This is a genomic window from Mycolicibacterium komossense, assembly GCF_025822605.1.
In the GTDB taxonomy this organism is placed as follows: domain Bacteria; phylum Actinomycetota; class Actinomycetes; order Mycobacteriales; family Mycobacteriaceae; genus Mycobacterium; species Mycobacterium komossense.
In genome coordinates this window covers 1-56852 of sequence record NZ_JACKTY010000035.1, presented here as the reverse complement: position 1 = coordinate 56852, position 56852 = coordinate 1, and the positions used below count along the sequence as shown (strand labels likewise).

The 56852-nt window shown below is 65.9% G+C and carries 56 protein-coding genes and 1 pseudogene (1 of these 57 running past the window's edge); 36 read left to right on the top strand and 21 right to left on the bottom strand.

What is annotated here, in order from left to right:
- Positions 1-550: the 5' portion of a DJ-1/PfpI family protein gene (locus H7J73_RS22820; protein ID WP_264069990.1), read on the bottom strand. Its footprint begins 83 nt before the window's first position; only the first 550 of its 633 coding nucleotides appear in the window; it begins with the start codon at positions 548-550; its stop codon lies off the left edge, out of view.
- Positions 551-639: 89 nt separating this feature from the next.
- Between H7J73_RS22820 and H7J73_RS22815 the strand changes: the two genes are divergently transcribed.
- Positions 640-1977, top strand: a complete 1338-nt coding sequence (locus H7J73_RS22815) for an aminotransferase-like domain-containing protein (protein WP_264069989.1) — start codon at positions 640-642, stop codon at positions 1975-1977.
- Between the two features lie 49 nt (positions 1978-2026).
- On the opposite strand, the gene H7J73_RS22810 is transcribed toward H7J73_RS22815, so the two are convergent.
- A complete protein-coding gene (locus H7J73_RS22810) occupies positions 2027-3133 on the bottom strand; it encodes an FAD-dependent monooxygenase (protein WP_264069987.1) in 1107 nt (368 codons plus the stop codon).
- A 113-nt stretch (positions 3134-3246) separates the two neighbouring features.
- On the opposite strand from H7J73_RS22810, the gene H7J73_RS22805 reads away from it, so the two are divergent.
- Entirely contained in the window at positions 3247-3894 is a 648-nt protein-coding gene (locus tag H7J73_RS22805; RefSeq protein WP_264069986.1) for a TetR/AcrR family transcriptional regulator, read from the top strand.
- A gap of 107 nt (positions 3895-4001) precedes the next feature.
- Here the strand turns inward: H7J73_RS22805 and H7J73_RS22800 are convergent, their stop codons facing one another.
- Complete coding sequence (locus H7J73_RS22800; protein ID WP_264069985.1) at positions 4002-4388, bottom strand: DUF2237 family protein; 387 nt, start codon at positions 4386-4388, stop codon at positions 4002-4004.
- 92 nt (positions 4389-4480) lie between these two features.
- Here H7J73_RS22800 and H7J73_RS22795 point away from each other — a divergent pair, with 92 nt between their 5' ends.
- A complete protein-coding gene (locus H7J73_RS22795; RefSeq protein ID WP_264069984.1) occupies positions 4481-5416 on the top strand; it encodes an LLM class flavin-dependent oxidoreductase in 936 nt (311 codons plus the stop codon).
- Positions 5417-5420: 4 nt separating this feature from the next.
- Here the strand turns inward: H7J73_RS22795 and H7J73_RS22790 are convergent, their stop codons facing one another.
- The 10 genes from H7J73_RS22790 to H7J73_RS22745 form a co-directional block, all read right to left on the bottom strand.
- The gene (locus tag H7J73_RS22790; RefSeq protein WP_264069983.1) at positions 5421-6092 is read right to left on the bottom strand and encodes a TetR/AcrR family transcriptional regulator; all 672 of its coding nucleotides are present in this window, start codon (positions 6090-6092) and stop codon (positions 5421-5423) included.
- 66 nt (positions 6093-6158) lie between these two features.
- On the bottom strand, positions 6159-7232 hold the full coding sequence (locus H7J73_RS22785) for a phosphotransferase family protein (protein WP_264069982.1): 1074 nt from the start codon (positions 7230-7232) through the stop codon (positions 6159-6161).
- A 2-nt stretch (positions 7233-7234) separates the two neighbouring features.
- Positions 7235-8017 carry an SDR family oxidoreductase gene (locus H7J73_RS22780; protein WP_264069981.1) on the bottom strand — a complete coding sequence of 261 codons (783 nt, stop codon included), beginning with the start codon at positions 8015-8017 and terminating at the stop codon, positions 7235-7237.
- A 140-nt stretch (positions 8018-8157) separates the two neighbouring features.
- Complete coding sequence (locus H7J73_RS22775; protein ID WP_264069980.1) at positions 8158-9240, bottom strand: hypothetical protein; 1083 nt, start codon at positions 9238-9240, stop codon at positions 8158-8160.
- Positions 9241-9325: 85 nt separating this feature from the next.
- Positions 9326-10159: a mycofactocin-coupled SDR family oxidoreductase gene (locus tag H7J73_RS22770; protein ID WP_264069979.1), complete on the bottom strand. Its 834-nt coding sequence runs from the start codon at positions 10157-10159 to the stop codon at positions 9326-9328.
- On the bottom strand, positions 10159-10995 hold the full coding sequence (locus H7J73_RS22765) for an oxidoreductase (protein ID WP_264069978.1): 837 nt from the start codon (positions 10993-10995) through the stop codon (positions 10159-10161). Before H7J73_RS22765 ends, H7J73_RS22770 begins: the two co-directional genes overlap by 1 nt.
- A gap of 1 nt (position 10996) precedes the next feature.
- Entirely contained in the window at positions 10997-12253 is a 1257-nt protein-coding gene (locus tag H7J73_RS22760) for a hypothetical protein (protein ID WP_264069976.1), read from the bottom strand.
- Positions 12243-13388 carry a sulfotransferase family protein gene (locus H7J73_RS22755; RefSeq protein WP_276031670.1) on the bottom strand — a complete coding sequence of 382 codons (1146 nt, stop codon included), beginning with the start codon at positions 13386-13388 and terminating at the stop codon, positions 12243-12245. The genes H7J73_RS22760 and H7J73_RS22755 overlap by 11 nt, the downstream gene beginning before the upstream one ends.
- A 41-nt stretch (positions 13389-13429) precedes the next feature.
- The gene (locus H7J73_RS22750; protein WP_264069974.1) at positions 13430-13873 is read right to left on the bottom strand and encodes a nuclear transport factor 2 family protein; all 444 of its coding nucleotides are present in this window, start codon (positions 13871-13873) and stop codon (positions 13430-13432) included.
- A 96-nt stretch (positions 13874-13969) separates the two neighbouring features.
- Complete coding sequence (locus H7J73_RS22745) at positions 13970-14917, bottom strand: alpha/beta hydrolase (RefSeq protein WP_264069973.1); 948 nt, start codon at positions 14915-14917, stop codon at positions 13970-13972.
- 53 nt (positions 14918-14970) lie between these two features.
- Here H7J73_RS22745 and H7J73_RS22740 point away from each other — a divergent pair, with 53 nt between their 5' ends.
- On the top strand, positions 14971-15861 hold the full coding sequence (locus H7J73_RS22740) for an SDR family NAD(P)-dependent oxidoreductase (RefSeq protein ID WP_264069972.1): 891 nt from the start codon (positions 14971-14973) through the stop codon (positions 15859-15861).
- Positions 15862-15912: 51 nt separating this feature from the next.
- On the opposite strand, the gene H7J73_RS22735 is transcribed toward H7J73_RS22740, so the two are convergent.
- A complete protein-coding gene (locus H7J73_RS22735) occupies positions 15913-16833 on the bottom strand; it encodes a sugar-binding transcriptional regulator (RefSeq protein ID WP_264069971.1) in 921 nt (306 codons plus the stop codon).
- A 112-nt stretch (positions 16834-16945) separates the two neighbouring features.
- Between H7J73_RS22735 and H7J73_RS22730 the strand changes: the two genes are divergently transcribed.
- The 11 genes from H7J73_RS22730 (at position 16946) to H7J73_RS22680 (ending at position 29064) form a co-directional block, all read left to right on the top strand.
- A complete protein-coding gene (locus H7J73_RS22730; protein ID WP_264069970.1) occupies positions 16946-17596 on the top strand; it encodes an SIS domain-containing protein in 651 nt (216 codons plus the stop codon).
- Complete coding sequence (gene xylB, locus H7J73_RS22725) at positions 17593-19080, top strand: xylulokinase (RefSeq protein ID WP_264069969.1); 1488 nt, start codon at positions 17593-17595, stop codon at positions 19078-19080. The genes H7J73_RS22730 and xylB overlap by 4 nt, the downstream gene beginning before the upstream one ends.
- On the top strand, positions 19077-19742 hold the full coding sequence (locus H7J73_RS22720) for a beta/alpha barrel domain-containing protein (RefSeq protein ID WP_264069968.1): 666 nt from the start codon (positions 19077-19079) through the stop codon (positions 19740-19742). Before xylB ends, H7J73_RS22720 begins: the two co-directional genes overlap by 4 nt.
- A complete protein-coding gene (locus H7J73_RS22715) occupies positions 19739-20764 on the top strand; it encodes an NAD(P)-dependent alcohol dehydrogenase (protein WP_264069967.1) in 1026 nt (341 codons plus the stop codon). The genes H7J73_RS22720 and H7J73_RS22715 overlap by 4 nt, the downstream gene beginning before the upstream one ends.
- Positions 20764-21531: an SDR family NAD(P)-dependent oxidoreductase gene (locus tag H7J73_RS22710; RefSeq protein ID WP_264069966.1), complete on the top strand. Its 768-nt coding sequence runs from the start codon at positions 20764-20766 to the stop codon at positions 21529-21531. The genes H7J73_RS22715 and H7J73_RS22710 overlap by 1 nt, the downstream gene beginning before the upstream one ends.
- Complete coding sequence (locus H7J73_RS22705; RefSeq protein ID WP_264069965.1) at positions 21525-22589, top strand: zinc-dependent alcohol dehydrogenase; 1065 nt, start codon at positions 21525-21527, stop codon at positions 22587-22589. The genes H7J73_RS22710 and H7J73_RS22705 overlap by 7 nt, the downstream gene beginning before the upstream one ends.
- On the top strand, positions 22586-24139 hold the full coding sequence (locus tag H7J73_RS22700) for a sugar ABC transporter ATP-binding protein (protein WP_264069964.1): 1554 nt from the start codon (positions 22586-22588) through the stop codon (positions 24137-24139). Before H7J73_RS22705 ends, H7J73_RS22700 begins: the two co-directional genes overlap by 4 nt.
- Complete coding sequence (locus H7J73_RS22695; protein ID WP_264069963.1) at positions 24136-25173, top strand: ABC transporter permease; 1038 nt, start codon at positions 24136-24138, stop codon at positions 25171-25173. Before H7J73_RS22700 ends, H7J73_RS22695 begins: the two co-directional genes overlap by 4 nt.
- Positions 25174-25251: 78 nt before the next feature.
- On the top strand, positions 25252-26310 hold the full coding sequence (locus H7J73_RS22690) for a substrate-binding domain-containing protein (protein ID WP_264069962.1): 1059 nt from the start codon (positions 25252-25254) through the stop codon (positions 26308-26310).
- 73 nt (positions 26311-26383) lie between these two features.
- The gene (locus tag H7J73_RS22685; RefSeq protein WP_264069961.1) at positions 26384-28024 is read left to right on the top strand and encodes an acyl-CoA synthetase; all 1641 of its coding nucleotides are present in this window, start codon (positions 26384-26386) and stop codon (positions 28022-28024) included.
- 155 nt (positions 28025-28179) lie between these two features.
- Complete coding sequence (locus H7J73_RS22680; RefSeq protein WP_435405563.1) at positions 28180-29064, top strand: cyclopropane mycolic acid synthase family methyltransferase; 885 nt, start codon at positions 28180-28182, stop codon at positions 29062-29064.
- Between the two features lie 110 nt (positions 29065-29174).
- Here H7J73_RS22680 and H7J73_RS22675 read toward each other — a convergent pair whose 3' ends face one another.
- Positions 29175-29690 carry a DUF1990 domain-containing protein gene (locus tag H7J73_RS22675; protein ID WP_264069959.1) on the bottom strand — a complete coding sequence of 172 codons (516 nt, stop codon included), beginning with the start codon at positions 29688-29690 and terminating at the stop codon, positions 29175-29177.
- Between the two features lie 37 nt (positions 29691-29727).
- Between H7J73_RS22675 and H7J73_RS22670 the strand changes: the two genes are divergently transcribed.
- From H7J73_RS22670 to pdxT, 12 genes are all read left to right on the top strand, one after another.
- Positions 29728-30606: an aldo/keto reductase gene (locus tag H7J73_RS22670; RefSeq protein WP_264069958.1), complete on the top strand. Its 879-nt coding sequence runs from the start codon at positions 29728-29730 to the stop codon at positions 30604-30606.
- A 42-nt stretch (positions 30607-30648) separates the two neighbouring features.
- Complete coding sequence (locus H7J73_RS22665; protein WP_264069957.1) at positions 30649-31284, top strand: PaaI family thioesterase; 636 nt, start codon at positions 30649-30651, stop codon at positions 31282-31284.
- On the top strand, positions 31281-31709 hold the full coding sequence (locus H7J73_RS22660; protein ID WP_264069956.1) for a TIGR02611 family protein: 429 nt from the start codon (positions 31281-31283) through the stop codon (positions 31707-31709). Before H7J73_RS22665 ends, H7J73_RS22660 begins: the two co-directional genes overlap by 4 nt.
- A gap of 112 nt (positions 31710-31821) precedes the next feature.
- Positions 31822-33876 (top strand): threonine--tRNA ligase, encoded by a 2055-nt coding sequence (gene thrS / locus H7J73_RS22655; protein WP_264069955.1) that lies wholly within the window; start codon positions 31822-31824, stop codon positions 33874-33876.
- A gap of 53 nt (positions 33877-33929) precedes the next feature.
- Positions 33930-34463 carry an ATP adenylyltransferase gene (locus H7J73_RS22650; protein WP_276031664.1) on the top strand — a complete coding sequence of 178 codons (534 nt, stop codon included), beginning with the start codon at positions 33930-33932 and terminating at the stop codon, positions 34461-34463.
- Positions 34460-35134, top strand: coding sequence for a phosphatidylinositol phosphate synthase (gene pgsA, locus H7J73_RS22645; protein WP_308207442.1), 675 nt, complete (start codon positions 34460-34462; stop codon positions 35132-35134). The genes H7J73_RS22650 and pgsA overlap by 4 nt, the downstream gene beginning before the upstream one ends.
- A complete protein-coding gene (locus H7J73_RS22640) occupies positions 35134-36108 on the top strand; it encodes a phosphatidylinositol mannoside acyltransferase (protein ID WP_264069952.1) in 975 nt (324 codons plus the stop codon). Before pgsA ends, H7J73_RS22640 begins: the two co-directional genes overlap by 1 nt.
- Entirely contained in the window at positions 36108-37271 is a 1164-nt protein-coding gene (locus tag H7J73_RS22635; RefSeq protein ID WP_264069951.1) for a glycosyltransferase family 4 protein, read from the top strand. Before H7J73_RS22640 ends, H7J73_RS22635 begins: the two co-directional genes overlap by 1 nt.
- Positions 37271-38335 carry an NUDIX hydrolase gene (locus H7J73_RS22630; protein WP_264069950.1) on the top strand — a complete coding sequence of 355 codons (1065 nt, stop codon included), beginning with the start codon at positions 37271-37273 and terminating at the stop codon, positions 38333-38335. Before H7J73_RS22635 ends, H7J73_RS22630 begins: the two co-directional genes overlap by 1 nt.
- Before the next feature lie 79 nt (positions 38336-38414).
- Positions 38415-39335 (top strand): pyridoxal 5'-phosphate synthase lyase subunit PdxS, encoded by a 921-nt coding sequence (gene pdxS, locus H7J73_RS22625; protein ID WP_264069949.1) that lies wholly within the window; start codon positions 38415-38417, stop codon positions 39333-39335.
- Between the two features lie 9 nt (positions 39336-39344).
- Positions 39345-40190 (top strand): acyl-CoA thioesterase II, encoded by an 846-nt coding sequence (tesB, locus tag H7J73_RS22620; protein WP_264069948.1) that lies wholly within the window; start codon positions 39345-39347, stop codon positions 40188-40190.
- Positions 40187-40774 (top strand): pyridoxal 5'-phosphate synthase glutaminase subunit PdxT, encoded by a 588-nt coding sequence (pdxT, locus tag H7J73_RS22615; protein ID WP_264069947.1) that lies wholly within the window; start codon positions 40187-40189, stop codon positions 40772-40774. The genes tesB and pdxT overlap by 4 nt, the downstream gene beginning before the upstream one ends.
- A gap of 49 nt (positions 40775-40823) precedes the next feature.
- On the opposite strand, the gene H7J73_RS22610 is transcribed toward pdxT, so the two are convergent.
- Positions 40824-42539, bottom strand: a complete 1716-nt coding sequence (locus H7J73_RS22610) for a CocE/NonD family hydrolase (protein WP_264069946.1) — start codon at positions 42537-42539, stop codon at positions 40824-40826.
- Between the two features lie 163 nt (positions 42540-42702).
- Here H7J73_RS22610 and H7J73_RS22605 point away from each other — a divergent pair, with 163 nt between their 5' ends.
- Complete coding sequence (locus H7J73_RS22605; protein WP_264069945.1) at positions 42703-43458, top strand: YebC/PmpR family DNA-binding transcriptional regulator; 756 nt, start codon at positions 42703-42705, stop codon at positions 43456-43458.
- A 3-nt stretch (positions 43459-43461) separates the two neighbouring features.
- Here the strand turns inward: H7J73_RS22605 and H7J73_RS22600 are convergent, their stop codons facing one another.
- On the bottom strand, positions 43462-43782 hold the full coding sequence (locus H7J73_RS22600; protein ID WP_264069944.1) for a hypothetical protein: 321 nt from the start codon (positions 43780-43782) through the stop codon (positions 43462-43464).
- Between the two features lie 212 nt (positions 43783-43994).
- On the opposite strand from H7J73_RS22600, the gene H7J73_RS22595 reads away from it, so the two are divergent.
- The 5 genes from H7J73_RS22595 (at position 43995) to H7J73_RS22575 (ending at position 47095) form a co-directional block, all read left to right on the top strand.
- Positions 43995-44342, top strand: a complete 348-nt coding sequence (locus H7J73_RS22595) for a hypothetical protein (RefSeq protein ID WP_264069943.1) — start codon at positions 43995-43997, stop codon at positions 44340-44342.
- A gap of 82 nt (positions 44343-44424) precedes the next feature.
- On the top strand, positions 44425-44991 hold the full coding sequence (gene ruvC / locus H7J73_RS22590; RefSeq protein WP_264069942.1) for a crossover junction endodeoxyribonuclease RuvC: 567 nt from the start codon (positions 44425-44427) through the stop codon (positions 44989-44991).
- Positions 44988-45581 carry a Holliday junction branch migration protein RuvA gene (gene ruvA, locus H7J73_RS22585; protein WP_264069940.1) on the top strand — a complete coding sequence of 198 codons (594 nt, stop codon included), beginning with the start codon at positions 44988-44990 and terminating at the stop codon, positions 45579-45581. The genes ruvC and ruvA overlap by 4 nt, the downstream gene beginning before the upstream one ends.
- A complete protein-coding gene (gene ruvB, locus H7J73_RS22580; protein WP_264069939.1) occupies positions 45578-46654 on the top strand; it encodes a Holliday junction branch migration DNA helicase RuvB in 1077 nt (358 codons plus the stop codon). Before ruvA ends, ruvB begins: the two co-directional genes overlap by 4 nt.
- Positions 46655-46708: 54 nt before the next feature.
- Positions 46709-47095 (top strand): DUF1304 domain-containing protein, encoded by a 387-nt coding sequence (locus tag H7J73_RS22575; RefSeq protein WP_264069938.1) that lies wholly within the window; start codon positions 46709-46711, stop codon positions 47093-47095.
- On the opposite strand, the gene car is transcribed toward H7J73_RS22575, so the two are convergent.
- Entirely contained in the window at positions 47092-50607 is a 3516-nt protein-coding gene (gene car, locus H7J73_RS22570; RefSeq protein ID WP_264069937.1) for a carboxylic acid reductase, read from the bottom strand. The two genes, H7J73_RS22575 and car, sit on opposite strands and share 4 nt — an antisense overlap.
- 279 nt (positions 50608-50886) lie before the next feature.
- On the opposite strand from car, the gene H7J73_RS22565 reads away from it, so the two are divergent.
- The gene (locus H7J73_RS22565) at positions 50887-51534 is read left to right on the top strand and encodes a hypothetical protein (protein WP_264069936.1); all 648 of its coding nucleotides are present in this window, start codon (positions 50887-50889) and stop codon (positions 51532-51534) included.
- Between the two features lie 64 nt (positions 51535-51598).
- On the opposite strand, the gene H7J73_RS22560 is transcribed toward H7J73_RS22565, so the two are convergent.
- The 3 genes from H7J73_RS22560 to H7J73_RS22550 form a co-directional block, all read right to left on the bottom strand.
- A complete protein-coding gene (locus H7J73_RS22560; RefSeq protein ID WP_264069935.1) occupies positions 51599-53032 on the bottom strand; it encodes an aminobutyraldehyde dehydrogenase in 1434 nt (477 codons plus the stop codon).
- Positions 53033-53046: 14 nt separating this feature from the next.
- Positions 53047-54387, bottom strand: a complete 1341-nt coding sequence (gabT, locus tag H7J73_RS22555; RefSeq protein ID WP_264069934.1) for a 4-aminobutyrate--2-oxoglutarate transaminase — start codon at positions 54385-54387, stop codon at positions 53047-53049.
- A gap of 194 nt (positions 54388-54581) precedes the next feature.
- Positions 54582-55370, bottom strand: a complete 789-nt coding sequence (locus H7J73_RS22550; RefSeq protein ID WP_308207441.1) for a nitroreductase family protein — start codon at positions 55368-55370, stop codon at positions 54582-54584.
- Between the two features lie 107 nt (positions 55371-55477).
- On the opposite strand from H7J73_RS22550, the gene yajC reads away from it, so the two are divergent.
- Positions 55478-55852: a preprotein translocase subunit YajC gene (gene yajC, locus H7J73_RS22545; protein WP_264069933.1), complete on the top strand. Its 375-nt coding sequence runs from the start codon at positions 55478-55480 to the stop codon at positions 55850-55852.
- Positions 55853-55972: 120 nt separating this feature from the next.
- Positions 55973-56852: pseudogene (locus H7J73_RS22540) on the top strand (protein translocase subunit SecD); the annotation flags it as partial.

Sequence of the window (56852 nt, the reverse complement as noted above, 5' to 3'; positions counted from 1 at the left end):
CCTTCTCGCCGACCGGCGCGACGTAGTGCAACGCTTCTTCGGCGGCGTCGATGCCTACGAGGCGGGCGATGATCCACGCCGCCAGGTAGTGCGAGGCCAGACACCCGCCCGCTGTCGCGACGTTGCCTTTGGCGAACAGGGGCTGGTTGAGGACGTCGACGCCGGCTGCCTTCACCCACGGCTTGGTTGTCAAGTCAGTGCAGGCCGGCACACCGTCGAGGAGACCGAGCTTGGCCAACACCAACGTTCCGGAGCACTGTCCGGCCAGGAGTTGGCGTGACGGGTCGAATTGCATCTGTGCCATCAGTGCACCGTCGGCGACGACTTCGCGGGTCTGCATACCGCTGCCCACGATGACGGCCTCGGCCGCGCTTGCCTCGGCCAAGGTGGCCATGGACTCGATGACCACGCCGTTCATCGACCGCACCCGCGGAGCCGGGCAGGCGATCGACACCCGCCAATCCGACTTCTTCACGCGGTTGAGGACGCCGAGCGCGATGAGGGAGTCCAGTTCGTTGTAGCCCTCGAAGGTCAGGATGGCGATGTGCATGTCGTTGCGCCCTTTCACGGTTCGTCTGCAGCAACAGTAGAAGCGCACATCCAGAACGATCAAATAATTGTCATGCATACAATGCCGGTGTGCCCGCCCCCCGATACAAGCGCGTCGTGGACACCATGGCTGCCGACATCCGCTCGGGACGTCTGGCCTCTGGCACGCGCTTACCGACCCACCGCCAGCTCGCCGCCACAGAAGGGCTTGCCCTGGTGACCGCCTCCCGGGTCTACGCCGAACTCGAGGGCATGGGCCTGGTCAGCGGCGAGCCCGGCCGGGGCACCTTCGTCCGGGAGACCGCCCTGCCACCGGGCCAGGGCATCGACCAGCAGGCAGTCGCCGCGGACATGGTGGACCTGACCTTCAACTATCCCGCAGTGCCCGGTCAGGCTGATCTGCTCCGCCATGCGCTGCGCCAGCTCGCCTCCGCCGGTGACCTCGAGTCGCTGCTGCGCTATCAGCCGCACGGCGGGCGACCCCACGAACGCTCTGTCGTGGCGCGTCACCTGCGCCGGCGTGGCCTGACAGTCGGCGCCGATCAGGTACTCATCGTCAACGGAGCCCAACACGGGCTCGCCGTCACGGTGATGGCGACACTGCAGCCCGGGGACGTCGTCGCGGTCGATTCGTTGACCTATCCCGGATTCAAGGTGCTGGCCGACACACTCCACCTGGAGTTGGCGCCACTGCCTGCCGCCGGTGCGGCCACCGATCTTGACGCCCTGGCGCAGCTGTGTTCGACGCGGCGGGTCCGGGCGATCTATACGATGCCCACGTTGCACAACCCGATGGGATGGGTCAGTACGACACACCATCGGCAGCAACTGGTGGCGATTGCGCGACGGTATGGGCTGCTGATCATGGAAGACGCCGCGTATGCCTTCCTCGTCGACGAGCCGCCCCCGCCGCTCGCGGCACTTGCCCCAGAGGCGACCATCTACGTCTCGGGCCTGTCCAAGAGCGTGAGCACCGGGCTCCGCATCGGATTCGTCTCCGCGCCAGCCTCATTGGTGTCATCGATCGAGCGTGTGATTCGTGCCACCACTTGGAACACCCCGGCAGTGATGACGGCGATCGCCTGCCAATGGCTTCAGGACGGGACCGTCGCCCGGCTGGAAACTCACAAGCGCGACGATGCGTGGCTTCGACAAACCCTAGCGCGCGATGTCCTGAGCGAGTTGAAGCCGGTCGGTCACCGATCGTCGTACTTCCTGTGGCTGCCTCTACCCGAGGACGTCCGGGCCGACCTGGTGGCCACCGCCCTGGCCGCGAAACACGTATCCGTCTCCACCGCAGAGCCTTTCGCGACATCGTCCCACGTACCACACGCGATCCGGTTGGCGCTGGGCTCGACCGATCCCGACACCCTGCGCCAGGCGCTCCTCGAAGTCAAACGCGTCATCGACGCCCGCACCCACTTGTGACGATTGTCTACTGGGGCCGGGCTGGATGCGAGCCGTCGAGCGCGGCGGCTCAGGCCGTCACTTCGCGCAGTTGTGTGTTACGGGCGTCGAGATCTGCTTGGGTGAGCGGGACCAAGAGGTCGCCGCCCGGGGTCGCACTCGTTTGCGCGTGGGATACGTAGGGTCGGTGATCGGCCTCGTAGTCCTGGAATGCCGCAGCGATGTCGTCCGGGTGTTTCAGTAGCGCGTCGGCGAGCGCCGAGGTTCCGAGGATGGCCGCCGCCGTGCCGCGGCCGGACAACGGGGACGCGCAGTGAGCGGCATCGCCGACCAGCACGATTCGACCGTGATGCCAACTGGGCATGTGGATTTGGCTGATCGAGTCGAAGTACAGCTCCCCATCTTTGCGTACGGAGTCCAGGATTTCCGGAACGCGCCATTCGCTGTGGCCGGCGTACTCCTTGAGCAGGATCTGTTTTTGGGCGTCGAGATCGCGGTAGTCGTAGTCGAGCCAAGGGGAGCGAAAGTTCATAATGCCCAGGGTGGTGGTGCGGTAGCTGACGATGCCGATCATGTGGCCTGGCCAGTTCAGGATGCCCTGCTCGCCGACCGACTCCGGGGGCAAAGTGGTCAGAGCGACGTAGAGGCCGAGATGTTGCAGGTAGCTGCTTTCGGGTCCGAAGACCAGGCGCCGGGTCAGTGAGTGCAGACCGTCTGCGCCGACGACGATGTCGAACCGGTCTTGGCGGCCCGAAGTGAAGGTGACGTCGACACCATCGCCCTGGTCGACAAGTTCCTTGATCGACTCGTCGAAGATCAGGGTGGTCGACGGGGGCATCGCATTTCGGAGAATGAGGGCGAGGTCTTCGCGCGGGATTTCGATGTCATCCATGGAGTCGTTGGCAACGCCGACGCCGAGAGGAAGCTTGGCGATCACCGTTCCGGTGTCATCGATGAATCGGGTTTGCTCGGTCATTGATACCCGATGTTGCTTTATCTGGTCCAAAATACCCATCGCGCTGGTGATTTCGAGAGATCGGCCGCGGATGTCGATGGGGGAACCGTTGGTGCGCAGATGATGTGCGCGTTCGATGACGGTGACATCGTGACCGGTGGCACCGAGGCTGATGCCGGCGCTGAGCCCGGCCATGCCGGCTCCGGAGACAAGGATGCGCACGCTGGTGTCCTTTCACTTCAACGACAGACCGGCAGCGCCCCTTCGGGAGGCGCGGCTTGGCTTTAAGATACATTTCGTCTCCAAGAAGCTAATCCGACATGTTAGGAAACGCAATGTCTCCTATTTCGGCGGCGCCGCAGCGGCGGCGGGGTCGCGCGCTGCAGGACGCGCTGCTGGAGGCGACATGGACCGAGATCGGTGAGCACGGTTATGACGACCTGACGTTCGACGCGGTGGCGGCGCGGGCGCAGACGAGTCGGGCCGTGCTGTATCGACGCTGGCCGAGTAAGCAGGACTTGGTGCTAGCGGCGGTGATTCACGCGGTAAGCCAGGATTCGAAGACGGCACCCGACACCGGCAGCCTCCGCGGGGATGTGATCGGCCTGCTGCGGGCCGCCAACGGGAGCCGGGTCAGGTTGGCGACGCAGTTGTTCACTCGACTCGGCGCCTTCTATGAGGAGTCGGGCACGAACCTGGCCGACTTGAGTGCGTTCGTGCTCGGCGGACGTGGCGGCTTTCTCGACGATGTCATCCAGCGGGCGATCGATCGCGGCGAGATCATGGCCGAACATGTCACCGACCGCATCGCCCGGTTACCGGTGGATCTGTTTCGGTACGAAATCATGTTCACCTTGCAGCCCGTGCCGGACCGCACCATCGAAGAGATCGTGGACGAGGTCTTCTTGCCGCTGATCAAACCGAATGAGCCCGGTGTGTCCGACGATGGTTCATCCGGTCCGCGATCGAGTTCTTCTCCGTAGTTCGTCGGCCTGGCGCAGAACCAGGTTCGCAGGGTGAGACCGGATCAGCCAGTCAGCCAGCAACTTTCGCTGCCAGTCAACTCATATCTTCGGCTGCGCCGGCGCTCTCACAGGCTGCCCAGATCATCAGGCACATCGACGGCGTGCTCCCGCAGCACCTCCAGCGGAACCACCTGCAGCGCCTTTGCGTGGGTCGCGGCCAGCACCACCGGCGCCGCGCTGCCGTCCCGATGTGCGCGTAGCCAATTCACCGCGGTCACACACCAGCGGTCGCCAGGTTTCAGCCCAGGGAAGCGGTACTCCGGCATCGGAGTGGACAGATCGTTGCCAATCGAACGCTGATGCTCCAGAAATTCGCTGGTCACGAAGGTGCAGATGGTGTGCAGCCCGACATCCTCGGGACCGGTCGAGCAGCAGCCGTCGCGGTAGAAACCGGTCATCGGATCAGTACTGCACGGTTCCAACGGTCCACCCAGCACGTTGAGGTCAGCCATAGGCACAGTATCCCTGCCGGACCGGGCGCCACACGGCGAAACACTTCCACCGTGACAATGTTCGGTGCCGATGTAACGGTTACTGTCGGTCCATGACCGGACTCGACATCGGTGTCTACGTTCCGCAGATGGGATTCACGTACCAAGAAGTGCTGCATCGCGCTCAGCGCTGCGATGCACTGGGTATCCGGTCGCTGTGGCTCTATGACCACCTCTACGGGCCCGGAATGCCCGGTGTGCCCTCGCTCGAAGCGTGGACGGTGGCGAGCGCACTGCTCGGCGCCACCGAACGGCTGCGGGTCGGACACCTGGTGTTGTGCAATCAGTTTCGGCACCCCGCCGTGCTGGCCAAGATGGCGACCACCCTCGATCAAATCTCCGGTGGGCGGCTCGAACTCGGCCTCGGCAGTGGTTCCATCGAGGAGGAACACGCCAAGGCCGGCCTGTCCTGGAGCTCCTTCGCCGAGCGGTCCGCCCGGCTGGCCGAGACGTTGGAGATCCTGCGGCAGGCATTCGCCGACAACGTCATCGACTTCGCGGGACAGCACTACACCGTCCGTGACATGCCCATCCTTCCCGGACCGGTGCAGCGGCCGGGACCACCGATCACCGTCGGCGGGGTCGGCGAGAAATACACCCTGCCTCTGGTCGCCAGTCACGCAGACGTCTGGAATGTCCCGACCTATGCGCTCGGGGAGCTGGCGCACAAGGCCGGGCTGCTGCACAGGCTGTGTGCGGATGTCGGGCGCGACCCGGCCTCGATCGTGTTGTCGGTCGAAGCGGTGCTGGCGCTGGCGCCCGACGATGCGTCGCTTCCGAAGGTGCGTGAGGTCGCCCAGCGGCGCTTCGGCGGAGCGGGATTCGGTCTGCACGACAGCGGTCTCGTCGGAACTCCGCCGATGATCGTCGAAAAACTCCGAGCGCTGCAGCACTTGGGCTTTGAGCGGGTAATTCTGTTCACCCATGACCGGGGGAGCGACGAGACGTTGGAATTGCTGGCCGCCGAGGTCATTCCGGAGGTGGCTTAGCTCTTCACGCGGTCCGCCGCCGCGGTTGCTCCGACAACCTGGGAGTGCGCCTGTGCCGGGCGGAGCTCGAAGATCCGGCGGTGGACAGCCGATGTCGGGTGGGTGCACACAGGCCCATGCCCAGCAAGGTCGCCAGGGCGAACTCGACCATCGCGGCCAGATCCGTCTCGGCAGGCAGCTCACCGCGATGCATCGCCGCGGTGACCAGATCGCCCAGATGCTGCCGCAGAGCTGCGGTGGCCGTCGAGCCCACCGCCTGCAGTTCAGCGCGACGCGCTGATTCCAGCACGGCAGTGATGAGGAAATCGGCCCGAGTCCGGTTCTCGGACTCGGCGGAGACCAGCTTCGTCGCGAAGGCATGCAGGGCGGCGAGAAACGCCTGCTCCTGTCCGCTGGACTGCTCGATGGTCTCGGCCAGCACCGTGGTCACCGCGTCATTCTCGAGGGTGCGGTACAGCGCGATCTTGTTGGCGAAGTGGTAGTTGACCGTGGGCCGGGACACCCGTGCGCGTGCGGCGATCTCCTTGAAAGTCGTCGACTCGTAACCCAGCGTGCAGAACGCATCGCGCGCGGCCCGAATGATGTGCTCCCGCGTCGCCTCGCTGCGGGGGCTGACAAGTTGTCGGGCACCGGCGGGTTCGGTCGGCGAGGTCCGCTGAGCGTTATCGACATCCACGGCGGGGATTCGTAGCCATGCTGCCGTCGGATCGGTGGAACACCGATATCAAGTGATACCTGCCGGTCAGGCCTCCTGGGCCAGGGTGAAGCCGAGCTCGGCCAGCGCACGGTAGCGATCGCGAAAAACGGCGCTGCCCGCCCGGGCGTCCGCGGCATTGCCGTCGAGCCCGCGCCGATAGACACCCGCGGTGATCGAGGCGAGCCGGAAGAGGGAGAACACCAAAAAGATGCCGAGTGAGCCGGGGATATCCCGGCCGAGGTGGCGGCAATAGCTGGCCACGAACGCCCGCTCGTCGGGGATCCCGGTGGATGACAGGTCTTCGCCCGCGAGTCCGGCGGTGCTGCCCGGGCCTTCGCTGAGGTGATAGGTCATACACGCATAGCCCAGGTCCGCCAGCGGCTGCCCGATGGTCGACAGCTCCCAGTCCAGGACAGCGACGATCCGCGGTTCCGTCGGATGAATCAGCACATTGCCCAGTCGATAGTCGCCGTGGGCGATGGTCGCCTCCTCGTCGGGCGGCAAATGCTCCGGCAGCCACTTCGCCAGCCAGTCCATCGCCGGCATCTCTTCGACGCTTGCCGCCTCCCACTGCCGGGTCCACAGGGCCACCTGCCGCGCCATGTAGTTCTCCGGTCTGCCGAAATCCGCCAGGCCCACCTCGCGCCAGTCGACACTGTGCAGGGCGCCCAGCACCCGCGCCAGATCCTCGTAGATGGCGGCCCGTTCGTCGGGCGTGCCGGAGCGCATCGCGCGATTGGGGAACACCCGCCCCGGCACGTGATCCATCACGAAGAACGGGGTACCGAGCACCGACTCGTCCTCACACAACAGGTGCACCGGCGGGACCGGGACATCGGTGTCGGCCAGCGCCGCGAGGATGCGGTACTCACGTTCGACGGCGTGGGCCCGCGGCAGCAGCACCCCGGGCGGCTTCTTTCGCAGCACGTACTCGCCGCTGTCGGCCCGCAGGTGATAGGTCGGGTTGCTCTGGCCGCCCTGGAATTGCCGTACCTGCAGCGGGCCGCTGAAACCGTCGAGCGTGGAGCGCAGGTAGCGCTCCAGTGCCTCCTCGTCGAGGCGGTGCGCGGGGAGAACCGGGATGAGCTCGGGCACTCCGGTATCCGACGGAGTGGACATCGCTAGGTCTGCAGCCCGACGGTGGTGCTCAGCCCACCGTCAAGCGGGATGACCGCGCCGGTGACGAAATTCGCCGCCCGCGATGCCAGGTAGACAGCGGCCGCTGCGGCATCCTCGGTGCGCCCGATCCGCTGCACCGGGGTGCTTGCCGCCAGCCGGTCACCGACGGCTTCCAGCGTGGCGGCCATCATCTTCGATGGAAACGGTCCTGGTGCAATGGCATTCACCAGGATGTCCGGGGCCAGCTGGTGCGCCAGATGCCGAGTCAGCTGATGCAGGGCGGCCTTGGAAGCCGAGTAGGAGAACGTACCCAGCCGCGGCACGATGATGCCGTCGATCGACCCGATGTTGATCACCCGGGCCGGATCGTCTTCGGTGGCGGCGGCAGTCAGCAGCGAGTGCGCGAGCTGGGTCAGGATGAACGGCGATTTCACGTTCAGCGTCAACACCTTGTCGAACGCGGCGCCGGGAAACGTTTCGAACGGTGCACCCCAGGTGGCACCGGCGTTGTTGACCAGAATGTGCAGGCGGTCCTCGCGGGCCGTGATCTCGTCGATCAGTCCGCGGCATCCGTCTTCGGTGCTGACATCGGCCGGGATTGCATGCACCTCACCGAATTGCGACAGTGTCTCCTGCGCGGTGCGGCAGGCGTCGGTTTTGCGCGATGAGATGTACACCCGCACCCCTGCCCGCAGGTAACCCTCGGCGATCATCAGGCCGATGCCGCTGGTCCCGCCGGTGATCAGGGCGGTCTTGCCTGCGACGGAGAAGAGTTCGGGAAACACAGTGGCACTCCTTGAGTCGGTTCCACTCGAACATAACCCGCCGGCATGTGGGCCGAAGCGGCGCCAACCACCTCCGGGGGCACAATCAGGTGTCTGCCCCGTGGGAGCCGTGACCTGAGAACACGGGACGGCGGGGTCGTTCAGGAAACTTCTTCCGGTGGGCTCCGCGACAGGTCGACGAGGTTGTTCCTGGAGTGCAAGTCGAAGGTGAGGGGTTGGACGGTCCCGTACACCCGGGCCTCACCGTCGTAGCGGATGACGCCGCTGACGGCCACGTGCATGGTCGCCGGATCAAGGCTGTAGGTCATTTCACCGATGTTCTCCCGGCCGATGATTCGGACTGTATTCCTGTCGATGCCGTGATTCTCCTCGGGCGGAGGTGCGCAGTTTCCGGTCGGGCAGCACCGGTATGACGGGCGTTCTCCGGTGTAGCAGGATTTTTGGAAACGTTCGACCGCGGCCAGTGCGGCGTCCCGTCCGGCGTCGTTGAGCGCGACGGCAGGCACGATGACCGGACGCTGTGCCGGATCGGTAAGTGCTTCCAGCAGAGCAGGTTTGACGTCCGCGGTGAGGTCCACGTACTGGTTGGTAGTCGAGACCTGCAGGATGCCGGGGAACACATCCACGGAGGTGGCGCCGACGGTGTGGACCCCGGACAGCGCGACGATCCGCAGATCCTTCGCGTCGGGATCGGTACCGATCCTCACTGGCACCGTGGCGGTGTCCAGTTTCCACTGTCCGTCGACCTTGCGTGCCTGCAGCGTGGTCTGGGAAAGGATGGTCCCGAACCTCGCTGACAGCAGCACGGGTTCGGCGCCGCCTGCGCCACCTGGTGCGTTGGCGACCGCGATGTCGGTGATCGGCAGGGTAGCCAGTTGTGCGCGCAGTATCTGGTCGGTGAGGAAACGGTTGTCGGAGGGTGGCTGGGCGGCCAGCGACACCGCGGTGGCGGCATCGCCGGCGGCCAGCGCCTCCAGATAATGCTGTCCTGCCAGCCGGGCCCCTTCGCGATCGGCGGCGAGTTGGCGCGCCGCCGCTGCGGTGTGCATCTCGCCCAAGACGATGACGGTTGCACCGCCGACCAGGGCCAGCACCGCGAGGACGATCAGAAGCGCTTTCTTGTGGCTCGGCCACTGCGTTCTCGGTGTGGCGGCCAGGCGTCCCTTGACCTCCCCGGAGGACGGCGAACCGTCAGTCGACGGTGCGGTAGACGGTGGCACCATCCCCCCAAATCACGACCAAACCCTTGCGGAGAATTTATCCCGCGTCCTGCGGGAACCGTTACAGCTGTGTTCAGTGGCCCGCAGACTAATGACTGCGCAGCGAGAACCCCGCGTCCAGTGGCCAGCTGGTGCCGGTGATGAACCTGGCGTCGTGCGATACCAACCAGGCGACCGCGGTGGCGATGTCCTCAGGCGCCAGCAGGGCGATCGGGAGCGCGTTCTGCTGGGTGCCAAGCCAGGGGTCGCCTGAAGCGGACAGGGCGATGGTGGTGTCGTTGATGATCATGTCTGTCGCCACGCCACTGGGATGAATGGTGTTCACCCGGATCGAATGTGGTGCCAGCTGGGCTGCCCAGCCTTGCATCAGCGCGACCAGCGCGCGCTTGGATGCGGCGTAGGCCTGGAGGCCGGGCCGGTCGGTATTGGAGGCTTTGATGCCAGCGGTCGAACTCGCGAGCACGATCGAACCACCGCGCCCGCCCGCGATCAGTGCCGGGATGGCGGCGTCCACGGTGTTCCACACGCCGATCAGGTTGACGTCGACGACGTCGCGAAACACCCGGGCTCGGTCCTCGGCATCGGTCAACCGGATGACGCCGGCATTGGCGATCACGATGTCGAGTCCGCCGAACTCGGCGACACCGTCGGCGACCACCGCTGCCACCGCGTCGGCATCACGGACATCGGCTTGCCGGGCGAGGATCCGACGGCCGAGGTCTTCGACGAGTTTCACCGTGGTGGCCAGGTCGTCGGGGGTCGAGCCCGGGTAATCGGTGGACTCGAATTCGGCGCAGATGTCCATCGCGACGATGTCGGCACCCTGACTCGCGAGTTTCAGCGCGTGCGCCCTGCCCATCCCGCGGGCGGCGCCGGTGATGAACGCGGTCCGTCCGTCGAGGGTCCCACCCTGGCTGTCCATCACGAGCCCTTCGGGAAGTTGACGTCCTTGGTGACGGGCTCCCATTCGTCGATCGAGGCAGACAGTGCGGCCATTTTCTCGCGGACCGCTTTGAGCACATCGCGCCCGAGCAGCAGACGCAGCGGCGGCTCGTCGAGGCCTGCGACCATCAGCACCGCATCGGCGACCTTGCGAGGATCACCGGGCAGGTGGTCGGCGAACTCCTTGATGAGAGTTTTTCGCGTGCCGACGCCCTCGTCGTAATCGCTGATCGGAGAGGCTGATTCCCACATAGACCGTTTGGCCCAGTCGGTGCGGAAAGCGCCGGGTTCGATGGCGGTCACCTTGATGCCCAGCGGTTTGACCTCCTGGGCAAGCGCCTCGGTGAGCGCTTCGAGCGCGAACTTCGTCGACGAGTAGTACGCATTGGGCGGATTGGCCACCAGTCCCGTCATCGACGAGATGTTGATGATGTGCCCGGAGCCGCGTTCGCGCATCGACGGCAGCACCGCCTTGATAGTGTCTACGACGCCGAAGTAGTTGGTGTCGAACAACAATCGGACCTTGGCGTCCTCGCCTTCCTCGACTGCCGACAGGTATCCGTTGCCGGCATTGTTGACCAGCACGTCGATTCCGCCGAACGCGGCCTCCGCGGCGGCCACCGCGTCGGCGATCAAGTCCTTGTCGGTGACGTCAAGTGCGATGCCCAGCGCGCGATCACCGAACTCGTCGACCAGATCCTGTACGGACTCGACCCGGCGCGCAGTCGCCACCACATTGTGTCCAAATTCCAATGCGGCGCGGGCAATCTCGCGCCCGATACCCGTGGAGCATCCGGTGACCAACCAGCAGCCCATCTCAGATCGTCCCTTCCGGCAGGCGGCGCAGATACGCGGCACGGCGTTGTGTGAGTTCGATCTTTCGCTCCTGCGCGGTGACCCGGCGCAGCAACGGCACCTCTTTGTCGAGATCGTCGAGCTGGATCACGCGGCCCCGCGCGGCTAAGTCGTTTTTGGGCCCACGTTCGCACTCCACACCGCCGAATTCCGCCATCCGCAGAGTCAGGATGCCCTCACGCAGGCCGTCGGAGTCGATCCAGTTCGCCGTGCCCGGGTCCGTGGGGGAGATCACGTAGGTGTAGGTGCCGTCCTCGTTGGGCACCGACTGCGCCTTGTTGAGGCTCCCGGTGCGGTCGACGAGTTCCAGTGTGGTGCCCCAGATATTACTCAGGGGCACCGTGAAGTATTCGGCGCCACCGTCGCTGACATCCACCACGAACGCCTCACCGGGGGACAGGTCGAAACGGCCCATCACGTACACCTGGTTACGCATGGCGCCGACCTTGTCGGCCGACCAGGCGAGGTTGAAGGCATTGGCGGGCATCTTGTAGATGCCGTGACTGAGCTTGCCGGTGAAGTTGGCGAAGTGCGCCATCATTGCCGCGGTCGCTTCGGCTTGCTGGTCGACGGTGCGCGCGGATGTGCTTGGTGCGGAACCGATCCGCTCGACGGTGAAATGATTGGGATCATCGCGACCCCAGTCCAGCAGGACGTCGCGGATGTAGAACTCGTGGGCGTCCGGAGTGGACTGCACATGGTTGGGACGTCCACCCGCGGGATCAGAATCGACCGTGATGGTGAACGACCCGTCGGAGTCGACCTCCATCGTCCGGCCGTTGAGGACCGCGACGGTGCCCATACTGGCATCCCACAGGGTGAAGTAATTCTCGGTCATCCGGTGCTCGCCGACGCGGCCGCGGATCTCGTAGCGCTCATCACCTGAGATCGGTATAACCCGATACACACTATCGGGATTGTCTATGCCCCAACGTGATCCGGGGATATCGCGGCCGGCTACCGGGTGGGCCAGGCGGGTGATACAGGTGACTTTCGGGCGCAGCTTGTCCTGGTTGGACGACCACACCGCAGCCGAGAACATGACTTCGGCGAACGCGGCGTCGAACCGCTCACGCATCGCGTCGGAGGCCTTCGCCCGCCCCAACCAGGTCTCGGCCACGGTGCGGTAGGCAGCCTGCACGGTCGGGTGGCTGGTCAGCTCGAGGGCTGCCAGTTCCTGCTCGTGCTGTTCTTCGGTGGCGACCGGATTATCGGGCATTGACTTCCCCTCGAAATCGCTTGGTGTACTCGGCGAACCGCTCGTCGATCTGGGCGTCGCTCAGACCGTAGGTGTCGGGTCCATAGCGCGGGCGGCCGAGTTCCCGCGGCCGGTGGTCGAGCCAGAGGCGCATCGCCGTCTCCGCCTCCGCCGTCAGTAGCACCCCAGTCGCGTCGTAAACCCGCGACACCTGGCCGATGGGGTCGGCGACCGCGGCGGCGAATTCGATATCGGTGACGCGGGACTGCTCGTCGAACCAGATGTCTCTGGTCCGCATCGCACGGTCATTGGTCCAGCCCATCCGCTCGATCCATTCGGCGCCCACTCGATGCAGGTCGACGGTGTCGGTGTGCATGGCGTGCAGGGTGGCGTTCAGGCTCGCTCCTGATGCGATGGTGTCACGCGGGTCGCGGTGCATGTGCACGACGTGCAGATCGGGGAATTGAGCCCGCAGCGTATCGAGATAGCCAAGGTGCGCAGGCGATTTCAGTATCCAGCGCCCCGCAGTGATACCCCTTTGGCGCTTCTGCCATTGCAGGAACTGCAACATGCGGTACAGGTAAGCGTATGCCGGACCGAAGTCCTGGCGGTCGATCCAGTTCCGATAGGCGGGCAGGTGCGCACCGGCCTCGGGCACGTGCGACAGGAAGGCATCGGAGAGGAAGACTATTTCTTCTTCCGGTTCCCGGGCGTACATCGGATGGATGGCGAAGAGCTCGGGTGCGAGTTGCCGCGACTTCGCTTCGCGCGCTTCGCTGATCGCGATTCGCGGGTCGAGAATCGACCAGTCCTGGTCCAGCTGGGGTGCGGTCTCGACAACTTCCCAGCCGTATGCGCAGTGGAAACGCCGGTCCGCGGCAAGCAGGCGCTGCAGCAGGGTGGTGCCGCTGCGCATCATCCCGACCACCACGATCGGAGCAACGATCAACTCGTCGGTGATCTCGGGGTGCCGCCGGATCCACTCCTGGGCGCGCAAACGCATCCGCAGGCTGTGCACGATGCCAGAACGCAGGATGTACACCCCGATGTCGTTGAGGTCGGCGGCCGCGTAACTGTCCAGCAGTACCGCGAGGGGTTCCTCGAACGGCACCGGGCCCCAGTCCACCAGCTGTTCTTTGTCCTGCGCCGACTTCATCACCGCGGCGATGTCGAATGGAGCCCGATGCCTCGTCTCGGTCACCATTTGAGGTGATGACTCACGTCGCCGACCTGGTCGATGAACATGGTCCGGCTGTCGAACCACCACTGGCCGTCGACGCGGTGGAAGGTGTCCCGGTAGTGACCGGTGATGATCACCTGCAGCGGCAGCTCCGGGGTCGCCTGAGTGACGCAGTAGTAGGACCCGCTCTCGGCGGTGCCCGAAGTGTCGTTCACCCGGATCTGCACGTTGGTGGTCAGGTGTTTGGTCTTCGGGGTGCCGTCGTCGTAGAGCCGGGTGGCCATGTCATACATCTGTCTGACCCGGTCGGCGCCGTCGAACACCGTCTCGGGCGGGCCGTTCTCCACACCGCAGATGCGGCCGTGGGCGAACAGGGCGGCAACTCCGTCCAGATCGCCGGCGTCGATCAGTTCGGCGTAGCGGTAGATCAGGTTCTCGATCTCGCGGGCACTATCAGTCATCGGGCCCCATCACCGCCGGCTGAACTCAACATCCTCGCCATCTTGGTAGACATGACCGGATTTGTGTCTAGTTTTGCGCCAATGGGCAGCGACTGTTCAGTCGGGCACCTTCAGCGCCCGCCGCAGCACGGCGATAGCTTCGGCCGCTTCCCGCTTGCTGACGGCGGCGCCGACAGCCAGCATCGAACCGTGGAATGTGCCAGGAAACAGGTGCAATTCGACTGTGACACCGGCCGCGAGCAGCCCCTGTGCGTAGGCGATGTCCTCATCGCGCAGCGGATCGAACTGCATCGCGGAGATGTAGGCCGGTGGTAGGCCGGTCAGATCGGTGGCCCGGGACGGCGCGGCATACGGCGACACGTCCGCGGTCCCGCGGACGCCCTTGCCGAGATAGCTGTCCCAGCTGTTCTCCGCCGCCGGCAGGTTCCACAGTGGGGTGTCGACGTAGCTCTGCATGCTGGTGGTGGCCAGGCGGTCGTCGAGTTCCGGCACGCCCAGGTACTGAAACGCAATGGCCGGCCCACCACGGTCGCGGGCCAATAGTGCGAGTGCGGCGCACAATCCGCCACCGGCGCTGACGCCGTGGATCACGATGTTGGCGGGATCGATGCCCAGGCGTTCGGTGTTCTCCGCGACCCAGACCAGGCCGGCATAGCAATCCTCCAACGGTCCCGGGAACGGAGTCTCCGGCGCCAATCGATATTCGACGGAGACGACGACCACACCCAACTCGCGGGCCATTGCGATATTGGCAGCATCGTCCATGGCTGCGGATCCCACGGTGAACCCGCCCCCGTGGACGTCGTACACCGCACCGCGCGTCGTGCGGACGTCAGGGACGAAGATCCGCAATGGGACCGCGCCGGCCGGGCCGGGCGCTTCCTCATGGACCAGTTCGACGCCGGTGCGGTCGATGTCACCGATGAGGGAGCTGAACAGCTCATCGATCTGTCTGCGGGATTCCTCGACGGGAACCACCACTGACGTCCGCTTCGGCAACATATCGATGGTAGGCAGAAGTTCTGGGTCGAATGCGTAGGTCACCTCGAGGATCATGCCGCACCCCAGCGGCAGTGCGGCGAGGTTAGTCTCAGGCCGTGACGTCTCAGTGGTCGCCGACCCGACTCGGCAACTTGACCGGTAAGCGCATCGTCGTGACGGGCTCCACCAATGGAGTGGGCCTGGCCACCGCACGCGCCCTGGTGGACGCAGGAGCACATGTCATCCTGGCCGTGCGCAATACCGAGCTCGGTGCGCAGCGAGCCGCGGAGATCGGCGGCACGACCTCCGTGGTGAAACTCGATCTCGCCGATCAGTCCTCGGTGCGCAAGTTCCCGGATCTGCTCGACGGGGATATCGACATCCTGATCAACAACGCCGGTGCAGTAGTGCAGAAGCGTTCCGACACCGTCGACGGTTTCGAGATGATGTTGGGTACGAACTTCCTCGGGCCGTTCGCGCTGACGAACCTGCTGTTCCCGCGGGTGCGCTCGCAGATCATCAACGTGGGATCGGATGCACACAAATCGTCGAACCTGCGGATGGAGGACCCGCACCTGCGAGTGCAGAAATTCTCCTCGTTCCCGGCTTACGCACGGTCCAAGATGGCGGTGATGCTGTGGGGTCTCGAGCTCGACCGACGGCTACGGGCAGCGGATGCGCCGGTGACCACCTACCTGACACATCCGGGCTGGGTGGCCTCGAACCTGAGCAATGTCTCTGACACGCCGCTGATGTCGGTGTTCCACAAAGTCGTTCAGACGGCGGCCGGCGTGCTCGCCAACGATATCGACGCCGGCGCGGCCCCGACGCTGTACTGCATCTCCGAACCCATTCCGCCGGGCAGCTATGTGGGCATCGACGGCATTCGCGGTCTCAGGGGTGGGCCGGTGCTGGCCGGTCGCTCCGCCGCAGCGTGTGACTACGGCCTGGCCGCGGAACTGGTGCGGTTCGCCGAAAAGGAAACCGGTACAAGCATTCCGGTCTGATGTTCGCGCTCCTCCGCATCGACACGCGTTGTGCGTCGGTCGACCGGGCGCCTAAACCAGCACCGCGGCGGCGATCTCGGTATCGGTCACGATCGAGGACACCAGACCCGAACGCAGGATCGCCCTGGTGGCATTGATCTTGTCGTGGCCCGTCGCCACGGCGATGCGGGTCGGAATGGCCCGCAGGGTCTGCTCGTCGACTCCCATCCGGCGCTCGTCGAGACCCGGTATCCGGTTTCCTTCGCTGTCAAGCAGTAGTGCGCAGGTTTCGGCGGCGACCCCGGCGGACTGCAGTTGCGCGGCCTCCTCCGGGGTCAGCAACTCATAGACCTGCGAGGCGCCCGGCGTCCAGGCGCCCACCGAGACGATCGCGCAGGTGACTTTGCCCTGGCGGGCGACGGTCTCCTGGATCTGCATGGTGCTCGAAAGACTCTCGGCGGTCCGGGCATCAGAGACCACCAGCGGCGCATACAGCGGCCACGATTTGCCGCCACTGATCTCACTGATCCGGCGCACAAGATCAGCACCGTTGGTGGTGATCGTGCCGGCCATCCCGGTCAACTGGACGACATCGCAGATCGGCAACGTCGTCAGATGCCCCGCCACCCGGGCCAGGGTCCGGCCGCAGTCCACCCCGACCACGTCGTTGTCGCGCAGGATCGAGACGAGTAGCTCGGCCATCGCTTTTGCTACGGCGTCCACCCGGTCGGCGGGGCTGTCGGTGTCCGCTACAACGGCATAGGCGTGTTCGAGGTCGTAGTGGCGCTGCAGGGCGGTGGACAGTTCGACGTCTATCGAGCCGGGGTTGTGGATGGTGATCTCCACCATTCCGGAGGCCACCGCCTCGTCCAGCATTCGGGTGACCTTGAATCGGGAGATGCCGAATTCGTCGGCGATCTGAACGCGGGTGCGGCCTTCCAGGTAGTACCGCCGCGCCACCACCGCGCGCTGAAACAGCTCGTCCGGCCCCATCCCGTTTGCCCTCCTCGCGCTAGGGTCTGCTCATCTGAGCGGACGCCTTGACAGCTGAGCATACGCGACTGCATGATCTAGCTCACAACATTCTGAGCGGAGGAACTCACATATGAGCGCTGGCGACGACGACTTGACCGGCCTGGCCGGTGCTGTCCTCGCCCGCGAATCCCGTGCTGTTGCCGCTCTGACGGGGAAAGTCGAAGCGCAGATCGTCGCCGTCGCCCGCCAGATCCTCGGCATCAGCGGCAAGGTGGTGACCACAGGTTCCGGCACATCGGGGATCATGGCCGAGCGGCTGGCGCATCTGTTGTCGGTGTGCGGAACCCCGGCCGTCTATCTGCCTTCGATGGATGCGCTGCACGGCGGTATCGGCGCAATCACCGCGAGCGACATGGTGCTCGCCATCTCGAAGACGGGGCGCTCGACTGAGCTGACCACCCTGACCGACCGTCTCGTGCGCCGCGGCGTCGAGGTGGTCGCGCTCACCGAGAACGCTGAATCGCCGTTCGCCTCGGCCGCCACGACGGTGGTCGCACTGCCGCCGACCCTGGCCGACGCCGACCCCGGCGACATGATCGCCATGGCCAGCACATTGGCCGTCGGCGCCTGGGGCGACGCACTGGCTGTCGTGGCGATGGCATTGCGTGGACACACCCTTCACGATGTCGTCGACAGCCATCCCGCCGGGGGAGTCGGGGCGCGCGGCATCCGGCCGGGCGACGAATCGGCGCGAGTGGTGGCACCCGGAGCGTCGTCATGAGTACCGCAGCCGTACTCGGCGTGGACTCGTCCACCCAGTCGTGCAAGGTCGAGGTCCGCGAGCTGTCCACCGGTCGATTGCTCGGCCGCGGCTCGGCGCCGCATCCCCCCGCCTTCCCGCCGTGTAGCGAGCAGCAGCCGCGCGAATGGGTGAGCGCATTCGTTGCTGCCGCCCGCGCCGCGATGGCCGATTGCGAACAGCAGCTCGACGTGCGCGCGATCTCTGTCGCTGCGCAATGCCACGGGCTCGTCCTGCTCGACGAGCGCGGTGAGGTGCTGCGCGCCGCCAAACTCTGGAACGACACCACCGGCTCGCCCAACCTGGCCCGGCTCGTCGACCGAATCGGTGCGCGTCGCTGGGTGATGCGGATCGGGTCACTGCCCACCGCGGCGTTCACCATCGCCAAGCTTGCCTGGATCGCCGAACACGAGCCCGGGCTACTCGACCGGGTGGCGACCCTCCTGCTTCCGCACGACTACCTGACGTACTGGCTGACCGGAGAGCGGGTCACCGACCGATCCGACGCATCGGGTACCGGCTACTTCGATGCCGTTGCAGGACAATGGATCACGTCGTATCTCGACCTCGCCGCGGGCGACCGGGACTGGGCCGGGAAACTGCCCAACGTTCTCGGTCCCGCCGACGCCGCGGGCACGGTGCGCCCGGCGCCTGCAGCTGAACTGGGTCTCGGCGCCGACGTCCTGGTGGCCGCGGGCGGTGGCGACCAGCACGCCGCCTACCTCGGCCTTGGGCTCACCGACGGCGATCAGTACTTCAGCATCGGCACCTCGGGTGTCGTCGCGACGTCGTCGCGGGGTCCGGTCTTCGACACCACCGGTGCCGTCGACGGCGTCGCCGATATGACCGGCGGCTACCTGCCGCTGATGAGCACGCTCAACGCCGCCCGCGTCTCCGACCGCGCGGCAGTGCTGCTCGGTACCGACCTCGGCGGTCTGGCGGAGCTGGCGCTGGCTGCCGGTCCGACCCAGGGCCCGGTGCTGGTGCCGTTCTTCGACGGTGAGCGGACCCCCGACCGTCCCGATGCCAGGGGCGGCCTGCTCGACATCACCTCACAGACCACGAGAGAAGAGCTCGCCCGCGCCTTCGTCGAAGGCCCGCTGCTGTCACTGTTGTCCGGCCGTGACAGCCTGCGTGCCTGCGGTGTCGAACTCGGCGGTGCGGCAACGGCTGTCGGGGGCGGGGCACGTTCGCGTGCCACGCTGCAGCTGCTGGCCGACCTGCTCGATGACGAGGTGACGCTGCCCGACGTCGACGAAGCCACGGCCCGCGGCGCCTGTATTCAGGCCGCCGCTGTCGCCGCCAGGACCGACCGGGCCGGGCTGATCGATCTGGCCAAGCGGTGGCTGCCCGACGCCAGGGAGCGCGTCGCACCCCGCGCGCACGGCCGGGATCTGGCCGCCCTGCGCACCCGGTGGGCCTCGGTCGCCCAAGCGCCAATCCTCGACAACGCCGGTGCCCGATGACCGCACTTGCCCCGTGGCACAACGACTTTCCCGGATCACTCGCCGGTTCGGTGTATGCCGCACCGGGCTCCCGGGTGGTCGCCGCCCAGACTCTCGCCGAGGCCGGACTCGACGTCCATATCGATGTGATGGCTGCCTCGGAAGGGCTGCCTGCCGGGGTGAGTCTGGCTGAGCTGCAGATGATCTCGGCCGTCGTCGAGCGCACCCGGATCGGGGTGCACCTGATCGGCTCTCCGGACTTCGTCGACGCCGTGCTGCCGAAGATCCTGCCGCTGCGCCCTGGGGCGGTGTTTCTGCCCTGGCAGGCATTCACCGAGGAGCGCGCCGACGCGGTCCGGGCGGCGGACGGTGCGGCGTGGATCGCGGTCTGGCAGGAATGGGACGGCCACGGCACCCCGAGCTGGCCGGCTGCCCCCGATGGTGTGCTCGTCATGCTCATCCAGCCGGGCACCCGCGACAAATGCTCACTGGGCCAACTCAACGTCGTCGAAGCCTGCGCCGCTGAGCTTCCGGTGGCGGTCGACGGCGGGGTTACCGAAGCCGTTGCGCCACTGTGCTTGTCGGCTGGCGCGCAATTCCTGGTGGTCGGGCGGTCGCTGTTACTGGATGCCTCTGATTCTGATGCACCGCAACCACTGTCAACACAGAGAAGGACATCATGACCAGCACCGTTGATGACACCATGAGGGCCAGCGTGATGACCGGCGTCCGCCGCCTGGTGATCGAAGAACGGCCCGTCCCGACCCCCGGCCCGCACGAGGTGCTCGTGCAGGTCGCCGCCGTCGGCGTCTGCGGCTCCGACGTGCACTACTACCGCCATGGCCGGATCGGCGATTTCATCGTCAACGAGCCGATGATCCTCGGTCACGAACTGTCCGGCCGCATTGCCGCCGTCGGCGACGGCGTCGATCCCGGTCGGATCGGGCAGCGCGTGGCCGTCGAGCCGCAGCACCCCTGCCGCCGCTGCAAACAGTGCAAGGCCGGCCGATACAACCTGTGTCCGTTCATGGAGTTCTACGCGACGCCACCCATCGATGGCGCATTCTGCAAGTACGTCATCAGCGACGACGACTTCGCCCATCCAGTACCGGATTCGATGTCCGATGACGCCGCTGCACTACTCGAGCCGCTGTCGGTGGCGATCACCACCATGCGCAAGGCAGGCATCGTGCCGGGATCGTCGATCCTGATCGCCGGCGCCGGGCCGATCGGCGTCATCTGCGCGCAGGCCGCCCGTGCCTTCGGTGCCTCCCGAATCGTCGTCACCGACCTGGTCGAGTCCCGCCGTGAGAAGGCGCTGAAGTTCGGCGCCACCGAAGTGCTGGATCCCACAGTCGTCGATGTCACCGGGATTGAACCGGTCGACGCGTTCGTCGATGCCACTGGCGTGCCGGCGGCCGTCGTCAGCGGTATCAAGGCCGTCGGCCCCGCCGGCAAAGTGGTCCTGGTCGGCATGGGGAAGGATGAGTACCCGCTGCCCGTCAGCCACATCGCGAACCTCGAGATCACGGTCACCGGCGTGTTCCGGTATACCGACACCTGGCCTGCTGCAATCCATCTCGTACAGTCGGGTGCCGTCGACCTCGACGGGATGGTCACCGGCCGCTACGACCTGGAACACGTGGCCGATGCCCTCGACAGCGATACCGACCCTGCCAGCCTCAAGTCGATTGTGAATCCCTGATGACAAAACGTTCCCCGTTCGATCTCTCCGGCCGCACCGCCCTCGTCACCGGAGGTAACCAGGGCCTGGGCCGGGCCTTCACCTTCGGTCTCGCCGAAGCGGGTGCGACGGTTGCCATCGCCGGCCGCAGCGCCGAGCGCAACGAGAAGGTGGTCAGTGAGGCGGCGGCCGAAGGCCACCCGCTGCACGCCATCACCGCCGATATCACCTCATCGGCCGATGTCGCCAGGATGACCGCGGAAGCAATTGACGCGCTTGGGCATATCGACATCCTGGTCAACAATGCCGGTACCTGCTACCACGGCGAATCCTGGGTGGTCACCGACGAACAGTGGGACGACGTCTTCGACCTGAATGTCAAGGCGCTGTGGGCCTGCTCGCTCGCGGTCGGGGCACACATGCGTGAGCGCGGCTCGGGTTCGGTGGTCAACATCGGTTCGATGTCGGGCATCATCGTCAACCGCCCGCAGATGCAGCCCGCCTACAACGCTTCCAAAGCTGCCGTGCACCACCTCACGAAATCCCTTGCCGCCGAATGGGCTCCGCTCGGGATCCGGGTCAACGCGGTCGCGCCGGGATACTGCAAGACCGAGATGGCGCCCGTCGATCGCCCCGATCTGAAGCGCTACTGGATCGACGACGCCCCTCAGCAGCGGTACGCCATGCCCGAGGAGATCGCGCCCAGCGTGGTGTTCCTGGCCAGCGACGCTGCCTCCTTCATCACCGGTTCGGTGCTGGTCGCCGACGGGGGGTACACGGCATGGTGAGTCCCGTCCCGGTCGGCCCGCGGGAAGAGGGCATCAACCGCCGGGTAGTGGTCAACTCCATCGACGACGTCGTCATCGAGTCCGTGCCGGAGGCCGGCCCTGCTGCCGGTGAGGTGCGCATCCGCGGCACCGTCGTCGGCATCTGTGGTTCGGATACGCACGCTGCGTGCGGCCGCCACCCGTTCATCGACCTGCCGTACCGCCCCGGTCACGAGGTGATCGGCATTGTGGATGCGGTCGGCGACGGCGTCGACGAATCGTGGATCGGCACCCGCGTCGTGGTCGAGCCGAACCTGGCCTGCGGGCATTGCACCCAGTGCACAGCAGGCCGCTACAACATCTGCCGGGAACTGCTGGTGCTGGGCTGCCAGACCCCCGGCGGCCTGGCCGACAGCTTCACCGTGGCGGCGGACCGGGTGATCGCACTCAACCCCGAACTCGACGACGACCATGCCGTCCTCATCGAGCCGCTGGCCACCCCCATCCACGCCGTGCGCCGGGCCGCCGAGGCTGTCGGCGACCTGCGGGACCGTCCGGTCGTAGTGATCGGTGCCGGGCCCATCGGACTGTTCGTGCTATCGGCCCTGCGCCACGCGGGCGCCAAGGTGGTGGTGGCCGATCTGCTGGCTTCCAAGCGCGAGCGCGCCGAACGGCTTGGCGCGGCGGGAACTTTCGATCCGACCGCCGCCGATGCGGTGGAATCCGCACTGGCAGTGCTGGGCGGACCCGCGGCAGTGGTGATCGACTGCGTCTCCAGGGAGAGCTCGGTGGCCCAGGCCATCGACCTGGTCGACAAAGGTGGCGCCATCATGATCGTCGGTGTCGCGGCGGGCGCCACCCCCGTTCGGCTCGATCTGATCCAGGACCGTGAACTGGCCCTGATCGGCAACCTGATGTACGTCAGGGAGGACTACACCGCCGCGATCGACCTGCTCGCCTCCGGTGCCGTACCGATCGACGAATTCATCACGGCTCGGTTCGATTTCGAGCAATCCGCGGAAGCCTTCACCGCATCCGCGGATGCCGAGAACGTCAAAGTGGTGGTGAGTCTGTCATGAGCTCGGCGATCCTCGAATGCGCCGACATCACTAAGAGTTTCGGTGGCGTGCCCGTGCTCAAGGGCATCACGCTCGATCTCGAGCCCGGCACCGTGACCGCGCTGGCCGGCGAGAACGGTGCGGGCAAGTCGACTCTGATGAAGATTGTCAGCGGACAGTACAGCGCGGATTCCGGTGATGTCACAGTCAAGGGTAACCAGCTGACCCCGGGCAACCCGCGTGACGCCGTCAGGCACGGGGTGGCGATCGTGCCCCAGGAGCTGGCCTCGATCGAAGACATGACGGTCTACGAAAACCTCTTCGTGGGAAGGGAACTCAAGGTCGGTCCCTTCCTGAACCGGCGGGCGATGATCGACGAGGCCAGGGATGCCCTCGCCGTGTTCGGTCTCGACATCAATCCGAGCGCGCGCATGGGCAGTCTCCCGGTGGGCCTGCGCCAGATCGTCGAGATCGTCAAGGCCGCCCGCACCGGCGCCCAGGTCGTCATGCTCGACGAACCCACCTCGGCGATCTCCGAACGCGAGGTCGAAGGGTTGTACACGGTCGTGCGCAGGCTGCGCGACCACGGCGTCGCCATGGTCTACACCACCCATAAGATGGCCGAAATCCGTGCCATCGCAGACCGCGTCGTGGTGCTTCGCGACGGCGGCCTGATCCTCGACAAACCGCTGGCAGAGGTGTCCGACGAGGACATCGTCACCGCGATGATCGGGCGTGAGCTGGACGCCTTGTTCCCCGACCGCGTCGCGCCAAAGGCCGACCCGGTACTCGAAGTCCGGGACCTGCAGGTCGAAGGCGCCTCTGAGCCGGTGTCGTTCTCGGTCACCGCCGGGGAGATTGTCGGTCTGGCCGGCCTGGTCGGTGCCGGCCGGACCGAGCTGCTCGAAGCGATCTTCGGCGCCAAGCGCACCACGTCCGGCGATATCTTCGTCCGCGGCCGCAAGGTCAAACGCAACGCGCCAGCCGCAGCGATCACCGAGGGTATGGCGATGGTCCCCGAGGACCGGAAGATCTCCGGTGTCGTGCTGTCGATGAGCGTGCTGGACAACGGATCCCTGCCACGGCTGTCGTCGTTCAGCATCGCCGGTTGGCTCAAGGGCAAGGCGCGCACCAAAGCTGTCTCCGAGGTGATGGCGTCGGTCCGGTTACGCAGCAAGGGGATGGGCCAACTCGTCGGCACGCTCTCCGGCGGCAACCAGCAGAAGGTCGTCCTGGCCCGCTGGCTGACCGGCGATGTCAACGTGCTGCTGCTGGACGAACCGACCCGCGGCGTCGACGTCGGTGCCCGCAGTGAGATCTACCGCATCATCACCGAATTCGCTCAGGCGGGGATGGCGGTGGTGATGGCGTCCTCGGACATGCCCGAGATCATCGGGTTGTCGCACCGCGCCTTCGTCATGCGCGGCGGTGCGTTCGTCGGCGAACTCGACCGCGACGCGCTCGACCACCCGGCCGTCCAGGAGTCGGTCTTCCGGATGGCGACCGCGCTGGACGGCCCCATCCACGTCAACACCCCAGCTGAAAACACATCTCCGGAGGCAGGATCGTGACTACCCAAGTCGACACCGAAGGCACGCCCGAGGCGTCGGGTACCCCAGTGGTCACGTCGCCGATCACCGGTGAACCTGTCAAACTGTTCTCCCGCGAGTGGATCAGCGGTATCGCGCTGCGCTACTCGATGGTCATCATCATGCTGCTGGTGATCGCCTACTTCAGTTACCGCAGTGCGCGATTCGGCACCGTCGACAACCTGATCACGATCCTGGTCGCGGCAGCGCCGTTCGCGTTGATCGCCCTCGGCCAGACCTTGGTGGTACTGACCGGTGGTATCGACCTGTCGGTCGGCAGCGTCATCGCGGTATCCGCCATGGCCGGCGCGGCGACGGCGAAGGCCAACCCTGGGCAGGTTTGGATGACCGTCGGGGTGGCTATGGTCGTGGGTCTGGTGGTCGGATCCATCAACGGAATCCTGGTGTCCCGCATCAACGTTCCGCCGTTCATCGCGACATTGGGCACGTTGACAGCCGGCTCCGGTCTTGCCTACGTCATCGGCGGTGGCGCGCCGATAAACGGGCTACCCGCTGAATTCGGCTCCATCGCCAATACCAAGATCCTCGGTCTGACGATCCCGGTGCTCGTCATGATTCTCGGCATCATCGTGCTGGCGATCGTGATGCGGCGGACCACCTACGGCATGCGCGTCTACGCCGTCGGCGGCAACCGCAATGCGGCCGAGATCGCCGGTATCAACGCCAAGAACGTGCTGTTCAGTGTCTACGCCCTGTCCGGTCTGCTGGCCGGCATCTCCGGTGTGATGCTCGCCTCGCGCGTCATCTCCGGCCCGCCGAACCTCGGTCAGGGATATGAACTCGACGCCATCGCCGCGGTGGTGATCGGCGGCGCCAGCCTGATGGGTGGGCGCGGCACGATCTGGGGAACGGTGTTGGGCCTGTTCATCATCCAGACGCTGAACAACGGTCTGGACATCCTGGTGGTGCCCGCCTACTGGCAGGACGTCATCAAGGGTGTGCTCATAGTGGCGGCGGTCGCCGTCGACGTTTGGTCGACCCGACGAAGAACGTGATTCTCCGCAGTGAATCACATTGCGCCCTAGTTCTTTTAGCCTGTCAGAATCAACCACAACGAGAGTGAGAGATACTAAATGACCCAGAAGAAATGGCTGACTAAGTTCAGCGCCATCGCCACGGCGGGGTTGCTCGGGCTCGGGATGACCGCCTGCGGTGCAGGTGACACCGAGGCCAACAGCGACAAGACCCGCATCGGGGTCACGGTCTATGACATGAGCTCCTTCATCACCGCAGGCAAGGAGGGGATGGAGCAGTATGCCAAGGACAACAACATCGAACTCGTCTGGAACTCGGCCAACAACGACGTCTCCACGCAGGCCAGCCAGGTCGATTCCCTGATCAACCAGGGTGTCAAGGCCATCATCGTCGTTCCGGTACAGGCGGATTCGCTCGGCCCGCAGATCGCCTCGGCCAAAGCCAAGGGCATTCCGCTGCTGGCAGTCAACGCCGAGCTCAACAGCTCTGATCTGGCCGGCAACGTCCAGCCTGACGATGTCGCGGCCGGCGCCCAGGAGATGCAGATGATGGCCGACAGGCTCGGCGGTAAGGGCAACATCGTCATCCTGCAGGGACCGCTCGGTGGCTCCGGTGAGATCAACCGCGGCAAGGGAATTGACCAGGTGCTGGCCAAGTATCCCGATATCAAGGTGCTCGCCAAGGACACGGCCAACTGGAAGCGCGACGAAGCCGTGAACAAGACGAAGAACTGGATCTCCAGCTTCGGCCCGCAGATCAACGGCGTCGTCTCGCAGAACGACGATATGGGTCTCGGGGCACTGCAGGCCATGAAAGAGGCCGGCCGCAGCGATGTTCCGATCGTCGGCATCGACGGTATCGAGGACGGTCTGAACGCTGTCAAGAGCGGTGACTTCATCGGCACGTCGCTGCAGAACGGCACCGTCGAGCTGTCCGCCGGGCTGGCCGTCGCGAACGCGATCGTCAAGGGTGAGGACGTCAACAAGGAGCCGGTGTACGTCATGCCGGCGATCACCAAGGACAACGTCGACGTCGCGCTCCAGCACGTGGTCACCGATCGACAGAAGTTCCTGGACGGGCTGGGCAAGCTGACCGCGGACAACCTCAAGACCGGCGATATCGCCTACGAGGGCATCCCGGGCCAGAAACAGCCGTAGGTATTTTCCGGTTTCGGCGTGCTCCCGACCATCCACGGCCGGGAGCACGCCGAAATCGCGTTAGCGTGGCCTGGTGGAGTTCAACATAGCCAAGGTTTTCGCGGCCGTCGCCGCGGCGAATCCCGAACGTGACTGCATTGTGTTCGGCGACCGTCGCTTCACCTTCGCGCAGGTCGACGACCGGACCCGCAGACTGGCGCAGGCGTTGCATGCCTGGGGCCTGGGTGCGCGCCGGGAACGGTCGCAGCTCGCGGGGAGCGAGTCGGGGCAGAGCCATCTGGCGCTGTACATGACGAACTGCAACGAGTACGTCGAGGGAATGATCGGGGCCTATCAGGCCAGGGTCGCCCCGTTCAACGTGAACTACCGCTACGTCGCCGACGAATTGGTTTATCTGCTGGCCGATTCCGGCGCTGCGGCGGTGATGTACCACGCCCGGTTCGGGCCGACGCTCGCCGAGGCACTCACCGAGCTGCCCCCGATGCGACTCATCCACGTCGACGACGGCTCGGGCAACGATCCGCTGCCCGGTGCCGTGCGTTACGAGGAGTTGCTGGCCCAGCAGAGTGCCGCGGTCCTCGACATCGCGCTCTCACCCGATGACCTTTATGTGCTCTACACCGGGGGCACCACCGGAATGCCCAAGGGCGTGTTGTGGCGCCAAAACGATATCTATCTCAACGCGATGGGCGGACGGGCCTTCGGTACCGGGCAGGCCGTTGCGGGGATGGCAGAGGTTGTCGAGCGGACCCTGGCCGGCGGGCCGCCGTCGATGACCGTCGCTCCTCTGATGCACGGCGCCGCGCAGTGGTCGGCATTTACCACCGTGCTCGGCGGCCGGACCTTCGTCATCCCACCCGCGGCAGAGCGATTCGACCCGGCGCAGGCTTGGGCGACCGTCGCGCGCGAAAAGGTCGGCTCGATGTCGATTGTCGGCGACGCGTTCGCCCGACCGCTTGCCGACGCGCTGGTCGACGGTGGCCCCGATCTGGCCCGGGCGCTGTTGTCGTTCAACGCCCTCGTCAGTGGTGGAGCATTGTTCAGCAGCGGGGTGAAACAGCGCCTGTTGCAACTACTTCCGCATCTGACGATCCTGGACGCCGGCGGTTCCTCGGAGACAGGTTCACAGATGGGTGTGGCGTCCACTCGTGAAAACGCCGGAACCGGCCGGTTCACGCCGAATCCTGGCGCGGTGGTAGTCAGCGCCGACATGACGCGGCTACTGGTACCCGGTGATCCGGATATCGGCTGGCTGGCGCAACGGGGTCTGGTGCCGTTGGGTTACCTCGGTGACGCCGAGAAATCGGCGCGCACCTTTCCCGAGATCGACGGTGTGCGGCATTCGATTCCCGGTGACCGGGCGCGCTGGGATGCCGACGGCAGTATCGAGCTTCTCGGTCGGGACTCGGTCACCATCAACTCCGGCGGCGAGAAGATCTTCGCCGAAGAGGTGGAGGCGGCCATCGCGAACCATCCCGCTGTCTACGACGTGGTGGTGGTGGGACGGCCCAGCGTCCGATGGGGCAGTGAGGTGGTCGCGATCGTGCAACTCGCTCACGGCAAGTCGCCAGATTCCGTCGGTATCGTCGCCGAGGCCGCCCGCCACATCGCCCGCTACAAGCTGCCGAAGGAGGTGCTGTTCTGCGATCGGATACAGCGCTCACCGTCGGGCAAACCCGACTACCGCTGGGCGAAGGCGTACGCTGCGAAATAGCTGTGAGTGCCCGTCGTGGCCCAGGTGTCAGCTATCCCGTCGTTCACGCCCGCACCACAAAGTCTGACGCGGACGTGAATTATTTTGCGTAACAACCGGGTACACCCTGGTCGACAACGATGTTGACGAGAGGTACGTGCTGCGTGCCGCCGAGCATGAGTAAGCAGGAGACTTTGCCGAAACCCAGCCTTGATCTCGAGCCGCATTTCGACGATGTGCAGGCACATTACGACCTGTCCGACGACTTCTACCGGCTGTTTCTCGATCCGACCCAGACTTACAGCTGCGCCTATTTCATCCGCGATGACATGTCGTTGCACGAAGCGCAGATCGCCAAGATCGACTTGGCTCTGAGCAAGCTGGACCTCCGTCCCGGGATGACACTGCTCGACGTCGGCTGCGGCTGGGGCGCCACCCTGGCGCGGGCGGCCGAACAGTTCGACGTCAACGTCGTCGGGCTCACGCTGTCCAAGAATCAGGCCTCGCATGTGGAGCGACTATTCGCCGATTCCCCCGGTGACCGCTCCAAGCGCGTGTTGTTGCAAGGCTGGGAGCAATTCGACGAACCGGTCGACCGGATCGTGTCGATCGGCGCTTTCGAGCATTTCGGCCGCGATCGCTGGGACGACTTCTTCAAGTTCGCCTACTCCGTGCTTCCCGACGACGGAATCATGATGTTGCACACCATCGCCGTGTGCTCCGCAGAAGAGTTCAAGAACATCAAGGTGACGATGTCACTGCTCAAGTTCGTGAAATTCATCATGGATGAGATCTTCCCGGGCGGCCGGTTGCCGTCCGTGGTCAATGTCGAGGAGTGTGCCCAGAAGGCCGGGTTCGGGATCAGTCGGGTGCATTCGCTTCGGCCGCATTACGCGAAGACCCTCGACCTCTGGGCGGAGGCGTTGTCGGCACGCCGTGACGAGGCGATCGCGATCCAGTCCGAGGAGGTCTACGACCGGTACATGCGATACCTGACCGGCTGCGCAGATCTGTTCCGCGGCGGCAACACCGACGTCTGCCAGTTCACGCTGACCAAGTAGCGGCCATTCTGCGCTGTTCCTCCTCATCACTCGTGCCTCGCTCTGCATCGGTCACAGCCGGGTTGTTTTGCGCTGTTCCTCCTCATCACTCGTGCCTCGCTCTGCATCGGTCACAGCGCCCTCAAATAGCGGTTCGTGACGATCCGCTGAACCAACGCGGCGACTGGCGCACCCGCCTTGCTCCACCAGGTGTTCGGGCGGGAGAACGCGGATACCTCGGCGTACACGGACTCGCTGGCCGGGTCGTAGCGGACCCCGAAGAACTCCTCACCGGTCTCCGCGTGGCCCGGCAGGGTGCCGTAGGCGAAACCGCGCCGGTTCGGCTCATCGAGAACGTAGACCACGCGGCACGGCGCCCAGATCGGTCCGAGGCGACCCAGAACCAGCGTGCCGATCTCGGCGATCTCGGTGCTCGCCTGCACCCGCACACCCGCGCCGCGCAGCATGCCGTAGCGCATCACCGCGTCGGCGGCCTCTTCGAAACATGCACGGCCACTGCCGATCCGGGCCGCGACGCGGGTGTGGTGGTACCCCTGCGTTCGCCCGACGTCGTCAACCCCCAGGCTGTTCGTGGCACCCACTTCGGCATAGGTGAGCGGTAACCCCGCAAGGTCGCTCAGTTTCACCAGGTCAGCCTCCCGTTTCGGGCGTACGGTCTTGTTTGTGAGCACATCGTCCGTCGCACAAGCATCTGGAACATTCACTCTCGGCGGTGACCTCGCCGTCAACCGGCTCGGTTTCGGGGCCATGCGCATCACCGGTCCTGGAGTCTGGGGTCCGCCCGCCGACCGTGGCGAATGCATCCGCGTCCTGCGTCGCGCCGTCGAACTCGGCGTGAACTTCATCGACACCGCCGATTCCTACGGCCCGTTCGTCTCCGAGGAACTCATCCGCGAAGCGCTGCACCCCTATGCCGACGATCTGGTCATCGCGACCAAAGCCGGGTTGCTGCGGATCGGGCCCGATGTCTGGATCCCGCTGGGCAAGCCGGCGTATCTGCGGCAGGAGGTCGAGATGAGCCTGCGCCGACTCGGCGTCGAGACCATCGACCTGTTCCAGCTGCACCGGATCGACCCCGACTATCCGGTGGCCGATCAGGTCGGTGAGCTACACGCGCTGCAGCAGGAAGGCAAGATCCGCCATATCGGCCTCTCCGAGATCGACGTCGACCAACTCCGGGCTGCGCAGGAGGTGACCGCGATCGCCTCGGTGCAGAACATGTACAACCTGACCGTCCGGCAATCCGAGCCGCTGCTTGACGTCGTCACCGCCGAGGGGATCGGCTTCATCCCGTGGTTCCCGTTGGCTGCCGGCCCGCTGGCCGCAGCGGACGGCCCACTGCAGAAGATCGCCGCCGACCACCACGCCAGCCCGTCGCAGCTGGCGCTGGCCTGGCTGCTGAAACGCTCCCCGGTGATCCTGCCGATCCCTGGTACGTCGAAGGTGGCGCACCTGGAAGAGAATGTGGCCGCCGCCGAGATCACACTGTCCGACGACGAGTTCGAGACGCTGGCATCGGCCGGTTCTCCAGCGGATTCCTGAGCCGGGTGGGCGGTACCCCGGCGCTGCCCATACGGTGTCGGGGTGGGTAGCAGCGGGCTCGACGAACATATCGGCGGCGGGTTCAACCCTCCCCAACCCACGGCCAAGGGCGGACCCGACTATGGCCGGTTCATCGCCGCAGTCCGCGAGTTGCAGGACCATGCCCGAGCGGTCGACGCCCCTGACGAGGTGATCACCCAGGCGGCTGATCTGCTGGAGAAAGTGTCGGCGCTGCTGGCCCCGTTCGACGCCGACGAGTGGTCATCGCCGTCGGGCCGTCGCTACGACCTGCCCAACCGGGGCGGCATCCTCGGCGTGCCGATGCAGGTGGCCAAAAGCGACGACGGCCGCGTCCGGGGCACTGTCCGGTTCAGCCGTTACCACCTCGGCCGCAACGGCGCCGCCCACGGGGGCGCGATCGCCCTGCTGTTCGACTCGGTGCTCGGTCTGACGTCCGCACTACTCACCCAGGGCCCCTATCAACGCACCGCGTTTCTGCATGTCAACTACCGCAAAATCGTGCCGGTCGAGAAGACTCTGCACATCGACGCCGGAGTATCCCGGGTGGAAGGTCGCAAAATTTTCGTCGAGGTGACGCTATTCGACCCAGCCGACGGCAACGCCGTGCTCACCGAGGGTGAGGCCTTGTTCGTGCTGCTCAAGCCCGGGCAACCGTGAAAGAGCGGTTCAAGGCAGTCCCACGGAAATGGGGACGCTGGCGTCACGGGCTGCGCCATCGCCGCTTCGCCGACCTCGGCTACCGGGTGGCGGTGGGCGTCGTCGGCCTCCTGGTCCTCGCTGTCGGGATCGTGGCCATCCCGTACCCGGGGCCGGGCTGGGCCATCGTGTTCGTCGGTCTCGGCATTCTGGCCACCGAGTTCGAGTGGGCGCGCCGCCTGCTGGCCTACGTCCGGAAGCACTACGACGCGGTGATGGCGTGGTTCGGCCGCCAGGGCCGCTGGGTGCAGGCACTCGGGGTGGCGGTGACGGCCGCGGTGGTGGTAGCCACGCTGTGGGTGTTCGGGGCCCTCGGCTGGGTCGCCGCGCTGATCGGTGTCGACTGGCCGTGGTTGAAGAGTCCGCTGGCGGCTAGCGGGTCCTAGCCTGGGGTCTCGGGTAGGGGCACCGATAGCATGGTCGCGTTCGCGGTGTAATCAGACCGCGTCCAACACCGCGGACAGCGTGTATCCGCCGACACCGTATGGAGACCAACCGATGAGCGCCCCAGTGCAACCCGCCCCAGTAGCCCTTCTCCGGGTTCCTGGCGGGACGACGGCCGGCGCCGCGGTACGCGAGGCGGGACTGCCCAGCAGGGGTGAGGCCGACGCGGTTGTGGTGGTCGCCGACAGTGGCGGAGCGCTGCGTGACCTGTCCTGGGTGCCCGAGGTCGACGTCGACGTCACTCCGGTCGCCGCGAACACCGAAGCCGGCCGCAGCGTCATCCGGCACTCGGCCGCACACGTGCTGGCCCAAGCCGTCCAAGAGCTGTTCCCCGAAGCCAAGCTCGGCATCGGCCCGCCCATCACCGATGGCTTCTACTACGACTTCGCCGTACCCACGCCGTTCACCCCTGAGGACCTCGTGGCCCTCGAGAAGCGGATGAGCAAGATAGTCAAAGATGGGCAGCTGTTCTCCCGCCGGGTCTACGCATCCAAGGATGAGGCGCGCGCCGAACTCGCCGGTGAGCCTTTCAAGCTCGAACTCATCGACGACAAATCGGGTGACCCCGAGGTGATGGAAGTAGGCGGTGCCGAGCTCACCGCCTACGACAACCTCAATCCCCGTACCAGGGAACGCATTTGGGGCGACCTGTGCCGGGGTCCGCATATCCCGACCACCCGCTACATTCCCGCCTTCAAACTCACCCGCAGCTCGGCGGCGTACTGGCGGGGTGATCAAAAGAACGCCAGCCTGCAGCGCATCTACGGAACCGCATGGGAGTCGCAGGAAGCGCTCGACCGTCACCTCGAGCTGATCGAAGAGGCCCAGCGCCGCGACCACCGCAAGCTCGGCGTCGAGTTGGACCTGTTCAGCTTCCCCGACGAACTCGGCTCCGGGTTGCCCGTCTTCCACCCGAAGGGCGGAATCATCCGCCGCGAACTGGAGGATTACTCGCGGCGCAAACACGAGCAGGCCGGTTACCAGTTCGTCAACACCCCGCATATCACCAAGGAACACCTCTACGTAACCTCCGGTCACCTCGAGTGGTACGCCGACGGGATGTTCCCGCCGATGCACATCGACGCCGAATACGACGATGACGGCGTGCTGCGCAAGCCAGGGCAGAACTACTACCTCAAACCGATGAACTGCCCGATGCATCACCTGATCTACCGGGCGCGCGGGCGGTCCTACCGCGAACTTCCCTTGCGACTCTTCGAGTTCGGCTCGGTGTACCGCTACGAGAAGTCCGGCGTGATCCACGGGCTGACCCGGGTCCGGGGCATGACCCAGGACGACGCGCACATCTACACCACCCGCGAGCAGATGCGCGGTGAGCTGACCTCGCTGCTGCGGTTCGTGCTGGATCTGCTCGCCGACTACGGCCTCGACGACTACTACCTGGAGTTGTCCACCAGGGATCCCGAGAAGTCCGTCGGCTCCGACGACATGTGGGACGAGGCCACCGAGACACTGCGCGAAGTCGCCGAGGCATCCGGGCTCGACCTGGTTCCCGATCCGGGTGGCGCGGCGTTCTATGGCCCGAAGATCTCGGTGCAGGTCAAGGACGCGCTCGGGCGGACCTGGCAGATGTCGACCATCCAGCTCGACTTCAACATGCCCGACCGCTTCGAGTTGGAGTACACCGCTCCCGATGGCACCCGGCAACGTCCGGTGCTGATCCACCGGGCCCTGTTCGGCTCCATCGAACGGTTCTTCGGGGTGCTCACCGAGCATTACGCGGGGGCGTTCCCGGCATGGTTGGCACCGGTCCAGGTGGTCGGTATCCCGGTCGCGGACGCGTTCGTCCCGTATCTGGAAGATGTTGCCGCACAACTGAGATCACACGGGGTCCGGGTCGAGGTCGATGCCAGCGACGACCGGATGGCGAAGAAGATCGTCAACCAGACCAACCAGAAGGTGCCGTTCATGCTGCTTGCGGGGGAGCGTGACGTGGAAGCCGGGGCGGTGAGCTTCCGCTTCGGTGACCGCACGCAGATCAACGGGGTGCCGCGTGACGAGGCCGTCGCGATCATCGTGAAGTGGATCGCCGACCGCCAGAACGACGCACCCACCGCCGAGTTGATCAAGGCGGGCAGCGAGACGTGAGTGAGGAGCGGGCCTCCAGCGAGGCTAGCCCCGAAGACACCGCCCCGGACACGCTGATCGATCAGGGCGTCGGTGAACCCGACCATCTGCAGCGATTGTGGACGCCGCACCGGATGAGCTACATCGCCGAGTCGCCGACCCGCAAGGACTCCTCTGCGCCCGCGCAGCCGTTCACCGACATCCCGCTTCTGCCGGACGAAGACGGCCTGGTGGTCGCCCGTGGTGAACTGGTCTACGCCGTGCTCAACCTGTACCCGTACAACCCGGGGCATCTGATGGTCGTCCCGTACCGGCGGGTTTCCGAGCTGGAAGACCTGACCGATGCCGAGAGTGCCGAGCTGATGGCGTTCGCGCAGCAAGCGATTCGCGTGATGAAGGCCGTGTCCCGGCCCGACGGTTTCAATGTCGGCCTCAACCTCGGCAAGTCGGCCGGCGGATCGCTGGCCGAGCACCTGCACATGCACGTGGTGCCGAGGTGGGGCGGCGACGCCAATTTCATCACCATCATCGGCGACTCGAAGATCATCCCGCAGCTGCTGCGGGACACCCGCGCCCTGCTGGCGACCGAATGGGCGCGGCAACCGTGAGTGATTTCTACCTGATGACCCGGGCGGCCTACGCGAAGCTCAGCGGGCCGTTGGCCAAGGCTGCGCTGCGGGTGGGGTTCACGCCCGACAGCATCACGATCATCGGCACCGCGGGCACCGTCATCGCCGCGCTCACCCTGTTCCCGATGGGGCAGCTGTGGTGGGGAGCATTCACCGTCTTCATCTTCGTGCTCGCCGACATGCTCGACGGGGCGATGGCCCGCCAGAGCGGCGGGGGCACCGCCTTCGGGGCGGTGCTCGATGCGACCTGCGACCGGATCGGTGACGGCGCGGTGTTCTGCGGGCTGCTGTGGTGGGCCGCGTTCGGCATGCGCAGCACCTCGCTGGTGGTCGCCACCATGATCTGTCTGGTCACCTCGCAGGTCATCTCGTACATCAAGGCGCGCGCCGAGGCCAGCGGCCTGCGCGGTGACGGCGGGTTGATCGAACGCCCGGAACGGCTGGTCATCGTGCTGGCCGGCGCGGGCCTGTCCGGCGTGTGGTTCTTGCACATCCCCTGGCTGATTCACGTCGCGATGTGGGTGCTGGCGGCCGCCAGCCTGCTGACCTTGGCCCAGCGCCTGCACAGCGTGCGAGTATCACCAGGGGCGATGGACGCGCTACCGTCGGCCGCGCCGGTCGCCGAGGACACCACAGAGGGCGAATCCTGATGTCGGTCCCGTCGGGGGGAGGAACAGGGCTTTCTGCGGGCGTGGGTTCCGTGCAGAGCCGGCCGCCGTTGTCCGAACGGTTCAGTGACTGGGGCTATGCGGCAGGCTGGCAGTTGGTGCGTGCGCTGCCGGAGTTCGCCGCCCGCAACGCCTTCGAGGCCGGTGCGCTCTTCGCGGCCCGCGGTGGCGGCCCCGATCAGCTGCGCAAGAACCTGGCCCGGGTGGTTGGCGTCGCGCCCGCGCAGGTGCCGGATTCGTTGATCCGCGACTCGCTGGCCTCTTACGCCAGGTACTGGCGCGAGGCGTTTCGGCTGCCGTCGATGGACATGGCCAAGCTGGCCCCGCGGATCGAGCCGTGTCTGTGGAACCGTAACCACATCGACGACGCGCTGGCCGCGGGCCACGGTGCGATCCTGGCGTTGCCGCACAGCGGGAACTGGGATATGGCCGGAGTATGGGTCGTCCAGCATTACGGCCCGTTCACCACCGTCGCGGAACGGCTCAAACCTGAGTCGCTCTATCAGCGGTTCATCGACTACCGCGAGACATTGGGCTTCGAGATGCTGCCGCTGACCGGGGGAGAGCGCCCACCGTTCGAGGTGCTGGCCGAACGACTGCGCGACAACCGCATCATCTGCCTGATGGCCGAGCGCGACCTCACTCGCAAAGGTGTCGAGGTCGACTTCTTCGGCGAGCCGACGTTGATGCCGGCTGGTGCGGCGAAGCTGGCCATCGAAACCGGTGCCGCACTGTTGCCGGTGCACTGTTACAACACAGCCGACAGTTGGGTTTTCGACGTCTCGGGGCCGCGCGACACCGGCTCGGGCGATGTCGGCGTCATCACCCAGGCGCTTGCGGACAGCTTCGCCGCGGGCATCGCGGCACATCCCGCGGACTGGCACATGATGCAACCCCAGTGGCTCGCCGATCTGTCCGTGGAAAAGCAGGCCAGGTTGCGGGAAGTCGACCCGTAATGCGGATCGGCATGGTGTGCCCGTACTCCTTCGACGTACCAGGCGGGGTCCAGTCGCATGTGCTGCAACTCGCCGAGGTGATGCGGACCAGGGGGCACGATGTCAGTGTGCTGGCCCCCAGCTCACCCCATGTCGACCTGCCCGACTACGTGGTTTCCGGCGGCAAGGCCGTACCCATTCCCTACAACGGGTCGGTGGCTCGGCTGCGCTTCGGGCCCGCGACGCATCGCAAGGTCAAGAAGTGGCTCGCCGAGGGCGAGTTTGATGTACTGCACCTGCACGAGCCCAATGCGCCGAGCCTGTCGATGCTGGCCCTGATGATCGCCGAGGGGCCGATCGTCGCGACGTTCCACACCTCCACCACAAAGTCGTTGACGCTGAGCGTCTTTCAGGGCATCTTGCGGCCCTGGCACGAGAAGATCGTCGGTCGGATCGCGGTATCGGACCTGGCGCGGCGCTGGCAGATGGAAGCCCTGGGTTCCGACGCGGTCGAGATTCCCAACGGTGTGGACGTCGCGTCGATCGCCGGTGCTCCGTGCCTCGACGGCTATCCGCGGACGGGAAAGTCGGTGCTGTTCCTGGGCCGCTTCGACGAGCCCCGCAAAGGGATGGCGGTGCTACTGGGGGCACTCCCGCAGCTGGTAGCGCAGTATGCCGATATCGAGATCCTGATCGTCGGTCGCGGTGATCAAGACGAATTATCCAGCGCGGCAGGCGAACTGGCTGGGCATCTACGTTTCCTCGGTCAGGCCGACGATGCTGTCAAGGCATCCGCGCTGCGCAGTGCCGACGTGTACTGTGCACCCAACACCGGCGGCGAGAGCTTCGGCATCGTGCTGGTCGAGGCGATGGCCGCGGGCACTCCGGTGGTGGCCAGCGACCTGGACGCGTTCCGGCGCGTGCTGCTCGACGGCGCCGCCGGATCCTTGGTCCCGGTAGATGATTCGGCGGCGCTGGCGCAGGCGCTGATCGACGTGCTCGGCGACGACACCGTCGCCCGCCGCTTTATCGACACGGCCGCCCGTGCGGTGCAGCGCTACGACTGGTCGGTGGTGGCGCAGCAGATCATGCGGGTCTACGACACGGTCGCCGGTTCCGGGAGCAAGGTAACAGTGGCGGGCGGGACGGCGGGCAGGAGCGAAGCGACCCGGGGGAGAAGTTGATGGTGTGGCTCATCGCGGCGGCCATCGTCGCCGTCCTGTTCGTGGCAATGGTTGGCGTCTGGGCCTTTCAGACGGCCAACCGGCTCGACCGTCTGCACGTTCGCTACGACCTGTCCTGGCAGGCGCTCGACGGTGCGCTGGGCCGGCGCGCGGTGGTCGCCCGCGCTGTCGCGCTCGACGCGTACGGCGGGGTGCCGGAGGGCAGAGTGTTGACGGCGCTTGCCGACGCCGCCGAGCGCGCGCCCAGGGCCGGTCGGGAAAACGCCGAGAACGAATTGTCTGCGGCACTGTCGGCAGTGCAGGTGGCCAGGCTGCCTGCGGCGCTGGTCGGAGAACTGGCCGACGCCGAGGCGCGGGTGCTGCTGGGGCGGCGGTTCCATAACGACGCGGTCCGCGACACCCTGGCGTTGCGGGAACGGCCGGTGGTCCGCCTGCTCCGGCTCGGTGGGCGAGCGCCGCTGCCGACCTATTTCGAGATCGCTGAACGACCCTTCCAAGCCGACCTGGCCTCCCACGACCTGCCGACCGCGGACCTGCGGACCTCGGCCCGCCTGGTGCTCCTCGACGAGGACGACCGGGTGCTGCTGTTCTGTGGATCCGATCCGGCCATCACCGACGGCAGCGCCCGCAGATGGTGGTTCACCGTCGGCGGCCAGGCGCTCGACGGAGAGCGACTGGCCCAGGCGGCTGTGCGTGAACTCGCCGAGGAAACCGGTTTGGCCGTGCATCCCACCGACCTGATCGGGCCCATCTGGCGCCGTGACGCGGTGATCGACTTCAACGGCACGGTCATGCGCAGTCAGGAGTTCTTCTTCGTCTACCGGACCACGCACTTCGAACCGTCGGCGGCGGGGCGCACGGCCCTGGAGCAGCGCTACATCCACGGCCACCGGTGGTGTGACGCCGAGACCATCGCCGAGTTGGCCGCAGCGGGCGAGACCGTCTATCCATTGCAGCTCGGAGAGCTGTTGGGTTCGGCGGTCGACGTTGCTGAAACCAAGGCCGGCCTCCGCGAGGAGGCGCCGATCATCGGCACGCAACAGGAGCTCCTGGCCATTCGCTGAGTCGGTCACTGACCAGGGGAGAAATCAGCTTGCTGTGCACCACTAGACTGGCTCGGTACCAATACAAGGAGAGATAGCAGTGGATACCGCCGCGCATTCGAATGGATCGGCCGGTAGCGGTCAAACGGGGACCTCCCGGGTTAAACGGGGTATGGCGGAAATGCTCAAAGGTGGCGTCATCATGGACGTCGTCACCCCTGAGCAGGCCCGCATTGCCGAGGGAGCCGGTGCTGTCGCCGTGATGGCGCTCGAGCGGGTTCCTGCCGATATCCGGGCCCAGGGTGGGGTATCGCGGATGAGCGATCCCGACATGATCGAGGGCATCATCGCCGCGGTCACGATTCCGGTGATGGCCAAGGCCCGGATCGGGCATTTCGTGGAGGCCCAGATCCTGCAGAGCCTGGGTGTGGACTACGTCGACGAGTCCGAGGTGCTGACCCCGGCCGATTACACCCACCACATCGACAAGTGGAAGTTCACCGTGCCGTTCGTGTGCGGTGCCACCAACCTGGGTGAGGCGTTGCGCCGTATCACCGAGGGCGCGGCGATGATTCGCTCCAAGGGTGAGGCCGGCACGGGAGATGTGTCCAATGCGACCACCCATATGCGGTCCATCGGTGGCGAGTTGCGGCGGTTGTCCTCCTTGAGTGAGGACGAGCTGTATGTGGCGGCCAAGGAGTTGCAGGCCCCCTATGACCTCGTCGTGGAGGTGGCCCGCGCCGGTAAGTTGCCGGTGACGCTGTTCACCGCGGGTGGGATTGCGACCCCGGCGGATGCGGCGATGATGATGCAGCTCGGCGCCGAGGGCGTGTTCGTCGGGTCCGGGATTTTCAAGTCCGGTGATCCTGCGCAGCGGGCGGCGGCCATCGTCAAGGCCACCACGTTCTACGACGACCCCGATGTGTTGGCCAAGGTGTCACGCGGGCTGGGCGAGGCAATGGTCGGTATCAACGTGGAGGAGATTGCGGAGCCGCACCGACTCGCCCAACGCGGCTGGTAACCGGCGCCGATGGCGATCGAACAGATCCTCGATCTTGAACAGCTCGAGGTCAATATTTTTCGTGGCCGCGTACACGCCTCCGCACCCGGGCTGAACAACAGGACTTTCGGCGGCCTGGTCGCCGGGCAGTCGCTGGTATCGGCGGTGCGTACCGTCGGCGAGGAGTACATCGTGCATTCGCTGCACGGGTATTTCCTGCGACCCGGTGATCCCAAGGTACCCACGGTGTTTCTCGTCGAGCGACTGCGCGACGGGGGCTCGTTCGTCACCCGGCGGGTCAGCGCCGTGCAGCATGGCGAAACCATCTTCTCGATGTCGGCGTCGTTCCAGACCGACCAGGAAGGTATCCACCACCAGGATGCGATGCCGGTCGGGCCCGGTCCCGACGACCTGGAGGAGATCCGCGCGTTACGACTGTTCGAGGATGAGGGCTTCCGCCAGTTCGAAGAGTGGGACCTGAGGATCGTGCCCCGCGATCAGCTGGAGAAGACACCGGGCAAGGCGTCTCAGCAGCGGGTCTGGTTCCGCCACCGCGACCCGCTGCCCGACGATCCGGTTTTGCACATCTGCGCGCTGGCGTACATGAGCGACCTGACGCTGTTGGGCTCGGCGCAGGTGAACCATCCCGTCGAACGTGATCATCTGATGATTGCGTCGCTGGATCACGCGTTGTGGTTCATGCGGCCATTCCGGGCCGACGAATGGCTGCTGTATGACCAGTCGTCTCCTTCGGCGTGCGCCGGTCGCGCGCTGACCCAAGGCAAGATCTACACCCGCGAGGGGGAGATGGTCGCCGCGGTCATGCAGGAGGGTCTGACCCGGTATCAGCGCGGCTACCAGCCGCCCCCGGCATGAGTGCGTCGCATCGCGTGGGTGTCCTTGCCCTGCAAGGGGACACGCGCGAACATCTGGCCGCCTTGGAGGAGGCCGGCGCCCAAGCGCTGACGGTGCGCAGGCGTGCCGAGCTGGAGTCGATTGACGGCCTGGTCATTCCAGGCGGTGAATCGACCACCATGAGTCATCTACTCCGTGAGTTCGAGCTGCTCGGACCCCTGCGGGCCCGGCTGGCCGAGGGGATGCCCGCCTATGGCTCCTGCGCCGGCATGATCCTGCTGGCGACGGAGATCTTGGATGCCGGCGTCCCGGGGCGCGAGGCCGTGCCATTGGCGGGTATCGACATGACGGTGCGCCGCAACGCTTTTGGTCGTCAGGTGGATTCCTTCGAAGGCGATATCGACTTCACCGGACTGGATTCTTCAGTGCACGCCGTCTTCATCAGGGCGCCCTGGGTGGAGCGCGTGGCCGAGCACGTCGAGGTGTTGGCTCGCGCCGCCGGTCACCCCGTCGCAGTGCGTCAGGGCAAGGTGCTGGCGACGGCATTTCATCCGGAGATGACCGGCGACCGTCGCGTCCACAAGCTATTCGTCGACATGCTCTGAGTGATTTCGGCGTGTTCGTTCGCGCTGAGCGCGCCTGAACACGCCGAAATCACATGACGAGCGGCAGCAGTAGCCGCGAAGACGAGCGCACCGTATTGAGGCTGCTGGTGCCGACGCTGGCGTGCCGGAAATTCATGATGGCAGGCATTTCGGGGTCCTGGTCGTCGCTGGTGAGCACCAGCCGGATACGATCGCCGACCTCGAATCGACGTGCGTTGGCCACCAACGGAATCCGGTACTCGACATCCTCGCCGATGGGAACGGCCGTCGCGGTCCGGCAGGGCAGCACCGGCGCGCCCGGGGTGCTCGCGGCTTCGTCGACCTCGCGCAGCGACGCCCGCAGCCAGCCAGCCGTCACCTCGGCGGTGGCGCCGTCCGCCGCCACGCGCTGCAGCGTCGCCATCCAGGCGGTGTCGGCGGCGGTCGCCGACGCAACGAGTCGCAGCTCGATATCGCCGACCACATCGACAGTCTCGGTCAACGGTGCAGTGGTCCACGACAGCATGGCGGGCGGATCGATGGCGCTGGGCCTGGCGCGTGACAACCCGCCACCCAACACCATGTATTCGCGGGAGCCGGGCGTGCCCTCGTGGGCGGCCAGGGTGCCGTCGGCGCACAGTGCCCATTCGCTCAAAGATGTTCCGGCGGGAGGCCATTGGTCGGCGGTGCGCCATTGGTCGGTGCCCGGCAGGACATAGCGGATCGGCGGGCCGGCCATGACGCCGGTGTCGCGGCCCTTGAGCCAGTGGTCGAACCAGGCCAGGGCCTCGGTGTGCAGGCTCTCCCATGGCCAGGTCAGCCCGAACTGCCCCAGCATGGCGATCCGGACATTCGGGTTGTCCGCCAACGCTTTCCACGCCACGAATGTCGAGGGCAGATGCAGCGGGACGTTCTCCCAGTCGCAGCCGAGGTAGACCGGGATGTCGATTCGGTCGAGTAGCGGGGTGAGATCCCGGTCGTCCCACCACTGGTCGCGGGTGGGGTGTTTGACGGCGATGTCGAGCCACAGGTCATCCCACGGGTGCGGGTCGTGGGGGAGTTTGAGCATCTGGCGCAGGATCGTGAGCGACGCCTCCCCGTTCATAGTGGCGAACTTCCGGTGCAGCGGCGGGGTGTGCAACACCGTGCGGGCGAGGTCGACGGGCTGGCTGCGCCAGAAGCCGTCGCTGCGGTCCGATGTGAGGCCTGCCATCGACAGGAACGGTGTGACAAAGGACGAACTCATCAGGCCGTGATGGGTGGCCGCGTCGTACAGGTCGGCGGTGACGGCCACCGGGAAGATCGCTTTCAGATGCGGCGGACGTTCGACAGCGGCTTCGAGTTGGGTCATGGCGAAGTAGCTGATGCCGATCATGCCGACGTTGCCGTCGCACCAGGGCTGGGCGGCGACCCATTCGACGAGGTCGTACATGTCGCGGCGTTCCTGGGCGTCGAAGAAGCCGAAGGTGCCTCCCGAACCGCCGGTGCCGCGGACGTTGGCGATCACATGGGCGTATCCGCGAGACACCCAGAAGGGGGTGTTGCCGGCCTCAATGAACCCCATCGGCGCACCGAGGTCCTGGATCTGCCGCGGATAGGGCGACGCGGCGATCAGTGCCGGGTACCGGCCGCCGGCGTCCGGCCGGTGGACGTCGGCCAGCAGGGTGACGCCGTCGCGCATGCCGATCTCGACGTTGTTGTCGTGCCGGCGGCGATGCGCGGGCTCGCTGAGGTTCGCGTACTCCCGACTCGTTGTCTGCGGACCGTTCAGTCGTCCTTCGCTCATCGGTTTCACGCTACGATGAAATTAGTTTCAACACAAGATGAGATTCACGGTCGGGTGAAATTTCTCTGGCGGCTTTTCGTCGAGGGTGACCTCGGGCGGTGGCTGAGTCCACGTAGACTCGACGGTCAGTCTTCGCAGTTGACCGAAAGTGAGTAGTACCTGCATGAGCGGCCATTCCAAGTGGGCGACCACCAAGCACCAGAAGGCCGTCAAGGACGCGCGCCGCGGCAAGGAGTTCGCGCGCCTCATCAAGAACATCGAGGTGGCCGCGCGTACCGGTGGCGGTGACCCCGCTGGCAACCCCACGCTCTATGACGCCATCCAAAAGGCCAAGAAGACGTCGGTACCCAACGACAACATCGAGCGGGCCCGAAAGCGTGGAGCCGGTGAGGAAGCCGGTGGCGCCGACTGGCAGACCATCATGTACGAGGGCTACGGCCCCAATGGTGTTGCGGTCCTCATCGAATGCCTGACCGACAACAAGAATCGCGCGGCGGGTGAGGTGCGCGTCGCGATGACGCGCAACGGCGGCAACATGGCCGACCCTGGTTCGGTGTCCTACCTGTTTCACCGCAAGGGCATCGTCCTGCTGGAGAAGAACAGCCTGACCGAGGACGACGTTCTGCTGGCTGTGCTCGACGCCGGTGCGGAGGAAGTCAATGACCTCGGCGATACCTTCGAGGTGATCTCGGAACCGACCGATTTGGTCGCCGTGCGCACCGCGTTGCAGGATGCCGGCATCGACTACGAATCGGCGGAGGCCAGTTTCCAGCCTTCGGTGAGCGTGCCGTTGGACGTCGAAGGTGCCCGCAAGGTATTCAAGCTGGTCGACGCCCTAGAGGACAGCGACGACGTACAGAACGTCTGGACCAACATCGACCTGGCTGAGGATGTGCTGGCGGCGCTCGACGAGGAGTGACGGTCAGCGGTGTCCGCCACCGCCGCCGGAGCCTTGGCCGCCGCCAGCGCCACCGGTGCCGCCACCTTGGTGGCCCCCGTTGAACAGCCCGCCCAGATCGATGGCGGGTCCGTAGAGGAACGGATATCCGTACTGCGGATAAAAGGTGGTTCCGCCCGTCGTCGGATTGAGCTGAACGTTGCCGGGCGTCTGGCAGATGGTGCTGTTCCCGCTCGGATTACTGCACTCCAGATGGTCTTCGGCGCCCGCAACGGGGGCAAGGACCATTGCTGCGGCCGCACCCGCTGCCAGGACTGACGCGATCAGGCGAAACTTCTTGGTCATGGACTCTCCTAAAAAGGGTGCAGCGCTGAGGAGTCGCCAATGCTTCCCAATCTTGGTGTGAGTTCGGTTCAGATGGTCAGAAATCCACCAATTGCTCGCGCTGTCCGCTCCGGCTGATCGAGGCACGCTGATCTCGGCTCTGGAGGGTGTCGTGCTCACCGCCGCCGGCGCGCTCGTGGGCGTCGAATGGCGGTGCGATTTACAGTGGGTGCGTGCCAGAATTTCGTGATGACGCCGGGGTCCGTTGGCGAGTGCGCAGGCGCTGGCTGCCCCTGCTGACCGTGCTGGATGCGGCGTCGAACGACTTCGGCGTCTTCAGCACGCTGGCGTTGTTGGTCGCGATCCCGATGCTGCTGGTGTGGCCGTTCTGGCTGCTGGCGAAGCTCTGCGGTGTGAAGTGGAAAGTGGTCACCGAACGCGACGGCACCGAAGTCGCCGTCGAGAAGGTCAAGGGCTATCGCGCCTCGAGGCGGCGTATCGACGAGATCGTGGCAGGCGTGCGCGCCAAGGGCCGAGCGGAGACCGGTGAGCCACAATCTGGTGCCATCGAGTTGACCTGATCCGGGTATGTCGTTACACCGCGGTGTCGGCGCCAGCCGCTAAGGTATCGAACAGCTGTTCGGGCCGTAGAGGGAGCTTCAGGTGCGCGTGATGGGAGTTGATCCCGGGTTGACGCGCTGCGGGCTGTCGGTCATCGAGAGCGGCCGCGGCCGCCAGGTGATCGCATTGGACGTTGACGTTGTTCGGACCCCGGCCGGTGATCCGCTGCAGCACCGCCTGCTGGCGATCAGTGACACCGTCGAATACTGGATGGACACCCACATCCCGGACGTCATCGCCATCGAGCGCGTGTTCGCCAACCAGAACGCGAACACGGCGATGGGTACCGCCCAGGCAGGCGGCGTGATCGCCCTCGCCGCGGCCAGGCGCGATATCGACGTGCATTTCCACACCCCCAGTGAGGTCAAGGCGGCGGTCACCGGCAACGGACGCGCGGATAAGGCGCAGGTGACCGAGATGGTGACAAGAATCCTTGCGTTGCAACAGAAGCCGACGCCAGCTGATGCTGCTGATGCGCTGGCGCTGGCCATCTGCCACTGCTGGCGCGCACCGATGATCGCCAGAATGGCTGCGGCGGAAGCGATGGCTGCCGAACAGCAGAAGAAGTTCCAGGCAACCCTGAAAGCGAAAGCGAAGGCGGCCCGATGATCGCCTCCGTTCGTGGCGAGGTAATCGATATTGCGCTTGATCACGCCGTCATCGAGGCGGCAGGGGTCGGCTACAAGGTGATGGCCACGCCGTCAACACTGGCAACGCTGCGCCGTGGGGCCGAGTCCCGGCTGATCACGGCGATGATCGTGCGCGAGGACTCCCAGACGCTGTACGGGTTCGACGAAGCCGACGCGCGGGACCTGTTCCTGACACTGCTCGGAGTCTCCGGGGTCGGGCCCAAGATCGCCTTGGCGACCTTGGCGGTCTATGACGGACCGACGTTGCGTCAGGTGTTGGTCGACGGCGACGTGGCCGCACTGACCCGGGTGCCGGGGATCGGTAAGCGCGGCGCCGAGCGCATAGTGCTCGAACTACGCGACAAGGTCGCCGCGGCGGGGACCGCGGCGGGTGCGACCGCCGGCACTGGCCATGGGATGCGCGGCCTGGTCGTGGAAGCCCTTGTCGGTCTTGGGTTTCCAGCCAAGCAGGCCGAAGACGCCACCGATTCGGTGCTGGCGCTCGATGATGCCGCGACCACCTCCAGCGCGCTGCGTTCGGCGCTGTCGCTGCTGGGGAAGACGAAGTGAGCCGATTCGAGCCCGATCTCGACGACGGTGAAGCCGGCGATGACAACCGGGAGGTCTCGCCGGCGCTGACGGTGGGCGAAGGCGATGTCGATGCCAGTCTTCGACCGAAGACACTCAAAGAATTCATCGGTCAGGCGCGGGTGCGGGAACAGTTGTCGCTGGTTCTGGAGGCCGCCAAGAATCGAGGCGGTACCCCGGACCACATCCTGCTGGCGGGCCCGCCTGGGCTGGGAAAGACATCCCTGGCGATGATCATCGCCGCCGAAATGGGCACCTCCTTGCGGGTCACGTCCGGGCCGGCCCTCCTCCGCGCGGGTGATCTGGCCGCGATGCTCTCCAACCTCGTCGAACACGATGTGCTGTTCATCGACGAGATTCACCGCATCGCCAGGCCCGCCGAGGAGATGCTGTACCTCGCGATGGAGGACTTCAGGGTCGACGTCGTCGTCGGCAAAGGTCCTGGAGCGACGTCGATCCCGCTTGAGGTCGCGCCGTTCACCCTGGTCGGTGCCACCACCCGCTCCGGTGCGCTGACCGGGCCGCTGCGGGATCGCTTCGGGTTCACCGCCCAGATGGACTTTTACGAGCCCGCTGATCTGGAACGCGTGCTGGCCCGGTCAGCGGGCATCCTCGGCATCGAGTTCGAATCCGATGCCGGCGCCGAGATCGCGCGACGGTCCCGCGGCACCCCGCGTATTGCGAACCGGCTGCTGCGCCGCGTCCGCGACTATGCCGAGGTCCGAGCCGACGGGATCATCACTCGCGCGGTCGCGAAGGCGGCGCTGGCGGTATACGACGTCGACGAACTCGGCCTGGACCGGCTCGACCGCGCTGTCCTGTCTGCCCTCACGCGGAGTTTCGGTGGGGGACCGGTTGGCGTGTCCACCCTGGCCGTTGCGGTCGGGGAGGAACCCACCACTGTGGAGGAGGTCTGCGAACCGTTTCTGGTGCGCGCCGGGATGGTTGCCAGAACGCCGCGCGGGCGGGTCGCGACGGCCCTGGCGTGGACGCATCTTGGCATGACCCCCCCGCCGCGTGCCGCCGGACTCGGTCAACACGGCTTGTTCGAGTAACACCTGACTTATGCTTCGCTGACTCGAGACCGAACCCGAGAGCGCAGGAATCTGATGATCATTGCCGCACTGATCTTCGCGGGGCTGGCTGCCGCCCTGCATGTGTACATCTTCGTGATGGAGTCGTTCACCTGGACCACGCCACGGACGCGCGCGACGTTCGGCACCACTGCCGAAGAGGCGGAAACCACCAAGCTATTGGCGTTCAACCAGGGGTTCTACAACCTGTTCCTGGCTATCGTCGCCGCGATCGGCATCGCTGCGCTTGCGACGGGTCACGTTGGCGTCGGTGCCGCGCTGGTCTTCGCCGGTGTCGGTTCGATGGCCGCCGCCGCGGCGGTGTTGCTGGCGTCGTCACCGGAAAAGGCCCGATCGGCGTTGATCCAGGGCACTTTTCCGGTGATCGCAGTGATCCTGCTGGTAATTGGACTGCTGTTTTAGAGCAGACCCAGCAGCTCCAGGTTGGTGATGTACTTGACGATGACCGGCGCCGTGATGTGCGGAATATCCTTGTCCGGGCCGATTTTCGCTTCCTGCACCGCGGCGCGGAACCGGTCGGTCGGGGCGATCGATCCGAGCATCGGATGTTCCGGCCGCTGGTAGTTGTGCAGCAGCGGCAGCAGAGAGGCCTGACGCTGCTTGTCCGGCAAGGCGCGCAGGGTGGTCTCGAACCGCTGCAACCAGCCGGCGTATTCGGGCACCCGGGTCAACGGGTAGCCGGCCTCGATGAGCCAGTCGACGAAGGTGTCCATGCTGATGCCGTCGTCGTAGGGGTTCATCACGTGATAGGTCTCGAAACCTTTCCGAACATTGGCGCCCAGTGTCGAGATGGCCTCGGCGATGAACTCCACCGGCAGGCCGTCATAGTGCGCCCGTTGCGGATTCCCGTCGGCGTCGAGTTCGTAGAACGACTTCGGGGCGACACCGGTGGCGACCAAGCTGAACATCATCCTGGTGAACATGTCGGGCAGGTTGAGCTGACCCGCATAGGTGGTGTCCGCCAAGATCATGTCGCAGCGGAACACCGACGCCGGCAACCCGAAGTGTTCGTTGGCTTCGCGTAGCAGCACCTCGCCGCCCCACTTGCTGTTGCCGTAACCGTTGGCGTAGCCGTCGTCGACCGTGCGGGTTGCGCTGACGACCCGGACGTCGGCGTCCTCGGTGTTGTCTGCGGGATTGATCCCTGCACCGACGGCGATCGTGGAGACGTAGACGAACGGCTTGATCTTCGTGGTCAGGGCGATGCGGATCAGTTCCGCAGTGCCGAGTACGTTGGGGCCGAACAGCTCGCTGTAGGGCAATACGTGGTTGACCAGCGCGGCCGGGTCGACGATCAGGTCGACAGTGTCGGCCAGCCGCTGCCAGGTTGCGTCGTCGAGGCCGAGGTTGGCTTCGCCCTTGTCGCCGGCAAGCACTTCGAGGTGCTCAGCGGCCAGTGTGTTGTAGTGCTCGAGCAGTGTCGGATCGCCGCTGTCGAACGTGGCATCCAACCGAGCCCGCGCTGCCTCGTCGGACTTGGCGCGGACCAAGCAGATCACCTTGCCGTCGACCATGTCCATCCGCTCCAGCCACTCCAGAGCCAGATACCGGCCGAGGAAGCCGGTCGCGCCGGTCAACAGGACGGTGCGCACCTCGGCCGGCGCCTCGGGCAATGACTTTGCCGCCGAAAGGATCTCGGCGTCAAGGAACTTGTCCAGCGTCAGGTCGGCGGCGTGCACCTCGGTGGCTTCCCTGCCATGCACCGCAGCGTAGGACGGCCGTTTGGCGCCGCCGCTACGTTCGGTTTCGATGTAGTCGGCGATGGCCTGCAGGTCCGAGGCCGGGCTGACGATCACACCGACCGGTACGTCGACATCGAAGATTTCGCGCAGCAGATTTCCAAAGGTCAAGGCGGACAACGAATCTCCACCCAGATCGGTGAACTGGGCATGCGGCTGCAGGTCGCCGGCCGCCGCGCCGAGCAGCGCGCCCGCGGCGCGGCTGACGGTGTCCAGGACAGAACCGCTGACACCGCTCTGGCGCAGGGCGCGCAACTCGTTGGCCTGCCCGTCGGCGAGATCGACGTAGAGCTGTTCCAGCTCTGCCCCGTAGCGCTCTTTCAGCTTGGGCCACGCCAGCTTGCGGATTCCCGTCAGCAGACCGTTCTCCATGCTGAAAGGTGTTGTCTCGATCAGTAAGTCGCGGGGAACTTCGTACGACTGCAGTCCAGAGGCGCGGGCGGCCTCCTTGAGGGAATCGCTGATCTGCGATTTCAGTGCGTCGGGCGCGTAGCTGTCCAGCGCCTCCTGGCTGGGGACCACGACCGCCAGCAGGTACGGGCGGGCGCTGTTGCCGTAGATGTAGATCTGGTGCACCAGCGGGCTGTCATTGAACGCCGCCTCCAGCTTGGAGACGGTGACGAACTCACCTTGGGACAGTTTGAGGACATTGTTGCGACGATCGACATAGACCAGGTGATCCGGTGCAGGCTCGGCCACGATGTCACCGGTGCGATAGAACCCGTCCTCGTCGAACATCTCTGCGGTGATCTCCGGCCGTTTGTAGTAGCCGGGGAACAGCTGCTCGGACTTCACCAGCAGCTCGCCGCGCGGATGCGGCTTGTCGGTGTGGAAATAGCCCAGCTCGGGGACGTCGACGAGCTTGTAGTCGATGACCGGTGGGCGCCGGACCTGGCCGTCGACGAAGACCGCGCCAGCCTCGGTGGACCCATAGCCCTCCATCAGGTGCATGTCGAGGAAGGTTTCGACCCAGGTCTTCAGCTCGGGCGAGATGGGCGCGGAACCGGTGACAGCGGTGACGAACCGGCCGCCGAGCAGGCGCTGGCGCAGATCGGCGAGCAATTGCGGGTCATCGTTCGCCACTCCGCGACGATCGGCCTCGCTCTGCGCCTCCTGGAACAGCATGTCCCAGATTCGCGGCACGAAATTGAGCTGCGTCGGGCGGGCGAGCGCGAGATCGTCGAGGAATGTCGACAGGTCGCTCTTGGCGGCGAAGTAGACGGTACCGCCGGCGGCCAGGGTGCCGTAGAGGATCCCACGGCCCATCACGTGGCTCATCGGCAGGAAACTCAGGCTGATACCGGGGAGGGCACCCTGGTTCTCGTCCCAGTGCGAATTCGCGTTGGCCCGCCACATGTTGGCGACCTTGGATTCGGGATAGATCGCACCCTTCGGGGCACCGGTGCTGCCCGAGGTGTAGATCAGCAGTGCGATCGCGTCGGCGTCGTCATTGGCACCGGCCGTCGCAGGTGTGTGCGAGATGGCGGCGCCGCGGGCCAGCACGTCGGCCAGGGTCTCGACCACCACGGCGCTGCCGTCCTTCGCGAGCTGGGCCTTGGCGTCGTCGAACGCCTCGCGCTGGTGATCGATCTCGGGATGGAAGTCGAAAACGACGAGCCGGGCCGGGGTGGCCGCGCCGCTGCGGATCAGTTCCACGGCGTCGTCAAGATAGTCGATGCTGGACGCGATGACGCTGGGCTCGGTCTCGGTGACGATCGGCTGCAGTTGGGCGACGGGAGCGCTGGTCTGCAGCGGTACCGACACTGCGCTCAGTTGTGTCAGAGCGGTGTCGATGGTGGTGTAGTCGACGCTGGTGAACCCGAGAATGGCAACTCGGTCGCCAGCGTGAATGGGGTCGTCGCGAAGCGCGTCTGCAAACTTGGCGACGCGTTGTCCGAGCTCCCCGTAGGTGATGGTCTCGAAGTGCGGCAGCAACTCGGCGGAGGTGCGACCCGTCAGCGGATCGTCGATGAAGCGGATCGCGCGCTGTCCCAGCGCCGGGCGTTCGGCATATCCGTCGAGTACGGCTTGCACAATCTGCGGCAGTGGAAGGCCTGGTTGATCGACGGCGGCATTGACCGCGTCACTCGGCCGGGCATCAGCGAACTGCTGGTCAGTGGCATATAGATCTTCGATGCGGCGCGCAAGCCGCTCTTCACGCGTATCAGTCGACATCACAAATCCCCTGCGCTAATCATTAGGTAGTAGTGGCGCAACTCCGCGCCCGACTGAAACTACGTTAGCAAATCTAAGTTTATTCCTTGGTATCGCCGCGCTGTCAATGCGCTGTGAAAGCTGCCATTGTGGCGGCGGTCACAGCAAACAGTCTGTTAGGCACGACGATCGCGCCTACAACGCCAGGAGAATGCCGGCACGAACTCGTCCATCCTGGGCTGGCTCAGTTAGGGCAGAAGTCTGCGTGGGTATGCACTGCGCAACGACGGGAGAATTCTCATGACAGGTTTCGAAACCGGACGGCGTGTCCGTGGGGGTGCGATGCAGATACCGCGGAGCCGCGGCGCGGCCAGCGGATTGTTGCTGATCGTATTGGGTGTCTGGGGGGCGTTGATCCCGTTCGTCGGGCCATACTTCGATTTCGCCTACTCCCCGGCGCAGCCCTGGGTATGGACCGAAGCAAGAGGGTGGCTCGAGGTGTTGCCCGCTCTCGTGGCGGTGGTTGGTGGGTTCCTGCTTCTGACGTCGCGGAACCGGGCGACCGCCATGCTGGGCGGCTGGCTCGGCGTCATCGCCGGGGCATGGTTCGTCATCGGTCGCGCCTCCGCCCAGGCGCTCACCATTGGTGACATCGGCGTGCCGTCGGCAACAACACCCGCCAAGACCGCGGTGCTCGAGCTGGCATTCTTCTCGGGTATCGGCGCGTTGATGATCTTTCTGGCCGCCGCGGCTGTCGGTCGGCTGTCGATCCGCAGCCTGCGCGACATCGGATACGCGCAGCGCTTCGCCGACACCGGTGCACAGCCGGTGGTCGTCGAGCCCGAACCGGTCCTCGACCACGAGGCCGAGGAGGTCCCGCGCCGCCAGCGGTCGCCACGGCATTGGGGCGATATCCTTCGCCGCAGACACACACCCATCGCGCACTGACCGTAGTGATTTCGGCGTGCTCGTCAGCGCTCAGCGCGACTGGGCACGCCGAAATCCCTTGTCGCTAGCCGGTGTACACCATCACGTGCTTGATGCGGGTGTAATCCTCGAGGCCGTACATCGACAAGTCCTTGCCATGGCCAGATGATTTGAAACCGCCGTGCGGCATCTCGGCAACCAACGGGATATGGGTGTTGATCCACACGCAGCCGAAGTCCAGCGCATTGGACATCCGGATCGCGGTCGAGACGTCCTTTGTCCACACCGACGACGCCAACGCGAACTCGACACCGTTGGCCATCGTGAGTGCCTCGACTTCGTCGGTGAAGCTCTGCACTGTGATCACCGGCCCGAAGATCTCGGTCTGAATCATCCTGTCGTCCTGCTTGAGGCCGCCGACGACGGTCGGTGCGACGTAAAAGCCGGTGTCGCCCCGGCGTTTCCCCCCGACGGCGACGTGCGCGTGGTCGGGGACATCCTCGAAGAAACCGAGCACCCGGTCCATCTGGTCGGCGTTGTTAACCGGGGGCACCCAGGCTTCCTCGTCGTCGACCGCCTTGCCGAAGGTGGTTACGGCGGCCTTTGCCTGCTCGGCCAGTGCCGCAGTCAGCTCGTCGACGATCGAGGCGTGTGCGAGCACCCGGGTGGCCGCCGTGCAGTCCTGGCCGGCGTTGAAATACCCTGCGGCGGCAATACCTTCAGCCGCGGCGGCGATATCGGCGTCACCGAAGACAACCACCGGCGCCTTGCCGCCGAGTTCCAGATGCGTGCGTTTGAGGTGCCCGCCGGCGCTGACCGCCACGGCGCGCCCGGCCGCCACCGACCCGGTGATCGAGACCATCTGCGGCGTCGGATGCGCGACGAGAGCGGCACCGGTCACCCGGTCACCGGTGATGACGTTGAGCACACCGGGCGGAAAGTGATTGGCCGCCAATTCGGCCAGCATCACCGTGGTCACCGGCGTGGTGTCACTGGGCTTGATCACCACGGTGTTGCCCGCGGCGACGGCGGGGCAGAACTTCCAGATCGCCATCATCATCGGGTAGTTCCACGGCGCGACCTGTCCGATGACGCCGACCGGTTCGCGGCGGATCCAGGACGTGTGACCCGCCAGGTACTCGCCGGCCGACTTACCCTCCAGGATGCGGGCGGCACCCGCGAAGAACCGGATCTGGTCGATCATCGGCGGAATCTCTTCGGCCCTGGTCACGTGGTTGGGCTTGCCGGTGTTGCGGCCCTCGGCGGCGACCAGTTGATCGGCCGCTTTCTCGACGTCGTCGGCGAATCCCAGCAGTGCCTTCTGCCGGTCGGCTGGTGTGGTGCGCTTCCAATCCGTGAATGCCCTGGCGGCTGCGGCATAGGCATTGTCGATGTCCTGCTCGTTCGACACCGGCGCGCTGCCGTAGTGCTCGCCGGTGGACGGATCCACCAGCGGCATCGTCCCGCCGGTCACCGAATCGACGAGCCGCCCGTCGATGAAATTCTGGACCGTGGTCACCGTCCCCCCCTGGACTAGAGGTCGGCCAGCAGCAGCGCCAGTACGTCGAGGCCTTCTTCCAACAACTCGTCACTGATCGTCAGTGGGGGCAGGAAGCGCAGGATGTTGCCGTAGGTGCCACAGGTCAGCACGATCACACCGGCAGCATGCGCGGCGGTGCTCAGCTCCTTGGCAAGTTCCGGGTTCGGTTCGTCGGTGCCAGATTTCACCAGCTCGACGGCGATCATCGCGCCACGTCCGCGAACGTCACCGATCCGTTCGTCCTCGGCCTGCAGACGGCCCAGGCGCGCCTTCATCAGTCGCTCGATTTCTCCGGCACGTTCCACCAGGCCATCGGCTTCGATCGTCTCCATCACCGCCAGCGCCGCGGCGCAGGCGATGGGGTTGCCACCATAGGTGCCGCCGAGGCCGCCGACGTGTGGGGCGTCCATGATCTCGGCCCGGCCGGTGACCGCCGACAGGGGGAGCCCGCCGGCGATGCCCTTGGCCGTGACGATGAGATCAGGCTCGATGCCCTCGTGCTCGCAGGCGAACATCGCTCCGGTGCGGGCGAATCCGGTCTGAACTTCGTCGGCGATGAACACCACGTCGTTCTGCCGACACCACTCGAGCAGGGCGGCGAGGAATCCCTCGGCAGGCACGATGAACCCGCCTTCACCTTGAATGGGTTCGATGATGATGGCGGCGAGGTTGCCCGCACCGATCTGCTTGTCGATGACGTTGATGGCGCGCTTGGCGGCCAGCTCGCCGTCGGTGCCCCACTCCTTGTCGATCAGTCCGTCCCGGTACGGGTAGGACAGCGGAGCGCGATAGATCTCCGGGGCGAACGGACCGAAACCACTCTTGTAGGGCATCGATTTCGCGGTCAGCGCCATCGTCAGGTTGGTGCGGCCGTGGTAGCCGTGGTCGAACGCGACGATCGCGGATTTCTTGGTATAGGACCGCGCGATCTTGATCGCATTCTCCACTGCTTCCGAGCCGGTGTTGAAGAGCGCGGAACGCTTTTCGCCGGATCCCGGGGTCAGTCGGTTGAGCTGCTCGCAGACCGAGACGTACCCGTCATACGGCGTGACCATGAAACAGGTGTGGGTGAATTCGGCCACCTGGTCCTGGACGGCGCTGACGACTCTGGGGGAGGAGTTGCCCACGGTCGTCACTGCGATTCCGGAGCCGAGGTCGATCAGCCGGTTGCCGTCGACATCCTCAACGATGCCGCCAGACGCCCGCTGGGCGAACACCGGCATGGTGGTGCCGATACCGCGGGACACTGCGGTGGTCTTGCGCTTGGTCAGCTCCAACGAGCGCGGGCCCGGGATCTCCGTGGCCAGCAGCCGGCTCTGTTCAAGGGTGGTCACGTATTGGCTCCTGTCGGCGTCAGCTCGATGGTCGACACCATGACTTGGGCATGACGAAAGTCAGCGGTCAGGGTCGACAGTTGAGCCTAGTCGGACGGGCAAGTTGCGCCAACGGGATCCCCCGTCGCTGACGAAAACCCCTACGGATTCCGAACTCGAGCACCCCATGTGGCTCCGTATTCAGCTGTGGTGGGCTAGCCCGACGCTCGGAAGGGGGCGCCGTCGACGCGATCGACGGTGGTGAACGCGTCGACAGTCGCTCGGCGCAACCGTCGGGGTTGCCTCACTGGATACCCCAGCGCGATCACCGCGGCCAACGCCAGCGGGTCCTGCGCCCCCAACAGTGTCTTGACGGCCGCTTCCTCGCGGGTCGCCATTGTGGTGATGACGCCGCCGAGGCCTTCCTCGCGACCGGCCAGCAGGACGTTCCAGGCGAAGGGGTAAATCGACGCGCCGCCCACCACCCCGTAGCGGCCGAGGTCGCGGTCGGTTGCCGCCAACAGGGACATGTCGGCGAACAGCGCCAGCACGACGGGCGCCCGGTCGAGGTGCTCGGCCATTCCCGGGTTGGCGGCAGACTCGGCCGCAATGCCGGGGAAGGCTGCCAGGGCGATCTTTTCGGCCTCAGGGTCGTTGGTCGGAGCCCAGGGGCGCAGTCCCGCCTTGGCCATCGCCAGGTAGTCATACCAGCCACGAAGGTAAAGGTCCCGAAGCTGAGCGCGCAGTCCTAGGTCGCGCACAACGACCACCCGCCAGGACTGGGCGTTACCGCCGCTCGGGGCGAATCGGGCGTTGTCGAGGACGCGATGCAGGACATCGTCGTCGACCTCTTCGTCGGTGAACTCGCGCACGGCTCCCGTGGTCCGCAACGCTTCGATCAGCTCCATCCGGCCATCCTCATCGCCCGCAGAAGGCGGGGCAACAGCGAAGCGCGGAGAGTCCAGCAGGCGGTACCGGTCGGAGCTGAGGGCCCGCAATGGCACACTGGTCACCTAGGAGGCGCCGTGACCTGCCGGTCCGGTAGCCGTGCCTCAGGAAATAGCGCGACTATCCCGATAAGCCACGAGACGGCTAGAGAGACAGAGTTCCCATGGATTTGGCCATCATGCTTCCCCTGCTGATTGCCTTCGGCGCCTTGATCTTCTTCAATTCTCGCCGGCAGAAGAAGGCCATGCAGAAGACGATCAACCTGCATGACTCCCTGCAGGTCGGCGACGCGGTGCACACCACGTCAGGTTTGAAAGCGACCATCGCCGGTATCACCGATGACTACGTCGACCTGGAGATTGCTCCCGGTGTCGTCACCACCTGGATGAAACTGGCCATTCGCGATCGCATCGAACCGGAAACGGCCGATGACGATCTTCTCGACGACGCGCCCGAGTCGTCACGGGCCACTGAAATCACCGAAAGCACCGGTGTAGCCCCGGCCGCTTCCGACCCGGACCGGCTGACCAAAGACTGATCGTCAGGATCAGCACGTACCCTTTGCGGTGCTGCACGGCTCCTGGCCGCTGCGAGCCCACCATGGCGCGGATGCGCAAGCAGGTCACGCCTGCCATGAACTCGGAGGAGACACAACAACGTGGCATCGTCTACGGCGCCGGTGCACCCGTACCGCTGGCTGACGCTGTTTCTGGTCCTGCTCATCGGCGCCTACCTGCTGGTGTTCCTGACCGGAGACAAGCAGGCCAAGCCAAAACTTGGCATTGACCTGCAGGGCGGTACTCGCGTCACACTGACAGCGCGTACACCCGACGGCTCGGCGCCCACCCGTGAGGCGTTGACGCAGGCGCAGCAGATCATCAGTTCCCGGGTCGACGGGCTCGGTGTATCGGGTTCCGAAGTCGTGATCGACGGCGACAACCTGGTCATCACCGTGCCCGGCAACGACAGCAGCGAGGCCCGCAACCTCGGCCAGACCGCGCGGCTGTACATCCGCCCGGTTGTCCACGCCGTGCCGGTCTCCCAGATTCAGGCGCCCACGGTCAACGGTGCGCCCGGTCAGGCGCCGCCGCCCGGACAAGCGCCGCCCGGCCTGCCGCCAGGTGCGGTGGGCCCCGGCGGTCAGGTGCCCCCCGGTGCCGGCGCGCCCGGTCAGCTGCCGCCCGGCGTGATCGCGGTTCCGCCAGGTGGGCAGGTTCCGCCTGGCGCGGTGCCGCTGCCAGTCCAGCCCGGATCCGTACCGGGTGCACCGCCCGCCGCCGAACAGCCGGCTCCGGGTGAGCAGTCGGCGCCGCCGGCGCAGCCGCGGCCGTATCCGTTGGCGCCAGGAGACCCCACGCCGCCGCCCGCCCCAGGCACCGAAGCACCCGCCTCGGGCACCGAGGCTCCGCCCGCGCCGGGCACCGAGGCTCCGCCCGCGCCGGGCGCCGAGGCTCCGCCAGCCGGTGCCCCCGCCCCGGGTGCGCCGCCACCAGCGGATCCCGCCGGGCCACCGGACCCGCGCAAGGATCTGGCGCAGC

Excerpts from the sequence above, each read along its gene's own strand:
- H7J73_RS22805 (WP_264069986.1), top strand. The coding sequence starts at position 3,247 with ATGTCTCCTATTTCGGCGGCGCCGCAGCGGCGGCGGGGTCGCGCGCTG.
- H7J73_RS22800 (WP_264069985.1), bottom strand. The coding sequence starts at position 4,388 with ATGGCTGACCTCAACGTGCTGGGTGGACCGTTGGAACCGTGCAGTACT.
- H7J73_RS22795 (WP_264069984.1), top strand. The coding sequence starts at position 4,481 with ATGACCGGACTCGACATCGGTGTCTACGTTCCGCAGATGGGATTCACG.
- H7J73_RS22785 (WP_264069982.1), bottom strand. The coding sequence starts at position 7,232 with ATGTCCACTCCGTCGGATACCGGAGTGCCCGAGCTCATCCCGGTTCTC.
- H7J73_RS22775 (WP_264069980.1), bottom strand. The coding sequence starts at position 9,240 with ATGGTGCCACCGTCTACCGCACCGTCGACTGACGGTTCGCCGTCCTCC.
- H7J73_RS22770 (WP_264069979.1), bottom strand. The coding sequence starts at position 10,159 with ATGGACAGCCAGGGTGGGACCCTCGACGGACGGACCGCGTTCATCACC.
- H7J73_RS22765 (WP_264069978.1), bottom strand. The coding sequence starts at position 10,995 with ATGGGCTGCTGGTTGGTCACCGGATGCTCCACGGGTATCGGGCGCGAG.
- H7J73_RS22760 (WP_264069976.1), bottom strand. The coding sequence starts at position 12,253 with ATGCCCGATAATCCGGTCGCCACCGAAGAACAGCACGAGCAGGAACTG.
- H7J73_RS22755 (WP_276031670.1), bottom strand. The coding sequence starts at position 13,388 with ATGAAGTCGGCGCAGGACAAAGAACAGCTGGTGGACTGGGGCCCGGTG.
- H7J73_RS22750 (WP_264069974.1), bottom strand. The coding sequence starts at position 13,873 with ATGACTGATAGTGCCCGCGAGATCGAGAACCTGATCTACCGCTACGCC.
- H7J73_RS22735 (WP_264069971.1), bottom strand. The coding sequence starts at position 16,833 with ATGGGGCCGGACGAGCTGTTTCAGCGCGCGGTGGTGGCGCGGCGGTAC.
- H7J73_RS22730 (WP_264069970.1), top strand. The coding sequence starts at position 16,946 with ATGAGCGCTGGCGACGACGACTTGACCGGCCTGGCCGGTGCTGTCCTC.
- xylB (WP_264069969.1), top strand. The coding sequence starts at position 17,593 with ATGAGTACCGCAGCCGTACTCGGCGTGGACTCGTCCACCCAGTCGTGC.
- H7J73_RS22720 (WP_264069968.1), top strand. The coding sequence starts at position 19,077 with ATGACCGCACTTGCCCCGTGGCACAACGACTTTCCCGGATCACTCGCC.
- H7J73_RS22715 (WP_264069967.1), top strand. The coding sequence starts at position 19,739 with ATGACCAGCACCGTTGATGACACCATGAGGGCCAGCGTGATGACCGGC.
- H7J73_RS22710 (WP_264069966.1), top strand. The coding sequence starts at position 20,764 with ATGACAAAACGTTCCCCGTTCGATCTCTCCGGCCGCACCGCCCTCGTC.
- H7J73_RS22705 (WP_264069965.1), top strand. The coding sequence starts at position 21,525 with ATGGTGAGTCCCGTCCCGGTCGGCCCGCGGGAAGAGGGCATCAACCGC.
- H7J73_RS22700 (WP_264069964.1), top strand. The coding sequence starts at position 22,586 with ATGAGCTCGGCGATCCTCGAATGCGCCGACATCACTAAGAGTTTCGGT.
- H7J73_RS22690 (WP_264069962.1), top strand. The coding sequence starts at position 25,252 with ATGACCCAGAAGAAATGGCTGACTAAGTTCAGCGCCATCGCCACGGCG.
- H7J73_RS22680 (WP_435405563.1), top strand. The coding sequence starts at position 28,180 with ATGAGTAAGCAGGAGACTTTGCCGAAACCCAGCCTTGATCTCGAGCCG.
- thrS (WP_264069955.1), top strand. The coding sequence starts at position 31,822 with ATGAGCGCCCCAGTGCAACCCGCCCCAGTAGCCCTTCTCCGGGTTCCT.
- H7J73_RS22640 (WP_264069952.1), top strand. The coding sequence starts at position 35,134 with ATGTCGGTCCCGTCGGGGGGAGGAACAGGGCTTTCTGCGGGCGTGGGT.
- H7J73_RS22635 (WP_264069951.1), top strand. The coding sequence starts at position 36,108 with ATGCGGATCGGCATGGTGTGCCCGTACTCCTTCGACGTACCAGGCGGG.
- H7J73_RS22630 (WP_264069950.1), top strand. The coding sequence starts at position 37,271 with ATGGTGTGGCTCATCGCGGCGGCCATCGTCGCCGTCCTGTTCGTGGCA.
- tesB (WP_264069948.1), top strand. The coding sequence starts at position 39,345 with ATGGCGATCGAACAGATCCTCGATCTTGAACAGCTCGAGGTCAATATT.
- pdxT (WP_264069947.1), top strand. The coding sequence starts at position 40,187 with ATGAGTGCGTCGCATCGCGTGGGTGTCCTTGCCCTGCAAGGGGACACG.
- H7J73_RS22610 (WP_264069946.1), bottom strand. The coding sequence starts at position 42,539 with ATGAGCGAAGGACGACTGAACGGTCCGCAGACAACGAGTCGGGAGTAC.
- H7J73_RS22605 (WP_264069945.1), top strand. The coding sequence starts at position 42,703 with ATGAGCGGCCATTCCAAGTGGGCGACCACCAAGCACCAGAAGGCCGTC.
- H7J73_RS22600 (WP_264069944.1), bottom strand. The coding sequence starts at position 43,782 with ATGACCAAGAAGTTTCGCCTGATCGCGTCAGTCCTGGCAGCGGGTGCG.
- ruvA (WP_264069940.1), top strand. The coding sequence starts at position 44,988 with ATGATCGCCTCCGTTCGTGGCGAGGTAATCGATATTGCGCTTGATCAC.
- H7J73_RS22575 (WP_264069938.1), top strand. The coding sequence starts at position 46,709 with ATGATCATTGCCGCACTGATCTTCGCGGGGCTGGCTGCCGCCCTGCAT.
- car (WP_264069937.1), bottom strand. The coding sequence starts at position 50,607 with ATGTCGACTGATACGCGTGAAGAGCGGCTTGCGCGCCGCATCGAAGAT.
- H7J73_RS22565 (WP_264069936.1), top strand. The coding sequence starts at position 50,887 with ATGACAGGTTTCGAAACCGGACGGCGTGTCCGTGGGGGTGCGATGCAG.
- yajC (WP_264069933.1), top strand. The coding sequence starts at position 55,478 with ATGGATTTGGCCATCATGCTTCCCCTGCTGATTGCCTTCGGCGCCTTG.